This is a genomic window from Streptomyces sp. NPDC002306 (genome assembly GCF_053593435.1).
This window is the reverse complement of record NZ_JBSFCK010000014.1, coordinates 114,356-172,026: the sequence shown is the minus strand read 5'-3', so window position 1 is coordinate 172,026 and position 57,671 is coordinate 114,356. Positions and strand designations below refer to the sequence as shown.

Annotated in this window: 47 protein-coding genes and 1 pseudogene (2 of these 48 running past the window's edge); 18 read left to right on the top strand and 30 right to left on the bottom strand. The window is 72.2% G+C overall.

The genetic code is table 11. From position 1 onward, the window contains the following. The 6 genes from manA to ACWCQK_RS26040 form a co-directional block, all read right to left on the bottom strand. Positions 1-890, bottom strand: the 5' portion of a protein-coding gene (gene manA, locus ACWCQK_RS26065; RefSeq protein ID WP_451158788.1) for a mannose-6-phosphate isomerase, class I. It extends 262 nt beyond the left edge of the window; the window shows 890 of its 1,152 coding nt (coding positions 1-890); it begins with the start codon at positions 888-890; its stop codon lies beyond the left edge, outside the window. A gap of 65 nt (positions 891-955) precedes the next feature. After that, the gene (locus ACWCQK_RS26060) at positions 956-2,089 is read right to left on the bottom strand and encodes an SIS domain-containing protein (protein ID WP_451158786.1); all 1,134 of its coding nucleotides are present in this window, start codon (positions 2,087-2,089) and stop codon (positions 956-958) included. 29 nt (positions 2,090-2,118) lie between these two features. Further along, positions 2,119-2,289 (bottom strand): Trm112 family protein, encoded by a 171-nt coding sequence (locus tag ACWCQK_RS26055; RefSeq protein WP_385788788.1) that lies wholly within the window; start codon positions 2,287-2,289, stop codon positions 2,119-2,121. 236 nt (positions 2,290-2,525) lie between these two features. Beyond that, positions 2,526-3,890 (bottom strand): phosphomannomutase/phosphoglucomutase, encoded by a 1,365-nt coding sequence (locus tag ACWCQK_RS26050; RefSeq protein ID WP_451158783.1) that lies wholly within the window; start codon positions 3,888-3,890, stop codon positions 2,526-2,528. Positions 3,891-3,991: 101 nt separating this feature from the next. After that, positions 3,992-5,608 carry an L-lactate permease gene (locus tag ACWCQK_RS26045; protein ID WP_451158781.1) on the bottom strand — a complete coding sequence of 539 codons (1,617 nt, stop codon included), beginning with the start codon at positions 5,606-5,608 and terminating at the stop codon, positions 3,992-3,994. 187 nt (positions 5,609-5,795) lie between these two features. Then, on the bottom strand, positions 5,796-6,173 hold the full coding sequence (locus tag ACWCQK_RS26040) for a DUF3499 domain-containing protein (protein WP_451158779.1): 378 nt from the start codon (positions 6,171-6,173) through the stop codon (positions 5,796-5,798). A 331-nt stretch (positions 6,174-6,504) separates the two neighbouring features. Here ACWCQK_RS26040 and ACWCQK_RS26035 point away from each other — a divergent pair, with 331 nt between their 5' ends. Continuing rightward, a complete protein-coding gene (locus ACWCQK_RS26035) occupies positions 6,505-6,954 on the top strand; it encodes a metallopeptidase family protein (RefSeq protein ID WP_451158819.1) in 450 nt (149 codons plus the stop codon). A 31-nt stretch (positions 6,955-6,985) separates the two neighbouring features. On the opposite strand, the gene ACWCQK_RS26030 is transcribed toward ACWCQK_RS26035, so the two are convergent. The 3 genes from ACWCQK_RS26030 to ACWCQK_RS26020 form a co-directional block, all read right to left on the bottom strand. Continuing rightward, positions 6,986-8,506 (bottom strand): DUF5719 family protein, encoded by a 1,521-nt coding sequence (locus tag ACWCQK_RS26030; protein ID WP_451158777.1) that lies wholly within the window; start codon positions 8,504-8,506, stop codon positions 6,986-6,988. Continuing rightward, on the bottom strand, positions 8,503-12,192 hold the full coding sequence (locus tag ACWCQK_RS26025) for a glycosyltransferase (protein ID WP_451158775.1): 3,690 nt from the start codon (positions 12,190-12,192) through the stop codon (positions 8,503-8,505). The genes ACWCQK_RS26030 and ACWCQK_RS26025 overlap by 4 nt, the downstream gene beginning before the upstream one ends. Before the next feature lie 199 nt (positions 12,193-12,391). Further along, positions 12,392-12,655: a WhiB family transcriptional regulator gene (locus tag ACWCQK_RS26020; protein ID WP_003975777.1), complete on the bottom strand. Its 264-nt coding sequence runs from the start codon at positions 12,653-12,655 to the stop codon at positions 12,392-12,394. 677 nt (positions 12,656-13,332) lie between these two features. Between ACWCQK_RS26020 and ACWCQK_RS26015 the strand changes: the two genes are divergently transcribed. The 4 genes from ACWCQK_RS26015 to ACWCQK_RS26000 all read left to right on the top strand — a co-directional run bounded on the left by ACWCQK_RS26015 (position 13,333) and on the right by ACWCQK_RS26000 (position 17,405). Then, a complete protein-coding gene (locus tag ACWCQK_RS26015) occupies positions 13,333-13,893 on the top strand; it encodes a cysteine dioxygenase (RefSeq protein ID WP_451158773.1) in 561 nt (186 codons plus the stop codon). Positions 13,894-13,990: 97 nt separating this feature from the next. After that, positions 13,991-14,950, top strand: a complete 960-nt coding sequence (gene cofD, locus ACWCQK_RS26010; protein WP_451158771.1) for a 2-phospho-L-lactate transferase — start codon at positions 13,991-13,993, stop codon at positions 14,948-14,950. Next, the gene (locus ACWCQK_RS26005; protein WP_451158769.1) at positions 14,947-16,257 is read left to right on the top strand and encodes a coenzyme F420-0:L-glutamate ligase; all 1,311 of its coding nucleotides are present in this window, start codon (positions 14,947-14,949) and stop codon (positions 16,255-16,257) included. The genes cofD and ACWCQK_RS26005 overlap by 4 nt, the downstream gene beginning before the upstream one ends. 146 nt (positions 16,258-16,403) lie before the next feature. Beyond that, entirely contained in the window at positions 16,404-17,405 is a 1,002-nt protein-coding gene (locus ACWCQK_RS26000) for a DNA-3-methyladenine glycosylase family protein (protein ID WP_451158767.1), read from the top strand. A gap of 745 nt (positions 17,406-18,150) precedes the next feature. Here the strand turns inward: ACWCQK_RS26000 and ACWCQK_RS25995 are convergent. Beyond that, positions 18,151-19,233, bottom strand: coding sequence for a sugar phosphate nucleotidyltransferase (locus ACWCQK_RS25995; protein WP_451158765.1), 1,083 nt, complete (start codon positions 19,231-19,233; stop codon positions 18,151-18,153). A gap of 163 nt (positions 19,234-19,396) precedes the next feature. After that, the gene (locus ACWCQK_RS25990; protein WP_451158763.1) at positions 19,397-20,983 is read right to left on the bottom strand and encodes an N-acetylmuramoyl-L-alanine amidase; all 1,587 of its coding nucleotides are present in this window, start codon (positions 20,981-20,983) and stop codon (positions 19,397-19,399) included. Positions 20,984-21,123: 140 nt separating this feature from the next. Between ACWCQK_RS25990 and ACWCQK_RS25985 the strand changes: the two genes are divergently transcribed. The 4 genes from ACWCQK_RS25985 (at position 21,124) to ACWCQK_RS25970 (ending at position 28,168) form a co-directional block, all read left to right on the top strand. Then, positions 21,124-21,882, top strand: coding sequence for a TIGR03089 family protein (locus ACWCQK_RS25985; RefSeq protein WP_451158761.1), 759 nt, complete (start codon positions 21,124-21,126; stop codon positions 21,880-21,882). A gap of 1,361 nt (positions 21,883-23,243) precedes the next feature. Next, a complete protein-coding gene (locus ACWCQK_RS25980; protein WP_451158759.1) occupies positions 23,244-24,443 on the top strand; it encodes an LCP family protein in 1,200 nt (399 codons plus the stop codon). Between the two features lie 243 nt (positions 24,444-24,686). Beyond that, a complete protein-coding gene (locus ACWCQK_RS25975; protein WP_451158757.1) occupies positions 24,687-26,456 on the top strand; it encodes an LCP family protein in 1,770 nt (589 codons plus the stop codon). A 125-nt stretch (positions 26,457-26,581) separates the two neighbouring features. Further along, positions 26,582-28,168: an LCP family protein gene (locus tag ACWCQK_RS25970; protein WP_451158817.1), complete on the top strand. Its 1,587-nt coding sequence runs from the start codon at positions 26,582-26,584 to the stop codon at positions 28,166-28,168. Between the two features lie 102 nt (positions 28,169-28,270). On the opposite strand, the gene ACWCQK_RS25965 is transcribed toward ACWCQK_RS25970, so the two are convergent. Continuing rightward, on the bottom strand, positions 28,271-29,299 hold the full coding sequence (locus ACWCQK_RS25965; RefSeq protein WP_451158755.1) for a glycosyltransferase family 2 protein: 1,029 nt from the start codon (positions 29,297-29,299) through the stop codon (positions 28,271-28,273). 126 nt (positions 29,300-29,425) lie between these two features. Here ACWCQK_RS25965 and ACWCQK_RS25960 point away from each other — a divergent pair, with 126 nt between their 5' ends. Beyond that, positions 29,426-30,895 (top strand): LCP family protein, encoded by a 1,470-nt coding sequence (locus ACWCQK_RS25960; protein ID WP_451158753.1) that lies wholly within the window; start codon positions 29,426-29,428, stop codon positions 30,893-30,895. 160 nt (positions 30,896-31,055) lie between these two features. Then, entirely contained in the window at positions 31,056-31,418 is a 363-nt protein-coding gene (locus ACWCQK_RS25955; protein ID WP_451158751.1) for a four-helix bundle copper-binding protein, read from the top strand. 123 nt (positions 31,419-31,541) lie between these two features. Here the strand turns inward: ACWCQK_RS25955 and ACWCQK_RS25950 are convergent, their stop codons facing one another. Next, a complete protein-coding gene (locus ACWCQK_RS25950) occupies positions 31,542-32,180 on the bottom strand; it encodes an HAD family hydrolase (RefSeq protein ID WP_451158749.1) in 639 nt (212 codons plus the stop codon). Continuing rightward, entirely contained in the window at positions 32,173-33,486 is a 1,314-nt protein-coding gene (locus ACWCQK_RS25945; RefSeq protein ID WP_451158747.1) for an LCP family protein, read from the bottom strand. Before ACWCQK_RS25945 ends, ACWCQK_RS25950 begins: the two co-directional genes overlap by 8 nt. A gap of 119 nt (positions 33,487-33,605) precedes the next feature. On the opposite strand from ACWCQK_RS25945, the gene ACWCQK_RS25940 reads away from it, so the two are divergent. Continuing rightward, entirely contained in the window at positions 33,606-34,163 is a 558-nt protein-coding gene (locus tag ACWCQK_RS25940; protein WP_451158745.1) for an acyl-CoA thioesterase, read from the top strand. Positions 34,164-34,209: 46 nt separating this feature from the next. Here ACWCQK_RS25940 and ACWCQK_RS25935 read toward each other — a convergent pair whose 3' ends face one another. Together ACWCQK_RS25935 and ACWCQK_RS25930 are read right to left on the bottom strand one after the other, a co-directional pair. Beyond that, the gene (locus ACWCQK_RS25935) at positions 34,210-34,428 is read right to left on the bottom strand and encodes a hypothetical protein (RefSeq protein WP_451158743.1); all 219 of its coding nucleotides are present in this window, start codon (positions 34,426-34,428) and stop codon (positions 34,210-34,212) included. A gap of 178 nt (positions 34,429-34,606) precedes the next feature. Next, positions 34,607-35,764, bottom strand: a complete 1,158-nt coding sequence (locus ACWCQK_RS25930) for an acyl-CoA dehydrogenase family protein (RefSeq protein ID WP_451158741.1) — start codon at positions 35,762-35,764, stop codon at positions 34,607-34,609. A 181-nt stretch (positions 35,765-35,945) separates the two neighbouring features. Here ACWCQK_RS25930 and ACWCQK_RS25925 point away from each other — a divergent pair, with 181 nt between their 5' ends. Then, positions 35,946-37,292 (top strand): UDP-glucose dehydrogenase family protein, encoded by a 1,347-nt coding sequence (locus ACWCQK_RS25925; protein ID WP_451158739.1) that lies wholly within the window; start codon positions 35,946-35,948, stop codon positions 37,290-37,292. Positions 37,293-37,586: 294 nt separating this feature from the next. Here the strand turns inward: ACWCQK_RS25925 and ACWCQK_RS25920 are convergent, their stop codons facing one another. Then, the gene (locus ACWCQK_RS25920; RefSeq protein WP_451158737.1) at positions 37,587-38,114 is read right to left on the bottom strand and encodes a CGNR zinc finger domain-containing protein; all 528 of its coding nucleotides are present in this window, start codon (positions 38,112-38,114) and stop codon (positions 37,587-37,589) included. A gap of 164 nt (positions 38,115-38,278) precedes the next feature. Between ACWCQK_RS25920 and ACWCQK_RS25915 the strand changes: the two genes are divergently transcribed. Beyond that, the gene (locus tag ACWCQK_RS25915) at positions 38,279-38,638 is read left to right on the top strand and encodes a VOC family protein (protein ID WP_451158735.1); all 360 of its coding nucleotides are present in this window, start codon (positions 38,279-38,281) and stop codon (positions 38,636-38,638) included. Positions 38,639-38,704: 66 nt separating this feature from the next. Here ACWCQK_RS25915 and ACWCQK_RS25910 read toward each other — a convergent pair whose 3' ends face one another. The 3 genes from ACWCQK_RS25910 to ACWCQK_RS25900 are packed head-to-tail and all read right to left on the bottom strand — an operon-like array spanning position 38,705 to position 41,548. Next, a complete protein-coding gene (locus tag ACWCQK_RS25910; protein ID WP_451158733.1) occupies positions 38,705-39,883 on the bottom strand; it encodes a dipeptidase in 1,179 nt (392 codons plus the stop codon). Between the two features lie 4 nt (positions 39,884-39,887). Continuing rightward, on the bottom strand, positions 39,888-40,409 hold the full coding sequence (gene purE / locus ACWCQK_RS25905; protein WP_451158731.1) for a 5-(carboxyamino)imidazole ribonucleotide mutase: 522 nt from the start codon (positions 40,407-40,409) through the stop codon (positions 39,888-39,890). After that, the gene (locus ACWCQK_RS25900) at positions 40,406-41,548 is read right to left on the bottom strand and encodes a 5-(carboxyamino)imidazole ribonucleotide synthase (protein WP_451158729.1); all 1,143 of its coding nucleotides are present in this window, start codon (positions 41,546-41,548) and stop codon (positions 40,406-40,408) included. Before ACWCQK_RS25900 ends, purE begins: the two co-directional genes overlap by 4 nt. A gap of 198 nt (positions 41,549-41,746) precedes the next feature. On the opposite strand from ACWCQK_RS25900, the gene ACWCQK_RS25895 reads away from it, so the two are divergent. Then, positions 41,747-42,250, top strand: a complete 504-nt coding sequence (locus ACWCQK_RS25895; RefSeq protein WP_385788735.1) for a GtrA family protein — start codon at positions 41,747-41,749, stop codon at positions 42,248-42,250. A 174-nt stretch (positions 42,251-42,424) separates the two neighbouring features. On the opposite strand, the gene ACWCQK_RS25890 is transcribed toward ACWCQK_RS25895, so the two are convergent. Together ACWCQK_RS25890 and ACWCQK_RS25885 are read right to left on the bottom strand one after the other, a co-directional pair. Next, positions 42,425-43,702, bottom strand: coding sequence for an ATP-binding protein (locus tag ACWCQK_RS25890; protein WP_451158726.1), 1,278 nt, complete (start codon positions 43,700-43,702; stop codon positions 42,425-42,427). Between the two features lie 44 nt (positions 43,703-43,746). Further along, positions 43,747-44,424, bottom strand: coding sequence for a response regulator transcription factor (locus tag ACWCQK_RS25885; RefSeq protein WP_064533465.1), 678 nt, complete (start codon positions 44,422-44,424; stop codon positions 43,747-43,749). A gap of 548 nt (positions 44,425-44,972) precedes the next feature. Here ACWCQK_RS25885 and ACWCQK_RS25880 point away from each other — a divergent pair. After that, positions 44,973-46,469: an oligopeptide:H+ symporter gene (locus ACWCQK_RS25880; protein WP_451158724.1), complete on the top strand. Its 1,497-nt coding sequence runs from the start codon at positions 44,973-44,975 to the stop codon at positions 46,467-46,469. 102 nt (positions 46,470-46,571) lie between these two features. Here ACWCQK_RS25880 and ACWCQK_RS25875 read toward each other — a convergent pair whose 3' ends face one another. The 6 genes and pseudogenes from ACWCQK_RS25875 to ACWCQK_RS25850 all read right to left on the bottom strand — a co-directional run. After that, a complete protein-coding gene (locus tag ACWCQK_RS25875; protein WP_451158722.1) occupies positions 46,572-47,864 on the bottom strand; it encodes a hypothetical protein in 1,293 nt (430 codons plus the stop codon). Then, entirely contained in the window at positions 47,861-49,153 is a 1,293-nt protein-coding gene (locus ACWCQK_RS25870; RefSeq protein ID WP_451158720.1) for a hypothetical protein, read from the bottom strand. Before ACWCQK_RS25870 ends, ACWCQK_RS25875 begins: the two co-directional genes overlap by 4 nt. Further along, on the bottom strand, positions 49,150-50,001 hold the full coding sequence (locus ACWCQK_RS25865) for a COG1470 family protein (protein WP_451158718.1): 852 nt from the start codon (positions 49,999-50,001) through the stop codon (positions 49,150-49,152). The genes ACWCQK_RS25870 and ACWCQK_RS25865 overlap by 4 nt, the downstream gene beginning before the upstream one ends. Before the next feature lie 82 nt (positions 50,002-50,083). After that, positions 50,084-50,797 (bottom strand): LPXTG cell wall anchor domain-containing protein, encoded by a 714-nt coding sequence (locus tag ACWCQK_RS25860; RefSeq protein WP_451158716.1) that lies wholly within the window; start codon positions 50,795-50,797, stop codon positions 50,084-50,086. A gap of 453 nt (positions 50,798-51,250) precedes the next feature. Continuing rightward, positions 51,251-51,814, bottom strand: a complete 564-nt coding sequence (locus tag ACWCQK_RS25855; RefSeq protein WP_451158714.1) for an ATP-binding protein — start codon at positions 51,812-51,814, stop codon at positions 51,251-51,253. Positions 51,815-52,143: 329 nt separating this feature from the next. Beyond that, positions 52,144-52,512 (bottom strand): annotated as a pseudogene (locus ACWCQK_RS25850) (STAS domain-containing protein); the annotation flags it as partial. A gap of 236 nt (positions 52,513-52,748) precedes the next feature. On the opposite strand from ACWCQK_RS25850, the gene ACWCQK_RS25845 reads away from it, so the two are divergent. Together ACWCQK_RS25845 and ACWCQK_RS25840 are read left to right on the top strand one after the other, a co-directional pair. Further along, positions 52,749-53,657: an RNA polymerase sigma factor SigF gene (locus ACWCQK_RS25845; protein ID WP_451158712.1), complete on the top strand. Its 909-nt coding sequence runs from the start codon at positions 52,749-52,751 to the stop codon at positions 53,655-53,657. 272 nt (positions 53,658-53,929) lie between these two features. Next, positions 53,930-55,450 carry a ricin-type beta-trefoil lectin domain protein gene (locus ACWCQK_RS25840; protein ID WP_451158710.1) on the top strand — a complete coding sequence of 507 codons (1,521 nt, stop codon included), beginning with the start codon at positions 53,930-53,932 and terminating at the stop codon, positions 55,448-55,450. An 81-nt stretch (positions 55,451-55,531) separates the two neighbouring features. On the opposite strand, the gene hutI is transcribed toward ACWCQK_RS25840, so the two are convergent. Then, positions 55,532-56,704, bottom strand: a complete 1,173-nt coding sequence (gene hutI, locus ACWCQK_RS25835) for an imidazolonepropionase (protein ID WP_451158708.1) — start codon at positions 56,702-56,704, stop codon at positions 55,532-55,534. A 53-nt stretch (positions 56,705-56,757) separates the two neighbouring features. Beyond that, on the bottom strand, positions 56,758-57,671 hold the 3' portion of the coding sequence (locus tag ACWCQK_RS25830; RefSeq protein WP_451158706.1) for a formimidoylglutamate deiminase. Its footprint extends 433 nt past the window's final position; 914 of the gene's 1,347 nt are visible here — the last part of the coding sequence; the start codon falls outside the window, past its right edge; it ends in the stop codon at positions 56,758-56,760.

The following is a 57,671-nucleotide window of genomic DNA, read 5'->3' as shown; positions in this document are numbered from 1 at the left end:
AGGACGCCCGCGTCGCCGGCCTCGAAGCGGACGACGCGCAGGAGTTCGGGGACGTCGACGTGCTTGGGGGTCAGGCCGCAGCGCAGGACGTTGTCGGAGTTGGCCATGATCTCGACGCCCAGACCGCTGAGGTAGGCGTGCGGGATGCCGGCGCCGAGGTAGAGGGCCTCGCCGGGCTGGAGTCGGACGTGGTTGAGGAGCATCGCGGCGATGACTCCGGGGTCGCCCGGGTAGTGGTGGGCGATGCCGGCGTAGGGGGCGTAGTCGCCGCCGAGGCGCTCGCAGGCGGCCGCGGTCTCGGCGACGGTGTGGGCCATCTCCTCGCGGTCGGCGGTGAGGATCGCGGTGAGTACCTCGCGCAGCGCCGCCTCCTCGGGGCGGGCGTGCAGGAGATCGACGTACGGCTTGAGGGAGTCGATGCCGAGGCCGTCGAGCAGGTCGGCGGTGCGCAGGGGGTCGCGGAAGCCGCACAGACCGTCGAACTCGGTGAGGGCGCAGATCAGTTCGGGCTTGTGGTTGGCGTCCTTGTAGTTGCGGTGCGGGGCGTCCACCGGGACGCCGGCCCGCTCCTCGTCCGCGTACCCCTCCCGCGCCTGTTCCAGGTTCGGGTGCACCTGGAGGGAGAGCGGGGCGCCGGCCGCGAGGATCTTGAGCAGGAAGGGGAGGCGGGGACCGAACCTGGCCACGGCCGCGGGGCCGAGTTCCCGCTCGGGGTCCGCGTCGACGACCTCGACGAGCGTGCCGCGTTCCGTGCGCGAGGGTGCGCCGGGGTGGGCGCCCATCCACATCTCCGCCTGCGGCTCGCCGGTCGGGTCGACGCCCAGCAGCCGCGGAATGGCGGTGAGGGAACCCCAGGCGTAGGGGCGGACGGTGTTGTCGAGGCGATCCATGCTGTGTCGTTGTCTCCGTGTCTACGCCGCTCGGCGAGCGCTGGTCGAAAGGTGAGGACCCAGGATCAGGCGCCCGAGGCGAGCGCCAGGTAAACGGCGGCGAAATCCGTGATGGCGATCAGCTCCGCGAGGGTCTCCAGTTCGCCGCCGACCCCCGGCTCCAGTTCGCTGATCGGTGTGTCGTGGGTGAGCGCCAGCTCGCGGGCCGAGGGCGCGGCGGTCAGGCCGCCGAGCGGGCGGTCGCGCAGCAGCACCACGCGCGCGTGGAAGGCGGGCGGCTCGTCCACGCGGTCGCGGAAGAAGTCGTCCGGGTCGGCGCTGGCGGCGAGCGGGCCCGCGAGCAGCGCGTTGTGCTCGGCGAGGGCCTCGGGCAGTTCGGCGACGAGGGCGGGGCGGCCGGCGAGTTCGGCGAGGGCGGCGGAGAAGCGGCGGCCCGCCGGTCCGGCGGAGGCGCCCTCGGTCCAGATCACCGGGAGCGAGTCGGCGAGTTCGGCGGCCAGGGTCTTGGCGGGGTTGCTGTACGTCGCGATGGCCGGGCCGCAGCGTTCGGCGATCTGGTCGAGGCGGTCGGCGACCTTCTCTACGGCGTCGGGCGGGGCGGCGAGCAGGCCGACGCGGTCCAGCAGGGCCAGCAGCGGTGTGAGCAGCGCCCAGAAGACACCGGGGGCGGAGGCGGCGAGGGGCTGGTCGTCCCCCTCGTCGTACGGGGCGGTCGCCATCGGCACGAAGAGGCCGTGGGCGCCTTGCACCGCTTCGGCGAGCGGGCTCGCGGCGGGGGCCACGGCGACGACGGAGCAGCCTCGGCGGTAGGCCTGTTCGGCGAGCAGCCCGAGGGACGGCTCGCTGCCGTCGGGGGTGGCGATCAGCAGCAGATCGACCGAGCCGGCCCAGCCGGGGAGCTCCCAGCGCAGGGCGCCGGCCGCGGGGGCGACGCCGGTGGGTGCCAGGCGGGTGACGGGGCTGGTGGCACCGGCCAGCGTGCCGAGCAGGTCGGCGGCGCAGGTGGCGGCGGCGCCGGGGCCGGCGATGAGCACGGCGCGGGGACGGCCGTCGGGCTTCAGGTCGCGGACGCCTGCCTCTGCGGCGTGCCGGGCGGCGGTGCGCACCCGGGCGCCGGCCTCGGCGGCACCGCGCAGCAGGGCGCGGCGGTCGGCCTCGGCGAGGGCGTCCGGTGTGTCGAGCAGCGATTCGTCGAGCATGGGCGGCAGTCTCCGATCGCCGGTCGTCGTTACGCGGGGCGGCGGGCCTCGTCGACGAGGAGGACGGGGATGCCGTCGCGGACGGGGTATGCCAGGCCGCAGTCCTGGCCGACGCAGACCAGCTCGGAGTCCTGCTCCTTGATGGGGGCGTGGCAGGCCGGGCAGGCGAGGATCTCCAGGAGGCCGGCTTCGAGCGGCATGGGGGGTCCCTTCGGCGGGTGCGGTGGTGTCGTACGGGCTTGTCGTACGACGGGGTGGTACGCGTGCGTGTGCGGATGTGCCTGGTCAGGGTACCGCCGGTGGAAGCGCGGTGTGGGGGTCGGGCGGGAGGGGGTGACCCGGTGGACGGCGGTGTGTCACCGCCGCCGGGTGCGCCTCCCCTCACCCCCGCCGCCGCCAGGGGTTTCGCCCTCGCCCGCGGGGCCCCCGCGCCCCGTCAGGCTCGGATGATCGCCAGGACCTCGTCGCGTGTCCTCGCCATCGTCGCCTCGTCCCGTGCCTCCGCGTTGAGGCGGAGCAGCGGTTCCGTGTTGGAGGGGCGGACGTTGAACCACCAGTCGGAGGCGGTGACGGTCAGGCCGTCCAGTTCGTCCAGGGTGACGTCGTCGCGGGAGCCGTACGCCGCCCTGATCGCGGCGAGGCGGCCGGCCTGGTCGGCGACGGTGGAGTTGATCTCGCCGGAGCCGGTGTAGCGGTCGTACTGCGCCACCAGGTCCGACAGGGGGCCGTCCTGGCCGCCGAGGGCCGCCAGGACGTGCAGGGCGGCCAGCATGCCCGTGTCGGCGTTCCAGAAGTCCTTGAAGTAGTAGTGGGCGGAGTGCTCGCCGCCGAAGATCGCGCCGGAGCTCGCCATCTCGGCCTTGATGAAGGAGTGGCCGACACGGGTGCGGACCGGGGTGCCGCCGTTCTCCTTGACCACCTCGGGGACGGTCCAGGACGTGATGAGGTTGTGGATGACCGTGCCCCGGCCGCCGTTCCTGGCCAGCTCGCGCGCGGCCACCAGGGCGGTGATCGCCGACGGCGAGACGGGGTCGCCGTGCTCGTCGACCACGAAACAGCGGTCCGCGTCGCCGTCGAAGGCGATGCCGAGGTCGGCGCCCTCCTCGGGGACCCGCTTCTGGAGGTCCACGATGTTCGCCGGGTCCAGCGGGTTCGCCTCGTGGTTGGGGAACGTGCCGTCCAGTTCGAAGTACATGGGGACGACGGTCAGGGGCAGGTCCGCGAAGACCGTGGGGACCGTGTGGCCCCCCATGCCGTTGCCCGCGTCGACGACGACCTTCAGGGGGCGGATCGAGGTCAGGTCGACGAGGGAGCGGAGGTACGCCGCGTACTCCTCCAACGTGTCGCGCTGGGTGATCGTTCCCGGTGTCGCGGCCGGGGCGGGGGCGCCCGACTCGGTCCAGCGCTCGGTCAGTTCGCGGATCTCGGACAGTCCGGTGTCCTGGCCGACGGGCGCCGCGCCCGCGCGGCACATCTTGATCCCGTTGTACTGGGCCGGGTTGTGGGATGCCGTGAACATCGCGCCGGGCAGGCCGAGCGCCCCCGACGCGTAGTAGAGCTGGTCGGTCGAGCAGAGGCCGATCTCGGTGACGTCCACGCCGCGTGCCGCCGCGCCGCGCGCGAAGGCCCGGGACAGGCCGGGCGACGAGGGCCGCATGTCGTGGCCGATCACGATGGCGTCCGCGCCGGTCACCTGGACGAAGGCCGCCCCGAACAGCTCGGCCAGCGACTCGTCCCACTGGTCCGGGACCACCCCGCGCACGTCGTACGCCTTCACGATCTGTGCCAGATCAGCAGCCACGGCCAACCCTCCTGAAAGTCCTGTAGGTCGCCCCAAACTACCTGCACCGACCGACAACGCAGGATGTGGACGCACAGTGGACCCTCAGCCGTAACCTCAGGTCAGGGCAGCATCCAGTCCAGGACCGGTGTGCTCTGCCCCAGCACGATCAGGCACATCACCAGCAACAGGCCCACGCTCCACGGGAGCACCTTGCGCAGCAGGTCGCCCTCGCGGCCCGCCAGGCCGACGGCCGCGCACGCGATGGTGAGGTTCTGCGGCGAGATCATCTTGCCGAGGACACCGCCCGAGCTGTTGGCGGCGGCCAGGAGCTCGGGGGAGAGACCCGACTCCTGGGCGGCGGACACCTGGAGCGCGCCGAAGAGGGCGTTGGCCGAGGTGTCGGAGCCGGAGACGGCAACGCCGAACCAGCCCAGCACCGGCGACAGGAAGGCGAGTCCGGCGCCGGCCGCCGCCACGAGGTGGCCGATCGTGGCGGCCTGTCCGGAGAGGTTCATGACGTAGGCGAGGGCCAGCACGGACGTCACCGTGAGGATCGCGAAGCGCAGTTCGCGCACGGTGGCGGCCCACTCCTTGACCGCCTCGCGCGCGTGCACCCCGAGTACGGCCGCGGTGCAGATCCCGGCGAGCAGCACGAGCGTGCCGCCGGTCGACACGATCGGCCAGACGAAGACGTTGCCGCCGACCGGCTTGCCCTGCGGGCTGACCACGTCCAGGAAGGGCCAGTCGTAGGTACGGGTCGCCTTCGCCAGCCAGTCCTTGACGGCCGGGATCTGGGCGACGGAGAAGATCACGACGATCAGCGCGTACGGGGCGTAGGCGCGGACCACCTCGGGGCGCGGGTCGGGCTCGTCGAGTTCCTCGCTGCGCACGCCCGTCAGCACGGACGCGCGGACGGACTCGGCGGCGGCCACGCGCGTGTGCGGTACGGCGACCAGGGCGCCGGCGCCCGCCAGGGAGGCGGCGATGTCGGCGAGTTGGGCGGAGACGTAGTTCGACGCGGCGAACTGGGCGACGGCGAAGGCGACTCCGCACACCAGGGCGGGCAGCCAGGTCTCGCGCAGTCCGCGCCGGCCGTCCACCAGGCCGACCAGGACGAGGGGGACGAGCAGCGCCAGCAGCGGGGTCTGGCGGCCCACCACGGAGGCCACGGAGTCCAGGGGCAGTCCGGTGACCTGGGCGAGGGTGACGACGGGGGTGCCCATGGCGCCGAAGGCGACGGGCGCGGTGTTGGCCACCAGGGAGACCACGGCCGCGCGCACCGGGTCGAAGCCGAGCGCGACGAGCATGACCGAGCAGATCGCGACCGGAGCGCCGAACCCGGCGAGCGCCTCCAGCAGGGCGCCGAAGCAGAACGCGACCACGAGCGCCTGGATGCGCGGGTCGTCGGACAGCCGCCCGAAGGAGCGGCGCAGGACGTCGAAGTGCCGGGTGCGGACGGTCATGCGGTACACCCACAGGGCGTTGACGACGATCCACAGGATGGGGAAGAGGCCGAAGACGGCTCCCTGGACGGCGCTGGAGAGCGTCTGGTCCAGCGGCATGCCGTAGGCGAGGCAGGCGACCAGTACGGCCGCCGTGAGACCCGCCAGGCCCGCGAGGTGCGCCTTGAGGCGGACGCCACCGAGCAGGACGAGGACGATCAGCAGGGGCAGGGCGGCGACGAGGGCGGACAGGCCCAGCGAGTCGGCTACGGGTTGCAGTTCCTGGACGTACACGGCGCCTCCCCGACGTCGATTCCGATTCCGTCATGCGGAAAGCGATTTCTCGATTCGGCTGACGAAATGGTCGTGTCCACGCCAATGTCGCGTCAATGGGTGTGCGGCACTCCGTTGAACGCGCCAAGGGATGTGCACGCGCCGGGGAACACGCGAACGCACACGAAAGAGGGAAAAGCCGGGCTGATCAGTTGTCCGGCGAGCGCAGCACCCTCAGATGGCCGCGGCGCGCGACCTCCATCGGGTCCGCCGTACGGGCTCCGCCACCGGCGGCACCGGCCGCGCGCTCCTGCGGGCGGGCCGCCTCGCGCACCGCGTTCGCCAGCGCTTCCAGGTCGTCGCCGCTGGGCCGTGCGGGGGCCGAGGCGTCCAGCAGCCGGACGACCTCCCAGCCGCGCGGGGCGGTGAGGCGCTCGGAGTGCTCGGCGCACAGGTCGTAGCAGTGGGGTTCGGCGTAGGTGGCGAGCGGGCCGAGGACCGCGGTCGAGTCGGCGTAGACGTACGTCAGCGTCGCGACGGCGGGTCGGCCGCAGGCGGTGCGCGAACAGCGACGTACAGGGCTCACGATGTTGGACGGTACCGCACTCTTGAGCGGGCCGCGACGACTCGCCCCCGGGTCACCCCACCGTGTCGTGTGCCGGAGCACCCCCCGCACCCCTCCGGGGACACCGCGCTGACCTGCGTCGACACCCGCCTGCACGGCCTCGGGCGGTCGAGGAAGTGGTCACGACTCGGCACAAACACCGTCAACTGCCTTGAGATCGCCGGTCCCGAAGAGATACAGAAACGAGCCCAAGCTTGGCCGGAATGGTCATCCCGCACCATGGTGCGGAGCCGGCCGTTCACCGCGCGGGGGCCGGGCGGGCGGGCCCCGTGAGGACTACGCTTCAGCGGTGATGGACACCCCCGTACCGCCCCCCGCCGCGGGCCCCTGGCCCCGCCGACGCGATCGCCACGGACGCGGCATGCGCGGCCCGATCGCGCCGCCGCAGGTGCCGCTCGCCGCGAGCCGTGCCGATGTCTTCGCGGATCTGGTGCAGGATTCCGTGGAGCGTCTGGAGCGGCGCTGGCCACAGCTCGCCGACATCGATTTCCTCGTGCTGGAGGTGCCCCGGCTGGACGGGCCGGGCGAGCCCTGGAACGACGAGGCGGTGCCGCTGGGCGGGACGGTTCCCGCGCACGAGGGCCGGCGGGCGCGGGTCGTCGTGTACCGGCGGCCGGTCGAGATCCGCACGAAGGGGCGCGACGAACGGGCGGCACTGGTGCACGAGGTGGTCGTCGAACAGGTCGCCGAGCTGCTGGGACTGACTCCGGAGACGGTGGATCCGCGGTACGGCGAGGAGTGAGCCGTCCGCGGACCCGAAGTGGCGCCGCGCCCTACTTCTGGAGCACCGACAGGTCTTCGTCCGCCCGGGGCACGGCCACCGTGCCGCGGTCGTCCGGCAGGGTCTGGACGGTGAAGCCCGGAATGCCTTCCTCCGTCGCCGAGAGGGTACGGGCCGCGTACACCGGGCCGCCCGACACCGGCTCGACGGTCAGGGCGTAGGTGCCCTTCAGGCCGCTCGGGACCGGTACCTCGACGTCCTGGGTCGTGCCGCCCTTGATGGTGTACGTCCGGGTCACCGCGGTCCCGCCGTCGCTGCCCGCGGACGCCGTGACCTTGACCCGCGCGGTGCCCTGGGGGGCCGTCAGGGACAGCGTCGTGCCCTTGGCGCTGTTGTCGGCGGCCGTCGCGCGCGTGCCGACGGGGCTCGTGGCGGGGATGAACGCCGTCTCCTGCTTGGTGCCCTTGCCGCGGACGACCCGGAGCGCCGCGACGACCGGCACGGACTCGTCCGTCGGCGTCAGGAGCAGGGAGCCCGCCTCGCCGCGCGTGACGTCGCCGAGGTCGACGGTGGTCGTCGTGCCCGACTTCACGTGCAGCGTCTCGTGCCCGGCGGGGGTGATCGAACCGGAGGGGGAGGCCAGCCGCACCTTCAGGTCGGCGTCGTCGTGACCGGGCGTGAAGACGGTCAGGCTCACCGCGGTGGCGTCCTTGGGGATGCCCGGCATGACCAGGCTGCCCGCCGGCTCGGTGGAGGCGGCCAGCCAGTCGCCGCCGAGCTTGTCGTCCAGGGCCTGTACGGCGGCGCCGATCCGGCCGCTGCGCACGTTCACGTGGACCGTGAGGCCGTCCTGCTTCTCACCGGTGAGCGTGGACAGCAGGATCGGTTCGCTCGCGTGCGGCGGGACCGTGATGCCCTCCCCCACCGTCGACTCCAGGGCGCCGTCCTTGCCGTAGAGCTCGATGTCGACGACGGCGGCGGAGTCGTCGGGGTTGGTCATGTGGACGTAGTCCGTGCGGTCGGCGGTGGTGCTGACGCCGGGGAACCAGAACTCCGTGTCCGCGGCGGTGCAGTTGACGCCCTGGAGGCCGCGGCCGGTGCCGGCGACGACCTCCGTGGTCTGCTGGACCGTCCAGCCGGGCGCGAACTTCCCCTCGGCGGTGCCGACCAGTGCCGGCGCCTCACCGCCGGAGGTGTCCCCGGTGACCGGCGTGCCGGGCTCCTTGGGCGTCAGTACGGGCTTGGCGGCGCTCTTCTTGCCACTCTTGCCGTTCTTTCCGCTCTTGCCACCGGCGCTGGCACCGTCGGCCGACGCCTCGGTGGCGGCCGCGAGTTCGGCCGACCCGTCGCTCCCCGTGCCCTGCGTGACCGGCGTGAAGGACGTGTACGTCGTCTCGGCGAGGTCGGAGGTGCTGGGAGCGGGGCAGAGCAGGCTCGTGCGCTCCACGGGCTGCTGGGCGGCCGCCTTGGCGCTGTCCGCGCCGACGGCGTCCGGAGTGGTGACGACCGCGAATCCGGTGACGGCGGCGAGCGCGGCCGTGCCGGCGATCAGGGACAGGGTGGTGCGGTTCACTGCTGACTCCCGTCGGGACGCTCATTGCCGGGACCGTGCTGCTGCGCCGGGTCGTACGTGGCGTCGTAGTGCTGCGGGTACGACGGGTCGTACGGCTGGTCGTACGGCTGGTCGTACGACGCCTGCTGGGCCTGGCCGCCGTAGGCGTACGGGTCGTACTGGCCCTGGTACGGGTCGGCCTGGTAGGGGTCGCCCTGGTACGTCCGGTCGTACCCGCCCGCCGGGTACTGCTGGGCACCCTCGTACTGCTGCTCGTTGCCGTAGGCGCCGTATTCGGCGCCCTGGTGGTCGGCCGTGTCCCACTCCCCGTAGGACTGCTGGTGGGGAACGACGACGGGGGTCTCCTCCTGCGCGGAGGGCGGGAACCCGTCGTCCTCGGCGGTCTCCTCGGCCTCCGCCTCCGTCTCCGCCTGGGCCCGCAGGCGGCGGGCGCGGCGGCCCTCGCCGGCTTCGGCCTGGGCGGGGATCGACGGCTCCTCGGGGAGGTCGTCGTCGATGTCCCGGCGCCGGCCGGGCAGGGCGAGCACGACCAGGACGACGGCGAGGGCACCCTGCGCCCACAGCCACGCGGTGTGGGTGAACGGGTCGTCGTAGATGACGTCCAGCTCGCCGCCGGAAGCGGGGAGCCGGAAGCCCTGGGCCCAGCCGTCGACCGTGGTGGCGCTGAGCGGCTCGCCGTCCAGGGTCGCGGTCCAGCCGTCGGCTGCGGTGTCGGCCAGGCGCAGGACGCGGCCGTCGGAGCCTGCCGGGATCGTGGTGTGGATCTCGACCGGGCCGGCGGCGACCGGGATCGGGGTGCCCGAGCCGGACGCGGCGACGACGGCCGCGCGCGAGACCTCGTGGTCGACCCGCCACAGCCCGCTGCCGTCCTGCTGGCTGAGCCGGGAGAGGCCGGGGGTGGCGTCCAGGACGCGGGTGACGTCGCGGGGCGCGCCCTTGTGGACGAGGACATAGCGCACGGCGAACGCGCCGAGCTGGTCGGTCTGGTCGGCGCCGGAGCCGGCGACGAGGTTGGCGACGACCTTGTCGAGCTTGCTGTTCTCGCCGCCGGCCGCGGCGAGTTCGGCGTCGCCGAGGCGGGCGCCGGAGCCGCGGACCAGCATGTAGCCGACGCGGGACGCGGAATCGCTGTCGAGGACCAGGGTGCGGGCCTGGTCGCGGGTGCCGCCCTCCTCGGCGACGAACGCCGGCACCTGGACCGGGTCGCGCCGTTCCAGCGGTCCGTCGGCGCCGCCGATCATCCAGCCTGCGGCGACGAGCAGCGGGCCCGCGGCCGAGGCGAAGGCGATCAGCGCGGCCACCGGCTGACGCCAGCCGAAGCTCTGTTCGGCCACACGCGCGCGTGCCCCGTCCGCGCCGAGGGCGGCGGCGGACAGCAGGGCGAGGCCGTAGACGAGGGTCGCGGGGCCGGCCCAGGTGGAGCCGTTGGACAGGACCGCGAAGACGAGGCCCACCAGGGCGACCGCCCAGGCCTTCCAGATGCCGGACTGCCGCTCGGAGCGCAGCAGGGCGGCCAGCGCCGCCAGCACGATGCCGATGAGCATGAGGCCGTTGACCGTGCCGGGGCCGCCCGGGCTGACGGCGAGCAGGTCGACGGCGGAGGCCGCCGAGGCGCCGTACTCGAGGCCGGCCTCCTTGAAGAAGCCGAACGGCAGCAGGGTCAGCGACCAGGGGGCGAGCACCAGCAGGGGCGTGCCCAGCTGGACCAGGAAGCGCAGGACGTGGGCCATGAGGTCGCCGCGGCGCACCACCAGGACCGCGACGCCGAGGACCAGGGCGATCGGCCACACGATCGGTGTGAAGGCGGTGGTGATGGTCAGCAGCAGCGCGTACGCCCAGGTCGCCCGCCAGCTGCCGCGGGCGCCGGAGGCACGCGTCAGGCCGCCGGCGGCGATGCCCGCGCGGGCGATGAGCGGCAGCAGCACGGCCAGGACGGCGGTGCCGATGCGGCCGCCCGCGAGCGCGCCGGTGGCGGCCGGCAGGAAGGCGTAGACGACGGCCGCCCACGCGCGCAGGAGGCGCGAGTCGACGAGCGGGCGGGAGGCGAAGTACGCGGTGAAGCCGGCCAGCGGGACCGAGCCGATCAGCAGGACGGTGACGGCGAGTCCGGTCGAGCCGAGCAGGATCGAGGCGAGCGTCGCCATGATCGCGAGGTAGGGCGGGGCGGACGGGGTGCCGCCTGCGCCGACCGGGTGCCAGGAGTCCAGATACCGCGACCAGAGTTCGCTCGCGTCGGTCGGGGCGGGCAGCAGGGCGCCGCCCGAGAGGGCGCCGCCGCCCAGGAGCTGGCGGCAGGCGACCAGGGAGACGAGCAGGAGCAGCAGGAAGAGCATCGGGCCGGGGTTGCGGGCGATGCGCTTGAGGCGGGCGAACTGCTCGATCTCCAGGAAGTCGGCGTCGTCGCCGCCGGGGCCGGACTCGACGGCGCCGCCGTGGCGGCCCGCGCCGGCCGCGGCCGCCGCCTCGGGGTCGGAGCTGCCGAAGAAGCTGCCGGCGGCCTGTTCCACGGTGGCCCGTACGGTCGCGCCGGGCGGCGGGAACAGGGGCCGCAGTTCGCCCTTGTCGACCTGGGGGCTGCCCCGCCTGCGCCGCCCGGCGATGATCCGCTCGGGTCGCAGCAGGGTGCCCAGCAGACCGCGGATCTCGTCGACGGCCTGGCCGGGGACCTTGCCGACGAGGTAGGCGACGGTCCGCACGAGTGTGCCGACGATCAGGCGCAGCAGGACCCAGGGCAGGGCGGCCGTGCGCGTGTTGACGAGCAGGGTGTAGGCGGCGCCCGCCTTGTCGACCTTGTGCGGGGAGGCCGTGGTGCGGCCCGCGCAGTCGACGGCGCGGCGCTCGCGGGAGGCCGCCTCGGCGTGACGTACGACCGCCTCCGGGGCGACGAGGACGCGGTGCCCGGCGGCGTTGGCCCGCCAGCACAGGTCGACGTCGTCACGCATCAAGGGCAGTCGGCGGTCGAAGCCGCCGAGCTCCTCGAAGACATCGCGCCGGATCAGCATGCCCGCGGTGGAGACGGACAGCACGGGCTGGATGTGGTCGTGCTGTCCCTGGTCCTGTTCGCGGCGGTCCAGGCCCGTCCAGCGGCGGCCGGAGTGGGCGATGGTGACGCCGACCTCCAGCAGCTGCCGGCGGTCGTACCAGCCGCGCAGCTTGGGGCCGACGACGGCGACGTCGTCCCGCCCCAGTTCGAGTTCGTTCTCCACGACCCGCAGCAGCTGGGCCAGGGCGTCGGGTTCGGGAGCGCTGTCGTCGTGCAGCAGCCACAGCCACTGCACGGGCTCGCCGTGGGGAAGCTCCGGCAGGTCGTAGGCGTCGTCACGCCACGTGCGCGTGACGGGGTCCCAGCCGCTGGGGCGCTTGAGGTACGGCAGCTCCTCAGGGGTGAGGACCGGGGCCGCGCGGTTGGCCTCCTCGACGGCCTGGCCGAAGCCGGTACGCCGGGCGAGGTGCAGCACGCTCTCGGCGCCGAGCGCGTCGGTGACCAGCTGGGCGGAGGCGTCCGCGCTGCCGGTGTCGGCCGCCACGGCGTACTGAACGGGGCGCTCCTGGCCGAGCAGCCCGGCGAGCGCGTCGGGCAGCCAGCGGGCGCCGTCGTGCGTGACGAGGACCGCCGTCACCACGTGGCGCGGAAACTCTGGGGTGGCAGCGTCGTATTGGGCTGCCGTGTGGCTGTGCACGGACATCGAGGTACGGGCCCCGGTTCGGTGGACTGCGGTGGACGCCTGTGCCCACGGGGGACAACGGTGCGTCTCGGACGAGCGACCACACTATCGGCTGGGCAGCACAGCGGCCCGCCGCCTGTGGATAACCCACCCGCGACGGGCCGTTCGTGATGTTTTGTCCCTGCTGGTCCGCCCGCTGTGGCGGTCCGTGCCGTTCGGTTCAGACGGCGGCTTTCTTCAGCCGGCGGCGTTCACGCTCGGACAGACCGCCCCAGATGCCGAAGCGCTCGTCGTTGGCGAGGGCGTACTCGAGGCACTCGGAGCGGACCTCACAGGCGAGGCAGACCTTCTTGGCCTCGCGGGTGGAGCCGCCCTTCTCGGGGAAGAAGGACTCGGGGTCGGTCTGGGCGCACAGCGCGCGCTCCTGCCAGCCGAGTTCCTCGTCCGCGTCGTCGACCAGCAGTTGCTGCACCAGCTCGGTCATGTGCGCCCCTCGTCTGTCTTTCGCGTCCCCGTGCCGTGGCCGTCTACCGATTTCGGCTGAACGACACGAGTGAAATTACAAGTGTGCTGCTCCGGGCGAGTCAAGCCGAGATCTGCTATTGGGCCCCTTATTCACTCTGCGGAACCAAGGTCATGCGGAAAGTGTTCAAATCGCCATAAACCTTGACACGCGAGCGAGGCCCCGAACGGGCCTATCGGCCCGGCACAAGACCCTGTACGGAGAAAGACGCCAAGATGTTCGATCTCGTTCCGACGCGCGCAACGAGGCTTGCGCGCCCGGTTGTGCGCCATGTGTCCCGATGGGCGTATGAACAAACCTTTCACCTGAGAGATGAACCGGAAGAGGTGAAACATGTCCCACATACCGGGCGTCGAGTTGACAGTGCTGGTGTGAACCGATCTGCTTGTGGGCATGCTCGCGAACTCGGTACTCACCACGACCCGCTCCGCCGGGTCCCTCGGTGTTGCCCGCGCTCGCTGTAGCTGTTGCTGTTGCAGTTGTTGAGCCCAACGCGCTCCTGCTGCGACTGAGTCCACCGCGACTCGGCTGCTTGTTCCCCCCGCCCGCACCAGGGCGCCCCTGTCGCCCGTGATCCGGGCGGACGGCACGTGACACCCAGCCAGCCCCACTCTTCCGCCGAGGGACCACGCACCCCCATGAACAGCGACAGCGACCTCCAGATCGCGGGCGACCTCCTCGAGGTCCCGCACCTGCTCCAGCCGCCGCGCGAGCACCCGGCCACCGTGGCCGACTTCGTCGGTCTGGCCCGTTCCATCGCGGCCGACCGCGCCCAGTGGGCGCACCTCGTCCGTTACGACGCCACCACGCGCTGGTACCACCGGCTGCGCACCGGTCCCGGCTACGAGGTGTGGCTGCTGTCCTGGGTGCCCGGCCAGGGCACCGGGCTGCACGACCACGGCCGTTCCTCCGGGGTGCTGACCGTCCTGGAGGGCACCCTCACCGAGCGCACCGGGCGCAGCACGCGCGCCCTGACCGCGGGCGCGGTGACGGCCCCGCTCGACCGGGGCCGTGAATGGGGGCGGGTCTTCGGACCGGGATACGCGCACGAGGTGGTCAACGACGCGCTGGAACCGGCGGTCAGCCTGCACGTCTACTTCCCCGGTCTGACCGAGATGCCGATGCACGGCCCGCGGTGCTCGACTCCGGCGACGTACGACCCGGTGGACATCGACCCGTCCGGCGTCGTGAGCGCCTGAGCGCGCGGGCTCTCCACAATCCGGGAGTTGTCCACAGTCCGGGAGTTGTCCACAACCGCCTGCCGCGTCGTCCCCGCCGCCTGCGAGACTTGCCCTCATGCGCATTGTGGTTCTGGCAGGCGGCATCGGTGGTGCCCGGTTCCTGCGCGGTCTGAAGCAGACCGTGCCGGACGCGGACATCACGGTCATCGGCAACACCGGGGACGACATCCACCTCTTCGGGCTGAAGGTCTGCCCGGACCTCGACACGGTGATGTACACGCTCGGCGGCGGCATCAACGAGGAGCAGGGCTGGGGTCGGGCCGACGAGACCTTCCATCTGAAGGAGGAGCTCGGGGCCTACGGCGTCGGGCCCGAGTGGTTCGGGCTGGGCGACCGTGACTTCGCCACGCACATCGTGCGGACGCAGATGATCGGCGCCGGGTATCCGCTCAGCGCGGTCACGGCGGCGCTCTGCGACCGCTGGCAGCCGGGCGTGCGGCTGATCCCGATGACGGACGACCGCGTCGAGACGCACGTGGCCGTCGAGATGGACGGTGAGCGCAAGGCGATCCACTTCCAGGAGTACTGGGTACGGCTGCGGGCGTCGGTGGCGGCGGAGGCGGTCGTGCCGGTCGGCGCCGAACAGGCGAAGCCGGCGCCCGGCGTCCTGGAGGCGATCGCGGCGGCGGACGTCGTCCTCTTCCCGCCGTCCAACCCGGTCGTCTCGGTCGGCACGATCCTCGCCGTGCCCGGCATCAGGGAGGCGATCGCGGACGCCGGGGTGCCGGTGGTGGGCCTGTCCCCCATCGTCGGGGACGCCCCCGTGCGCGGCATGGCCGACAAGGTGCTCGCGGCGGTCGGCGTGGAGTCCACGGCCGCGGCGGTGGCCGAGCACTACGGCTCGGGCCTCCTCGACGGCTGGCTCGTCGACACCGTGGACGCGGGCGTGGTGGAACGGGTCGAGGCGGCCGGGATCCGCTGCCGGGCCGTACCGCTGATGATGACCGACCTCGACGCGACCGCGCGGATGGCCCGCGAGGCGCTGACGCTGGCGGAGGAGGTGCGGGAGTCGTGAGCGACCTGTCTTCCGGCGGCTTCAGAGTCTGGGCCGTACCCGGGATCCCGGAGGTGGCCGCGGGCGACGACCTCGCCAAGCTGATCGCCGCCGCGGAACCGGACCTGGCCGACGGGGACGTGCTCCTCGTCACCTCGAAGATCGTGTCCAAGGCGGAGGGACGCGTCGTCGAGGCGGCCGACCGGGAGGCCGCGATCGACGCCGAGACCGTGCGGGTCGTGGCGCGGCGCGGACCGCTGCGGATCGTCGAGAACCGGCAGGGACTGGTGATGGCCGCCGCCGGCGTCGACGCCTCCAACACCCCCTCGGGGACGGTGCTGTTGCTGCCCGAGGACCCGGACGGCTCCGCCCGGTCGATCCGGGACGGCCTGCGGGACACCCTGGGCGTCAGCGTCGGGGTCGTCGTCACCGACACCTTCGGGCGACCGTGGCGCGCGGGGCTCACGGACGTCGCGATCGGCGCCGCCGGAGTGCGAGTGCTGGACGACCTGCGCGGGGGCACGGACGGACACGGCAATCCGCTCAGTTCCACCGTGGTGGCGACGGCGGACGAACTGGCCGCCGCCGGTGATCTGGTGAAGGGCAAGGCCGCGGGGCTGCCGGTCGCCGTGGTGCGCGGGCTGACGCACCTGGTGGCCGAGGGCGACACGGAAGGAGCGCGCGCCATGGTGCGCGACGCGCGCGACGACATGTTCCGGCTGGGGACGTCGGAGGCGGTACGGGAGGCGGTGACCCAGCGCCGTACGGTACGGGCCTTCACGGACGAACCCGTCGACCCGGCGGCCGTACGGCGGGCGGTGGCCGCGGCGGTGACGGCGCCGGCACCGCACCACACGACACCGTGGCGGTTCGTGCTGCTGGAGTCCGCGTCGGCACGGACCGGGCTGCTGGACGCCATGCGCGACGCCTGGATCGCCGACCTCCGGCGGGACGGCAAGAGCGAGGAGTCCATCGCCAAGCGGGTGCGGCGCGGCGAGGTGCTGCGCGGGGCGCCGTATCTCGTCGTGCCGTGTCTCGTCATGGACGGGTCGCACACGTACGGGGACGCGCGACGGGACGGGGCCGAGCGGGAGATGTTCGTGGTCGCGGCCGGGGCCGGGGTGCAGAACTTCCTGGTCGCGCTGGCCGGTGAGCGGCTCGGGTCCGCGTGGGTGTCCTCGACGATGTTCTGCCGCGAGGTCGTACGCGAGGTGCTGGGGCTGCCGAAGGACTGGGATCCGATGGGGGCCGTCGCGGTCGGACATCCGGCCGAGCAGCCGAGACCTCGGCCGGAGCGGGACGCGGGGACGTTCATCGAGGTGCGGTGACGGGGGCGGGGCGGGCCCCTACTCTCGTAGGACACCTTCGGCCTCTCGTAGGACGCCTTCGGCGCTCGTAGAGAACGGCTTGGGCTTTCTCGTAGGACGGCTCCGGACTTTCGTAGAACACCTTCGGCATCCCTGGGATCTCATTCGTGGCAGGACGGTTCACTCCGCGCCCCACCCGTACGACCGTGCGCGGCGGCCATGTCGCCGTGCCCGGGGGCGTGCCGCGGCCGGCCGCCGCGCCGGGGCGGGTACGGATCTGGGTGCCGAACGGGCCGCTCGATCTGGGGCTGGTGCTGGGGCCGCTGCGGCGTGGGCCGGCGGATCCCACGTTCCGCACGACGCCGGACGGGTCCGTGTGGCGGGCCAGCCTGACGCCCGCCGGGCCGGGAACACTGCGGGTCGCCGCGCGCGGCGCGGAGGTACGAGGTGAGGCGTGGGGGCCGGGCGCGGAGTGGCTGCTGGAGCGGTTGCCCGAGCTGCTCGGTGCCGCGGACGAGCCCGCCGCCTTCGAACCCCGGCACCGGCTGCTCGCCGCCGCCCGGCATCGGCGGCCGGGACTGCGGCTGACGCGGACCGGGCTGGTGCTGGAGTCGCTGATCCCGTCGGTTCTGGAGCAGAAGGTCACGACCGACGAGGCGTACCGGGCGTGGCGGTTGCTCGTACGGAAGTTCGGGGAGTCGGCGCCCGGGCCCGTGGACGGGCGGATGTGGGTAATGCCCGCGCCGCGCACGTGGGCGCTGATTCCGTCGTGGGAGTGGCATCGGGCCGGGGTCGACAACAAGCGGGCGTCGACGATCCTGCGGGCCGTGCGGGTCGCCGCGCGGCTGGAGGAGGCGATGCGGATGGCGCCCGGGGAGGCGCAGGCCCGGCTGGAGGTCGTGTCCGGGATCGGGCCGTGGACGTCGGCGGAGACCGTGCAGCGCAGTCATGGGGCGCCGGACGCGGTGACCGTCGGGGATCTGCATCTGCCGGGGATCGTGGGGTGGGCGCTCGCCGGGGACCGGCATGCGGACGACGCGGCGATGCTGGAACTGCTGGAGCCGTACGCGGGGCAGCGGCATCGGGCGGCGCGGTTGATCCTGCTGAGCGGGAGGGTGCCTGCGCGGCGGGCGCCACGGATGCCTCGCGGGGACATCGGGCGGTTGTGAGACGCGGGCGCTTCTGCGTGCCGCCGCCTTGGCGCCGAGCAAGGTGGGCTGTGCCTCGGGGTGGTGAGCGCGCTGTGCCTTGGCGTGCGGCTCCGGGGTGGTGAGGTGCCCTGGGCGAGTGGTGGTCGGCATTGGGGGCGGCGTCCGTGGGTCGCGCGGCCCGGCGTGGACGGGGTTCCCCCGCGCCCACCCGTGCTGCCCGGCGGCACAGCTGCCCGCGGGGTGTAGAGGTGGCAGCAGGTGCGCGGCCCGCGGGGGCCTTGGGCGTGACATCGGGGGACGGTGCGTGACACCAGGGGACGACGGCGGCGCGGTCGACCAGGAAGGCGCCGGGCATCAAAAGCCTGGCCCGGGAGGACAGCGGCGGCGCAGGCGGGTGGGAAGACGCCGGGCGTCGGAGATCTGGAGCGTGGCACCGCGGGTCAGCGGCAGCGTAGGCAGCCGGGATGGCGCGGGACCTTGGGGGCCTCGGGCGCGGCCCCGGGAAGCGACGGCCGCGCGGTCCGCCGGAAAGGCTCCAGGCGTCGAGGGCCCGGAGCGTAGGCCCCGCAGGGCAGCGGCGGCGTAGGCGGCCGGGATGGCTCGGGGCGTCGGGGGTCTGGAGCGTGGTCCCTGGGGCGGCGGCGTAGGTGGGCGGAAGTGCTGGATGTTGCGGGGGCTGGGTTCGTGGGGAGGGGGTCGGGATCAGGGGGATGTGGGGTGGTGGGGGCGCCGAGGTGTGAGGGGCGCCCCCGGTGGGTGGGCGTTATTGGTCGGAGGAGAAGCGGACCGAGCCTGCGGGGATGCGGGCGTCGCACCAGACGCGTACGCCGTCGCGGAGTTCGTTGTCGGCGCCGACGACCGCGCCGTCGCCGATGACCGTGCCGGTGAGGACGGAGCGGCTGCCGACACGGGCGCGGGTGCCGATGAGGGAGTCGGTGATGACCGCACCGGGTTCGATGACGGCGCCGGGCAGAATCGTGCTGCCGAAGACGCGGGCGCCTTCCGCGACGAACGCGCCCTCTCCCACCACCGTGCCGCCGGTCAGCTTGGCGTCGGGGGCCACCGTGGCCGTCGGCAGGATGAGGCGGTCGCCGCAGCGGCCGGGGACCGCGGGCGAGGGGGCGCGGCCGAGGACCAGGTCCGCCGAGCCCCGTACGAAGGCCGCCGGGGTGCCGAGGTCGAGCCAGTACGTCGAGTCGACCAGTCCCTGGAGGTGGGCGCCCGCGGCCAGCAGGCCCGGGAAGGTCTCGCGTTCGACGGAGACCGGGCGGTCGCCCGGGATGGTGTCGATGACCGAGCGGCGGAAGACGTACGCCCCCGCGTTGATCTGGTCGGTGACGATCTCCTCCGGCGTCTGGGGCTTCTCCAGGAAGGCCAGCACGCGGCCGGTCCCGTCCGTGGGGACCAGGCCGTAGGCGCGCGGGTCCGTCACCTTCGTCAGGTGCAGGGAGACGTCCGCGCCCGTCGACTCGTGCGTGCGCACCAGCGCCCGGATGTCCAGGCCGGTGAGGATGTCTCCGTTGAAGACCAGTACCGGGTCCTCGGGGCCGGAGTGCAGCCGGGAGGCGACATTGCGGATCGCGCCGCCCGTGCCGAGCGGCTCCTCCTCCGTGACGTACTCGATGTGCAGGCCCAGCGCCGAGCCGTCGCCGAAGTGCGGCTCGAAGATCTCGGCGAGGTACGACGTGGCGAGGACGATGTGGTCCACGCCCGCCGCTCTCGCTCTCGCCAGCTGGTGCGTGAGGAAGGGCACCCCGGCCGCCGGGACCATGGGCTTGGGCGTGTGCACCGTGAGCGGGCGCAGCCTGGTGCCCTTGCCGCCGACCAGGAGGATCGCTTCTGTCACCTGTCGTCTCTGCTTCCTGCCGGGACCGGCCGAACTGTCTTTCGGCCGGCCAGTGTATGCAGACCGTTCGTTGGCGTCTTCGGTTGCCGCGCGGTGTCCGTCACTGTTCCCGGCTGTCCCCCGACGGCGGTGAATGTGCCCCGCCGAACGTGTCCCCCGGCCGTCAGCGCCCCTGGTAGCGGGCCGCGGTCTTGCGGGCCGAGCCGAGCTTGCCGTAGAGCTGCCGTCCTGGGCACTCCGTGGCGAAGCCGTCGCGGTGACCGGAGATCACGTTCAGTCGTACCTTCTTACCTTTTCGGTAGAGATTGCCACCGCCGGACGTCAGATATGTCTTTCCGTTCGGATTGGCGCCGAAGAGGCCGAGCTTCCACGCCGTCAGCCGGGCGATGGCCGTCACCGCGGCGGAGCTCGGTTTGGCGGAGCCGAACGTGCCCAGTACGGCGATCCCCATGCTGTTGGTGTTGAAACCGAGGGTGTGGGCGCCCCGGACCGCCTTGGTCACTCCCCCGGCGCGGCCCTCGTAGATGTTTCCGCACTTGTCGACGAGGAAGTTGTAGCCGATGTCCCGCCAGCCCATGCTCTTGACGTGGTAGCGGTAGATACTGCGGATGAGTGACGGCACCTGCGAACACGTGTACTTGTTGCCGGAGGCCGTGTGGTGCACGAAGGCGGCCTTGATCTTCGACGTGTAGACGAACCCCTTCTCCCGCAGACTCTCGTCGGCGCCCCAGCCCTGCCGGGTGACGATGCGCGGTCGCGGACCGATGTACGGCTTCGCGCGCGGCTGTTCCGCCGGGTCGGCGGTGGGCAGGGTGAGCAGTTCCTCCTCGGTCTGCTCCTGGGTCAGCGCCGGGATCTCGGTGGCGCCGAGCGGTACGAGGTCGGCGTTGGCGGCGGAGGCAGCGACCGCCGCGGCGGACAGATCGCCCTTCGTGGTCGGCTCGCTGCCGGCGTTCGGATCGCTCTCGGTGGCCGGTTCACCCTCGATGTCCGCGGGGGTGAGGACGGCGCGGCCGCGCAGGGCACCCGCGCGCGGGGCGGCCACCGGCGCCTGCCGGGAGGCGGGCCGTGCGCCCACGGGCGCCGGGCCGGGGTTCGCGTCTCCCGGGTCGACGAGTTCGAGGCGCAGCCCGGCAGGGAGCGGGGTGGCGGGGGGAGCCACGATCCGCGGGCCGCGGCCGGTCTCCTCGACGTAGCCCGCGCCGCCCGCACCGCCCGTGCCGGACTCGGCGCGGACACGCACCTCCACGCCGTCCGAGTCGCCCACCCACAGGGGTGCGGTGGCTCCGCGCACACGGCCCGAGGTGCGTTCGGCGGTGTCGGGGTCGGCGCCGTGGTCGCCGTTGTGCGTGTCGACGTCCTCCCAGCCGGACCAGGTACCGGCGCCGGCGGCGCGGGTGCGGACCTGGACGCGGCCGTGCAGCTCGGCGTCCGGGTCGTCCCAGACGACGCCGACCAGGGAGAAGCGGTGGACGTCACGGCGCGCCAGCCCCTGTTCGGCGGCGAGGGCGCCGGGGGTGCGTGTCACGGAACCCCTGCGGTCGGGGGCGAGGGGGGCGAGGGGCAGCGACTGGGTGCTGCCGGGCAGGTCCGGCGCGGCGGCCCGGGCCGCGGCGAGGGCGGCGACCTCCGCGGTCGGGGCCTGGCTCGCGGACACCACGGCCGCCGCTGCGGCGGCAGGCGGGGTCAGCGGCAGGGCGAGAGCGGCCGCGCAGGTGACACCGATCGAGGAAGCAAGCAATCCACGCATGCCGCCGATCTTGGACATAGTCATATATATCTGTCCATCGGAGAACTGACGGGCCGTCGGGTGCCGTTCCGCCGAACCGGTGGCTCGCGGCAGGGCCGCCGGTGGGTGCGCGGGGGCCCTGCCCGCGTACGCTTGCGCGGGTGAACGCCACCGATCGCACCCCTGCCGACCTGCTGCGTTCCGCGCTCGCCGCGGATCCCGCGCGCCCCCTGGTGACCTTCTACGACGACGCCACGGGCGAACGTGTCGAGTTGTCCGTAGCCACCTTCGCCAATTGGGTGGCCAAGACCGCCAACCTCCTCCAGGACGGACTGTCCGCCGAGCCGGGCGACCGGGTCGCGCTGCTGCTGCCCGCGCACTGGCAGACGGCGGTGTGGCTGCTGGCGTGTTCGTCGGTGGGCGTCGTCGCGGACGTGGCCGGGGATCCGGCGCGGGCCGACTTCGTCGTGGCCGGGCCGGGGCGGTTCGAGGCGGGGCTGGCCTGCCGGGGTGAGCGGTACGCGCTGTCGCTCGCGCCGTTCGGGCGGCGGTTCCTGCCGGGACCGCCGGAGGGCTACGCCGACTACGCGGTGGAGGTGCCGACGTACGGCGACCGGTTCGCGGCGTACGCGCCCGTGGACCCGGAGGAGCCCGCGCTGATCGTGGCCGGGGCGGAGCTGACGGGGGCCGAGGTCGTGGAGCGGGCGCGGGCCGACGCGGCCGGGCTGGGACTGACGGGGCCCGGGGCCCGGCTGCTGACGGGACTGCCGTACGACACGTGGGAGGGGCTGAGCGCCGGGCTGTACGCGGCGCTGGCGAGCGGGGGCTCGGTGGTGTTGTGCCGGCACCTGGAGGAACTGGGGGACGAGGGTCTCGCGAAGCGGGTCGAGAGCGAGCGGGTGACCGCGACGGTTCGCTAGCCGCTGGGCTGTGGGGGTGTCGTACCTGGCATACGGAGCTGCCCATGCGCGGGGGCGGGACGCGCGCCCTGCGGTGCGGGGGCCGCGACACACCCTCTGTCGCGGGGCGCGAAGCGTGACACGCCCTTTGGCGCGGGGGTACGACACACCCTCCGGCACCGATGTGCGGGGCGAGCCGCGTGGTCCGGTACGGAGGCGACGCCGACCCACTGGGCGGGCCTCGCCGGGCACCCGCGCCTGCCGCCAGGGGGTGAGCCGCCTGAGCCCGCACCGGCACGGCGCCGCCCGCGCCCACCCGTGCCGCCCCAGGCGGCACGCATGCCCGCGGACCGGGCGAACCCACCTCCACCGCCGCCAGGCCAACCACACCCCGGCACCCGGGGGGTACACAACCGCGGTCCCCCTCCCAGGCCGAGGTCGGCCCGGGGACCAGCAGAAGACGGACAGCACGACCCCGGGCGAGGAGCCGAGAGCGGGCCAGGCGCCCAGCCCGAAGGCGAGCAGCCCGCCCCTCGACGACGAGCCGAAAGCAAACCCGGCGCCCAGCCGAAAACAGGCGAGACGACCCCGGGCGATGAGCCGAAGGCAGGCCGGGACGGCCCGGAGACGAGGTAAAGACCCGTCGGAAAGGGCTTCTGGCCGGCCGAGCCGGCCCAGGCACCAGCCACAGCCGCCACTAGGCCCCACGCCTGCCCTGCGTGACTGCGGTGGCCCTGTGCAAGCAGCCCGACGATGAGCCGGAGCGGGCCGGGACAGCCCGAAGGCAGGGCGGAGACCAGCAGGAGCCAGCCCAGCCCAGGAACCAGCCGAAGGCCGCCCCGAACCAGCCGCAGTCGACCCGAAGCTGGCCCCGTAGCCACCACACCCGACCCAAAGAGCAGCCAAAGACAGCCCAACAGCCGCCACACCCGACCCAAGGACCCGCTGGAGGCGCCCCCCAGCAGCCGAGATCAGCCAGAGCCGGCCGCAAGCTGGCGGCCCGGGGCTTCCCGGCCGCAGCCGAGACCAGCCAGAGCCGGCCGCAAGCTGACCCGGGGCCTCCCGGCCGACCGCAAGCTGGCCCGGGCCTCCCCAGCCGGCTGCAGGCTGGCCCAGGGCCTCAGGCCGACTACAGGCTGACCCGCGGCTCCCCAGCCGACCCTGGCCTCCCCAGCCGGCCCAGGCCCTCCCGCACCTGGCCCCGAGCCGCCCAGCGATGCTCCCGAGAGGGCTCCAGCGTGGCCCCCCGGGTGACCCGGTGGCGTCGCCCGTTCGGCGCAGTCCCGGCCGCACCCGTCGGTCCGGCGCGCCATGGTCGTAGGAGCAGCCGAGACGCCCAGCCCACACGACACGCTCGAACGCCATGAGGGGTGGACCCAGACGTGACCGACACCTCAGGCCTGCCCTCCGGGCCGAACGGCGACGACGCGGCCGAGGTCGTCCCGGGCGCGGGGTCCTCCGCCACCGGCCGGGGGCTGATACGGCGGCGTGAGCGGCGGTGGCTGCAGGGGGCGGCGATCGGGGTGGTCGTCCTCGTCGTCGGCGCGGTCGTGGTCGGGTGGACGGTGTACGCGAAGCTGAACGGCAACATCACCGCGGACGAGGCGGCCGCCGCCGAGCTCGCGCGGTACGAGAAGGAGCGGCCCACGTCGCTCGTGCGTGACGCGCAGAACATCCTGCTGATCGGGTCGGACTCGCGCTCGGGGGACGAGAACGCGAAGTACGGGCGGGACTCCGGGACCGAGCGGTCGGACACGACGATCCTGCTGCACCTGGCCGCGGGGCGGCACAGCGCCACCGCCGTCTCCCTGCCCCGCGACCTGATGGTGGACGTGCCCTCGTGCCTGCGCCCGGACGGCAGCCGCAGCGAGCCGATGTTCTCGATGTTCAACTACGCCTTCGAGATGGGCGGTACCGCCTGCTCGGTGCGTACCGTCGAGAAGCTCACCGGCATCCGCATCGATCACTACGTCGTCGTCGACTTCAACGGGTTCAAGGACATGGTGGACGCGGTCGACGGGGTCCAGGTGTGTCTGGAGGAGCCCGTCGACGACAAGGCCGCCAAGCTGCGGCTGCCCGCGGGCCGCGTGACCCTCGACGGCGAGCAGGCCCTCGGATACGTGCGCGCCCGCAAGTCCCTCGGCAACGGCAGCGACACCGACCGGATGGAGCGGCAGCAGCGGTTCCTCGGGGCGCTCGTCAACAAGGTGCAGAGCAATGACGTACTGCTGAATCCCGGCAAGCTCTACCCCGTCCTGGACGCGGCGACGTCGTCGCTCACCACCGACCCGGATCTGGCAAGTCTGCGCGGACTCTACGAACTCGTGCGCGGGCTGCGTGATCTCCCGACCGACCACGTGCAATTCCTGACCGTTCCGCGCGAGTCGTACGTCTACAACGCCAACCGTGACCAACTGGTGGAGCCGGAGGCCGAGCGGCTGTTCGAGCGGCTACGCCGGGACGCGCCGCTGGAGGTCTCCCAGGACGTCGCGCAGAATTCCGGCGATTCCGGCGCGAAAGCATCCGCCTCCCCCACCCCCACCTTCCACGGCAACACGGCCGCCGAAGCGGGCTGCGAGTAAAACACTCACCAAGTCGAGGGACTTCCGCGAACGCCAGTTCAAGGAAATGGGCGTATTGCCCAGTTGTAGGGACGTGGAATTTGTCACCATCGTCGCTTGACGCTGAACTGGGCGGATAGTGTGAGCGACCCGGTGCACCCGGCCGCGAGGTCTGTCCTTGGGTCGCGCATCGACTGACGTGACCCGAGCGCCTTTGAGGGGGGAAAAGGCGCCGCGTGGCCCCGACGGAGGATTCGGACAACCGTGGACGCGCAAGGCCGTGGGCGGGCGGACAACATCGACCCCGCAGACCAGTGGGTAATCAATCCGAACACCGGCGAATACGAACTGCGACTGACTCCTTCCGCACCGCAATCAGCGGTTCCCGGGCCTCGTAGATCCGCGTCACGCGGAGGCGGCGGCGCGGGTGCGGACGCGGGTGCCGTACGCAGTCGTGTCGCCGCGCCCGGACGGGAGACGGAGGCGCCGGGCCGCGAGGTCCCGCCGCCGCGCCGACGCCGTGGCGAGCCAGAGGAGCCGCCGCCCGGACGGAGGGGGCGGCGGCCGGCGAAGAAGAAGTCGCGAGCGAAGAAGATCGTGCTGTGGACCGGCGGCACGATGGCCTTCGTACTGGTCGCGGCCGCCGGTGCCGGCTACCTCTACATCGAGCACCTCAACAGCAACATCCAGTCGTCCCCGGACGACGGCGCGAGCACCGGTGGCTTCAACAAGGACAAGGCGATCAACGTCCTGGTGATCGGCACCGACAAGCGCACCGGCTCGGGCAACGAGGGCTACGGCGACTCCGGCAGCGTCGGCCACGCCGACACCACGATCCTGCTGCACGTCTCCAAGGACCGTACGAACGCGACCGCCCTCAGCATCCCGCGTGACCTGATCGTGAACGTCCCGGACTGCCCGACCACGCAGGAGGACGGCTCCAGCAAGGTCATCCCGGGCACGGACGGCGTCCGCTTCAACACCAGCCTCGGCCAGGACGGCCGCACGCCCAGCTGCACCATGCGCACGGTCACCGAGCTGACCGGGATCACCCCGGACAACTTCATGGTCGCCGACTTCAACGCGGTCAAGTCGCTGACCACGGCGGTCGACGGGGTCGACGTGTGTCTCGCCAAGGACATCAAGGACCCCGATTCCCACCTGAATCTGAAGAAGGGCACGCGGCACATCGAGGGCGAGACGGCACTCGCCTTCGTACGGACGCGGCACGCCGTCGGCTTCGGCGGCGACCTGAGCCGGATCACGCTGCAACAGCAGTTCCTGAGCGCGCTGATGCGCAAGCTGAAGTCCAACTCCACCCTCACCAGCCCGACGAAGATGGTGAAGGTGGCCGAGGCCGCCACCAAGGCGCTGACCGTGGACTCCCAGCTCGACAGCATCAACAAGCTGAAGGACCTCGGCCTGGAGATGGGCAAGCTCGACCCCAAGAACCTGACCTTCACGACGGTTCCGGTGCTCGACAACCCCGCCGAGAAGGTGAAGGCCACCGTCGTCGTCAACGAGAACACGGCCCCCACCGTCTTCCAACTGATCAAGGACGACGTCTCCTTCACCGAGGTCGCGGCGCAGAAGAAGAAGGCCAAGGACAAGGAAGCCGCGGCGGCCGCCAAGCAGCTGCAGGGGACCCAGTCCTCGGCCGCCGAGGTGCGGGTGCGCATCCTCAACGGCGGGGCCGTCGCCGGAAGCGCACAGAAAACTCTTAACTGGCTGCAGATTGAAGAGGGCGTAACGAAGTCGGAGAATGCAGGCAACGCGTCGACGGCGCTGAGCAGGACAACACTCGAGTACGCGCCCGACCAGGCCGACCAGGCACGCAAGCTCGCCGCGCTCATGGGTCTCTCCGGATCCGCGCTGAAGCCCGGCAAGAGCGTGACCAACTCGCAGGGTCTGCCCGCGATGACGCTGACGCTCGGCAAGGACTTCAAGGGCGCGGGTGTCTCGCTGACCGCGCCGACGAAGGTGCCGGACACCGTCGACACGTCCACAGCGGACAAGGTTGAGTGCGCCAAGTGACCTAACGGGTCCGTCACGCGTCTTAGAAGGCGCGGGGCGGACCCGTGTGTCAGGCGCAGGGTGGGGAGGGCTGGAAGTTGGCGCAGAGCAGTGTGCGGGGGGAGGCGCCCGCGGTGGACGGCACGATGTCGCTCACACCGCAGGACCGGAACGTACCGGTGGACCAGGCACAGCACGACGGTGGGGGCCGTCAGGGCGGTGGCGAGGGCAGCGGCAAAACCGGCAGACCGGGCCGCAGGCGGCGCGTGTTGCGCTGGTCGGCGACGGTGATGGCGGTGGTCATACTCGGGACCGCGGGCGCCGGTTACCTGTACTACCGGCACCTGAACGGGAACATCCAGAAGGACGCCCTGAACATCGGTGACGAGAAGGACAGGGCGGCGCAGTCGCAGGCCAACTCGGCGGGCCAGACCCCGCTGAACATCCTGCTGATCGGTTCGGACGCGCGGGACACCGAGGAGAACCAGAAGCTCGGCGGCGCCAAGGAGACGTTCGGCGGGGTTCCGCTCGCCGACGTCCAGATGCTGCTGCACGTCTCCGCCGACCGCTCCAACATGTCGGTCGTGAGCATGCCGCGCGACACCCTGCTCGACATCCCCAAGTGCACGGACCCGGACACCGGCAAGGTGTATCCGGCGAGCACCTCGACCGTGATGACGAACGAGTCGCTGGGGCGCGGCGGTCCGGGCTGCACGGTGGCGACGTGGGAGAAGCTCACCGACATCCACATCGACCACTTCATGATGATCGACTTCGCGGGTGTGGTGTCGATGGCGGACGCCATCGGCGGGGTGCCGGTCTGTGTGAGCGACAACGTCCACTCGCACACCTCCACCGGCCACGGTTCGGGCCTCAAACTGAAGAAGGGCACGACGTCGATCAAGGGCGAGCAGGCCCTCCAGTGGCTGCGCACCCGGTACGGCTTCGAGGACGGCAGTGACCTCGCGCGTGCCAAGGCGCAGCACATGTACATGAACTCGATGGTCCGCGAGCTGCGTGCCAGCGCCAAGCTGAGCAGCCCGAACAAGCTGCGCAAGCTCGCCGAGGCGGCCACGCGGGCGATCACCGTCGACGACGGTCTGGGCACCATCACGAAGATGTACGACCTGGCGACCGAGCTCAAGAAGGTGCCGACCGACCGCATCACGATGACGACGATGCCGAACGAGTACGTCGGCGCGCGCGTGAAGCCCACCGAGGACGCCGCGAAGCTGTTCCGTCTGGTGCGCGAGGACATCGCCCTCGACGGCAAGGACAAGAAGAAGACCACCGCCACGCCGGCGGCCCAGGACCCGGCGGCCGCGGACGACCGGATCGCGGTCCAGGTCCGCAACGGCACCATGACCAGCACTCTGGGCCCGGTCGGCGGACGGGCGACGGCGGTGACGCAGTCGCTGGTCGGCAAGGGCTTCACCGAGGCGAAGGCGGACACCTCGGCGGCCACGGCCGAGGAGACCACGCTGGTCCGTTACCCGAGCGCCGACCTCAAGGGCGACGCGCAGCGGGTCGCGAAGGTCCTGGGCATCCCGGCGACCGCGGTGGAACAGTCCACCTCCGTGTCCGGGGTGACGCTCGTGGTGGGCGCGGACTGGCGGTCGGGTACGGCGTACAAGGCGCCGGCGGCCGACGACAAGACCCCGGAGTCGGCGGAGGCGATCAACGCGTCCGACACCTCGCAGTGCATGCAGGTCAACCCGGACTACACCTGGTAGACCGGCGGCACCCGCACGCACTTCGGCCCGGACCGCGAGAACGCGGTCCGGGCCGATACGTTTCTGCAAACCCACCCGGCCCACACGGGCCGATCAGGCCGATCAGTGGGAGCTGAGCACCGCGGGACGCCGGGACGCCATGACCTTGCGGGCCAGCGACCTGGGGCTGGTGAGGAAGCCCCATCCCCACGACATGTGCATGGCGGCCAGGGCCACGGGGATCCGCAGCCGTGCCTTCAGCGGCAGTCCCCTGCCCGCGGGCAGCGACCCGGCGGCGATCGCCGCGAGGTAACCGCCGGGGATCACCAGGGCCCACGGGGTGAGCGCGACGCCCACCACGACGCCCGCGGCGATCGCGCACACCGCGGTCGGCGGGGCGAGGTAGCGCAGGTTGATGGAGCCCTCGTGGTAGCGGGCGACGACGTGCCGCCAGCGGCCGTAGTCCTTGTACTGCTTGGCGAGCGCCTTCACGCTGGGGCGCGGCCGGTACGAGACCCTCAGCTCGGGCGAGAACCAGATGAGGCCGCCCGCCTCCCGGATCCGGAAGTTCAGCTCCCAGTCCTGGGCGCGGATGAACTCCTCGTTGTAGCCGCCCTGCTGTTCCAGCGCCGCGCGCCGGAAGACGCCCAGATACACCGTCTCGGCCGGGCCGGCCTGTCCGCCCGTGTGGAAGGCGGCGTTGCCGACACCGATCTTCGAGGTCATGGCCGCGGCGACCGCGTGCTCCCAGTCGTTCTCGCCCTCGGCGTGCATGATGCCGCCGACGTTCTGCGCGCCGGTCTCCTCCAGGAGCCGTACGGCGGTGGCGATGTAGTTCGGCGAGAGCATGCCGTGACCGTCGACGCGCACGACGATCGGATGGCGGGAGGCCTTGATCGCGGCGTTCAGGGCGGCGGGCGTGCGACCGGTCGGGTTCGGCACGGTGTGCACGCGCGGATCCCCGCGGACGAGTTCGGCGGCGATCTCGTCCGTACGGTCCGTGGACGGACCGATGGCGATCACGACCTCCATCTCGCCGGCGTACTCCTGGGCGAGGATCGCTTGGACGGCTCCGCGCAGATGCCGTTCCTCGTTGAGGACGGGCATGATCACGGACACGGCGGGAAGCTGCACGTCGGACTTGGCGTTCATCGGTGCTCACGTTACCGCGAACGGGGGACACCGGTGCGCGCCGCCGGGTGACCTGCCGGGCGACAGATCGTATCGGCCTACTGTTTCCACGGATCCCACGTACGGCCCTCGTCCGGAGGTGTCCCCTTGCCCACACCGCCCCGTTCCCCCGCCCGGCCGCAGCGCCGCCCGCAGCCGTCCCGCCGCCCGCCGCGGCCACCCGTACGGCGCAGGAAGCCGCGCTGGGCCATGCGGGCGGTGACGACGCTGTCGGTGGTGGTGCTCGCCGCCGCCGGGATCGGACACTCCGTGGTCGCGAGCCTGGACGCGGGCATCGCCCGGGTCGACCCCTTCAAGGACATGAAGAACCGCCCCCGCGCGGGCCACGGCATGAACGTCCTGCTGGTCGGCACCGACGGCCGCGAGAAGATCACCGAGGCCGAGCGGCGCGCGTACCGGCTCGGCGGCGCGCCCTGCCACTGCACCGACACGATCATGATCGTGCACATCTCCGAGGACCGGGAGCGGGCGAGCGTGGTGAGCCTGCCGCGCGACAGCTACACCGACACGCCCCCGCACACCGACCAGACCACCGGCAAGGAGCACGCCGGCCACCCGATCAAGCTGAACGCCGCGTACGCGGAGGGCGGGCCGCAGCTGACCGTGCGCACGGTCGAGAACATGACCCGGGTGAAGATCGACCACTACCTGGAGGTCGACTTCACCAGCTTCATGAAGACGGTGGACGTGCTCGGCGGGGTGCGGATCTGCACCACCCAGCCGCTGAAGGACTCCTACACCGGACTCGACCTGCCGGCCGGCGCCCACACGCTGACCGGCGGCCAGGCGCTCCAGTACGTCCGCTCCCGGCACGTCGACGGCGCCTCCGACCTCGGCCGGATGCAGCGCCAGCAGCGCTTCCTGGCGGCGCTGGTGGACCGGGCCACGTCCTCCGGGGTGCTGCTGAACCCGATCCGGTTCCGGGACGTCACCCGGGCGGTGCTGGGCTCGGTGCGCGCGGACAAGGGCTTCGGCACGGACGAACTGCTGGACCTGGGCCGCGCGATGCGCGACTTCTCGCCGTCCTCCTCGGAGTTCACCACCGTGCCCATCGGCCAGATGGGATACGCCGTCAAGGGCATCGGCTCGACGCTGAAATGGGACCCCGTCAGGTCCGGGCGCCTCTTCCAGGCCCTGCGCGACGACCACCCCCTGGCCACGCCCCGTCCCCACAGCACGGTGGTGCGGGTGGCGGTGGCCCCGCAGCAGATCCGGGTCCAGGTGGAGAACGGCACCGGCACCGCCGGGCTCGGCAAGCGGGTGGACGCCGCCCTGGCCGCCACCGGCTTCCGCACCAGCCACCGTCCCGTGAACGCCGCCGACCGCGACGTGGCGCGCACGGTCATCGTCTACGACCCCCGCTGGGACCGTTCGGCGAAGTCCCTCGCGGCCGCCCTGCCGGGCAGCGAGCTGCGGCCGGTGCGCGACCAGGGGGCCGTACTGAAGGTGATCGCCGGGTCGGACTTCCGGGAGGTGCGGAAGGTGCGGGCGGAGGCGCAGCAGTACCGGGGCCGGTTCGAGGCGGCCCGGGGTGACGAGGTGGGGTGCGCTCACTGACCCGCGGGGGCCGTCGTCGCGGAGGCCCGCCGGGAAGCCGTGATCGCGTCCTGGCCGGTCCGGGCCGCCCCGGCGCCCGATGGCGGGGGGCGGCCCGGAGGCGTACGACGGAAGGGAACGGGGCCCGCGCCCGGGCCCCTCTCACTCCCCGGGAGAAGCCATGACCCAGCCCGGAACCATGACGGCCATGAGCAAGGACATGCAGGACTGCGTCGAGGCCTGCATGGCCTGCCACACCATGTGCGAGGAGACCATGAGCTCCTGCCTGCACAAGGGCGGCCAGGCCCAGATGCAGATCATGCGCGCGCTGATGGACTGCTCCGAGATGACCCGCATGTGCGCCGACATGATGATGCGCCGCTCGCCGATGTCCGCCGAGATGTGCGCCCTGTGCGCGAAGGCCTGCGACATGTGCGCCGAGGCGTGTATGTCCATGCCGGACGACGAGCAGATCATGCGCTGCGCCGAGTCCTGTCGCCGCTGCGCCGAGTCGTGCCGCTCGATGGCGAGCGTACGGATGTGACATCGGCCCGGGCGTGACGTCGGCCTCGGCACGACATCGGCCCGGCATGACATCGGCCCGGCCCGCTTCGAGGGCGCCCCGCGGGGTGCCCTCGTTGCGTCGTGGCAGTCCGGCCGCGGCCGGTCAGCCGAACAGCGGCTCCAGTGCCCGCGCCAGGTCCGGCGCCGTACGGAAGTGCACGGTCCGCATCCCCAGGGCGGCCGCCGCGGCGATGTTCTCCGCGGTGTCGTCGACGAACAGGCACCGGTCGGGGCGGACGCCCGCCCGGGCCGCCGCGAGTTCGAGGATGCGGGGGTCGGGCTTGGCGAGGCCCACCCGGGCGCTGCTGACGACGTGGTCGGCGAGGTCGGTCAGCCCGAGCGAGTCGAGGTCGGCCTCCAGGCCCAGCGTGGCGTTGGTCACGAGGACCAGCGGTACCCGGGTGCGGACCCGGCGCAGCAGGGACACCACCGCGTCGTCGGCGTGGAAGGGCGACTCCAGCAGGGCGGTGCCGAGCTCCCAGGCGGTCGCGTCGGGCACCAGCCCGGCCAGCCCCTGGGCGATGGACCCCACCCACTCCTGCTCGGTGGCCAGGCCCAGCAGCACCGGCAGGTCGACCTCCGGTGCGAAGGCCACCTTCATCGTGGTGCCCTCGGCCAGTCCGGCGGCGCGCTCCAGCGCCTCCAGACCGGACGGGTCGAAGTGCCGTACGACGTTGTCGACGTCGCACAGCACCGCGTCGAACGGCCTTCTGTGCCCGGGGCCGCCGGTCGGGTCAGTCACCCGACACCGTCACCTTCTCGTCGTTGTTCAGCTCGTCGACCAGCTTCTTGACCTTCGCCTTGTCCCAGACGAGGTTGCCGCCGGAGGAGCCCGAGATCGGCATGTTCATCGAGACGCCGTCGCCGCCGTTGACGCCCTTCATCGCGAAGAACATGGAGCCCAGGTCCCACAGACCCATGTCCTTGTCGACGATCAGGGAGTCCAGGCCCGCGCCCATGGTCGGGTAGAACGTGAAGGGGTTCAGGAGCGTCGAGGGGGTCGCCACCTGGTGGGCCAGTGCCGCCAGGAACTTCTGCTGGTTCTTCGTGCGCTCCAGGTCGGACGCGGCGAAGGCGTGCCGGGTACGGACGAAGGCCAGGGCCTCCTCGCCGTTCAGGGTCTGCTTGCCGGCCTTGAAGTCGGCGCCCGAGTACTTGTCCTTGAACGCCTTGTCGATGGTGATGTCCACCCCGCCGACCGCGTCCACGATGCTCGCGAAGCCGTTGAAGCCGATCTCCACGTAGTGGTCGATGTGCAGGCCGGTGTTGAACTCGACCGTGCGCACCAGCAGCGTCGGCCCGTCCTCCGCGTACGCCGCGTTCAGCTTGCTGTGCCGGCCCGTGCCCTTGAAGGTCTTGCCGGACTCGGAGCCCTGGTACGTCGGTATCTCCACGTCCGAGTCACGGGGCAGCGAGATCAGCGTGTCGCCGTTGCCGCCGACGTGCAGGATCATCATCGAGTCGGTGCGCTTGCCCTCGGCGGAGCCGGTGTGCAGCGCCTTCTTGTCGGCGGCGGACAGGCCCTCACGGCTGTCGGAGCCGACGATGAGGTAGTTCGTGCCGTCGCCCGCCTCGGGCCGGTCGATGACCTTCGACAGGTCGACCTCGCGCCGCAGCTTGCCGTCGGCCCAGAAGTACGTGCCGATCGTCGTCACCGCCAGCACGGTCACCACGGTGATCGCCGTCCACTTGATGCGGCGGCGCCAGTTCGGCCGGGGCCGCGCCCCGTACGCACCGGGGCCCTCCGGACCGCCGGGACCGCCGCCACCGGGCGCGCCGTAGACGTGGCCCGTGTTGTAGCCGCTGTCGTAGCCCTGGCCGTCGTCATAGCCCTGGCCGTCGGTGTACGACGGCTGCTGCGGGACGCCGCCTCCGTACGGCGGCGCGGACGGACCGGGACCGTAGCCGCCGCCCTGTCCGGGCGGAGCCGTAGGGCCACGACGGACCTGCCGCATCACGCGCGCACTCTCGGGCTGTGCGTTCGCGCTGCCGCGTCCGTACTGGCGGCCACCGTTTTCGTCGGACCATGCCTCGGGCCAATCGCTCATGGGCCCCAGTGTGCAGGGATCCCCCATGTGGCTTACAAGGGTCGTCGGAAAATCACAGCCCCGCTGTTGCCAAGCTGACACAAATTCCCGGGTTGTCGGCTCCGCATAGGGTGGGGGTCATGACAGACCAGGCCTTCGCAGTGGAGTCGGAGACGCCGGACATCGCCGGCAAGCCCACCTCCGCCTCCCGCACCACCCTCAGCCACATCATGACCCACAACGACACCAACCTTCTGGGCACGGTGCACGGCGGGGTGATCATGAAGTTGGTCGACGACGCGGCGGGCGCGGTGGCCGGCCGGCACAGCGGTGGTCCGGCTGTCACGGCGTCCATGGACGAGATGGTGTTCCTGGAGCCGGTCCGCGTCGGCGACCTCGTGCATGTGAAGGCCCAGGTCAACTGGACCGGCCGGACCTCGATGGAGGTCGGCGTGCGGGTCCTGGCCGAACGCTGGAACGAGTCCGCCCCGGCCACCCAGGTCGGCTCGGCGTACCTGGTGTTCGCCGCGGTCGACGCCGACGGCAGGCCGCGCCGGGTACCGCCGGTGTCCCCGGAGACGGAGCGCGACAAGCGCCGCTACCAGGAGGCCCAGATCCGCCGCACCCACCGCCTGGCCCGCCGCCGAGCGATCATGGAACTCCGCGAACGCCGCGCGGCGGAGGGCATCACGGACTGAGGCCTGCCGTCGCGCGAGCCGGCCAGACGTCCGAAGGACTCCGGGATCACCGAGCCCGGCGGGACGGACCATCGTCGGCCACCCGTCCGTCGGGAAAGCGCACCGGGTCCCGCAGGAGTCGGATGTAGACGTCCTCGTACACCACACCGAAGGGGCCGGTGTCCGCTCCGGCCTGCTCCGCCTCGATGATGTCGATGGAGCCCGGTCCGTCGTCGTTGCGGAAGAGGTCGGGCTGCTCTTTCCGCAAGCGGGTGTAGTCGTCCACGAAGCCCCCCGGGCACGCGACCAGATCAGCTGGGTCAGCGGGCGCCCGTGCGCCCACGGGATACGTCCTATCCAGACCGGCCCATGGTCATGCCGTCGCCCGGGACGCGGAAGGCCCGCCCGGCGGGGGAGACCGGCGGGCGGGCCTTCGTGCTGTGTCCGGCGTCGCGGGGGTGCCGTTACGGCAGGTTGCGCGCCATCACGATGCGCTGGACCTGGTTCGTGCCCTCGTAGATCTGGGTGATCTTCGCGTCGCGCATCATGCGCTCGACCGGGTAGTCACGGGTGTAGCCGTAACCGCCCAGCAGCTGGACCGCGTCCGTGGTGACCTCCATCGCCACGTCCGAGGCGAAGCACTTGGCGGCCGCGCCCTGGAAGGTGAGGTCCTTGTCACCCCGCTCCGACTTGGCGGCCGCCGCGTACGTCAGCTGGCGCGCGGCCTCGATCTTCATGGCCATGTCGGCGAGCATGAACTGGATGCCCTGGAAGTCGGCGATCGGCTTGCCGAACTGCTTGCGCTCCTGGACGTAGCCCTTGGCGTAGTCGAGGGCGCCCTGGGCGATACCGAGGGCCTGGGCCGCGATGGTGATGCGGGTGTGGTCCAGGGTCTTCATCGCCGTGGCGAAGCCGGTGCCCTCCTCGCCGATCATGCGGTCCGCGGGGATGCGGACGTTGTCGAGGTAGACCTCGCGGGTCGGGGAGCCCTTGATGCCGAGCTTCTTCTCCGGGGCGCCGAAGGAGACGCCCTCGTCCGACTTCTCGACCACGAAGGCCGAGATGCCCTTCGAGCGCTTCGTCGGGTCCGTGACCGCCATCACCGTGTAGAACTCGGAGACACCCGCGTTGGTGATCCAGCGCTTCACGCCGTTGAGGACGTAGTGGTCGCCGTCACGGACGGCCTTCGTCTTCATGCCGGCCGCGTCGGAGCCCGCGTCGGGCTCGGAGAGGCAGTACGAGAACATCCCCTCGCCGCCGGCGAGCGGGGTCAGGTACTTCTTCTTGAGGTCCTCGCCGCCGGAGAGGATCACCGGGAGCGAGCCGAGCTTGTTCACCGCCGGGATCAGGGAGGAGGACGCGCACGCCCGCGCCACCTCCTCGATCACGATCACCGTGGCCAGCGCGTCCGCGCCCGCGCCGCCGTACGACTCGGGAACGTGCACGGCGTGCAGGTCGCCCGCGACGAGTGCGTCGTGCGCCTCCTGCGGGAAACGCGCTTCCTCGTCCACCGCGGCCGCGAACGGCGCGATCTTCGCGTCGGCCAGCGAGCGGATGGCGTCGCGGAGCATGTCGTGCTCCTCGGACGGGCGGTACAGGTCGAAGTCAGCCGATCCGGCCAAGGTCTCTCACGCTCCAAGGACACTGCGCTAATTACCGTTAAGTAACCCAAATTTTAGGGGCCCGCCCACGCCACAGGTACGTGAGCTTGGCGACAGAGGGAAATGTGCCCGTTGAAGGGGCGACGCACGCCCCGACTATGCTCGGTCAGCGCATCCGACGCCGTACACCCCAGGAGCACGCATGCCCGCCCTCAGGATCACCGTGATCGGCACCGGTTATCTCGGCGCCACGCATGCCGCGGCCATGGCCGAGCTCGGCTTCGAGGTGCTCGCGCTCGACATCGTGCGCGAGAAGATCGAGATGCTGGAGCGGGGCGAGACCCCGATGTACGAGCCGGGGCTCGAAGACCTGCTGCGCCGGCATGTCGCCGGGTTCGAGGGCAGCACCGGACGGCTGCGCTTCACCCAGGACTGGGCGGAGGTCGGGGCCTTCGGCGACATCCACTTCGTCTGTGTGAACACCCCGCAGAAGCACGGCGAGTACGCCTGCGACATGTCGTACGTCGACTCCGCCGTCGCCTCGCTCGCGCCGCATCTGGCCCGTCCCGCGCTGGTCGTCGGCAAGTCCACCGTGCCCGTCGGTTCCGCCGACCGGCTGGCCCGCATGATCGCCGAGCTGGCGCCGGCCGGCGCGGACGCCGAGCTGGCCTGGAACCCAGAGTTCCTGCGCGAGGGTTTCGCCGTCCAGGACACCCTGCACCCCGACCGGATCGTGGTGGGCGTGCGCAGCGAACGCGCGGAGAAGCTGCTGCGGCAGGTGTACGCCACCCCCGTCGGCGAGGGTTCCCCGTTCGTCGTCACCGACTTCCCCACCGCCGAGCTCGTGAAGACCTCCGCGAACTCCTTCCTCGCCACCAAGATCTCCTTCATCAACGCGATGGCGGAGGTCTGCGAGGCGGCGGGCGGCGATGTCGCCAAGCTGGCGGAGGCGATCGGACACGACGACCGGATCGGCAAGAAGTTCCTGCGGGCCGGGATCGGCTTCGGCGGCGGCTGTCTGCCGAAGGACATCCGGGCGTTCATGGCGCGCGCCGGTGAGCTGGGCGCCGACCAGGCGCTGACCTTCCTGCGCGAGATCGACTCCATCAACATGCGCCAGCGCGGACAGATGGTGGAGCTGGCCCGGCAGGCGCTGGGCGGCGGCCCCTTCCTGGGCAAGCGCGTCGCCGTGCTCGGCGCCACCTTCAAGCCCGACTCGGACGACGTACGGGACTCCCCCGCGCTGAACGTCGCCGGTCAGATACACCTCCAGGGCGGCCAGGTGACCGTCTACGACCCCAAGGGCATGGACAACGCGCGCCGGGTCTTCCCGACGCTGGGCTACGCCGACTCGGCGCTGGAGGCGGTGCGGGGCGCCGACGTCGTGCTGCACCTGACCGAGTGGCGGGAGTTCCGGGAGCTGGACCCGGCGGAGCTCGGCGAGGCCGCGGCGGCCCGGCTGATCCTCGACGGACGCAACGCGCTCGACCCCGAGCTGTGGCGCAAGGCCGGCTGGACGTACCGGGCGATGGGCCGCCCGACCGCCTGAGCGGGTCCGCCGGAAGAGCTACCCGCCGGAAGAGGGGCCGGCCGGAAGCGGCGCCACCCGAAACGGTCCGGCCGGGACCGGCTCGTCGAGAGTCCGTCGTCGGTGCGGGCCGTGGGCGCGGTTCGAGCGGGGCCGCGCGGGTTCTGTTCGTGCGGCCGCGCCGGCGGGCCGGACAGGGCGATGCCGGTTCGGCCGAGGCTCAGTCGGCCGAACCGGCATCTGGCTGCATTCTGCCGCACCCGGCCGCCGCGTGACGCGGGAACCACCTGTGCGTCGGTCGCCCTTGCCAGACCCTTACCGCTCCTTGGCGGCCTCCGCGGCCTCCTTGGACCGGTACCGGCGCATCTTCGCGCGCGCCCCGCACACCGACATCGAGCACCAGCGGCCCCGGCCCGCCGGACTGCGGTCGTAGTACGCCCAGTGACAGGTCACCGCCTCACAGGCCTTCAGCCGGCTCCAGGTGCCCGCGACCAGGGACTCCGCCACGGCGGCCGCGATCCGGGACGGCAGGGGCGCCCCGGCACCGGGGGCGAGCCGGGCGGAGCCGTCCCGCTCGTCGACCGTCACGTAGAGCGGTGCCGCCGCCAGCAGCGCTCCCAGCGGGGGCGCCTCGCGGTACGGCGGACGGCCCGCGTGCGCGAGCAGCGCCGTGCGCAGCGCTTCCCGCAGGTCGCGCGCGGCCGGCAGCTCGTCCGGGGCGAGCCCGAGGCGCGCCATGCCGTCGGGCGTGTCGAGGGCGTCGGCGCCCGTCTCGATGTCCAGCGTGTTCACCAGGGACTCGATCAGAGCCAGGCCGCCCGGTGCGGGCGATCTCTCACTCATCGCGGCACGCCACCTCCCGCAGCCCCTCCCACAGCCGGTATTTCCCTTGTGACGTTACTCCCAGCACGCGAGCATGGGGTAACGGTTACTGGTTACCCGTCTCTACGGGTAACGCTCGTAGCTACGGGTACCGCTCGTACGTATCGCCGATCGAGGAGGAAGTCATGGCACTCGCCAAGCTGGACGTCGTCGTCCTGGACTGTCCCGACCCCCGGGCCCTGGCCGGTTTCTACGCCGCCGTACTGGGCGGCACCACGGTGGAGAACGACGACTGGATCGACCTGAAGCTGGACGACGGTCGGACGCTGGCGTTCCAGGCCGCGCCGGGACACGTACCGCCGAAGTGGCCCGCGCCCGACGCCTCGCAGCAGTTCCACCTGGACCTGACCGTCGAGGACCTGGACGAGGCCGAGAAGGGTGTCCTGGCGCTCGGCGCGCGGCCGCTGGACGTCGAGGACCGCACGCGCAGCTTCCGGGTCTACGCGGACCCGGCCGGGCACCCGTTCTGTCTCTGCGCCGGCTGACCGGGCGGTCCGGCGGACCGCCCGGGGCGGGGTGGCCGACGCGGTCGGCCACCCCGTCGCGCGGCGTCAGCCGTCGAGGGACTCGATCGTCGCGTTGGAGGGCGCGCGGGTGGCCCGCAGGCCGCTCGCGACGTCCTCGGCCGCGCCCAGCACCCGTACCGAGTTCTGCCAGGTCAGCTTGGCCAGGTCGGGCCTGGACCAGCCGCGGTCGAGAAGCTCGGCGATCAGGTTGGGATACCCGGAGACGTCGCTGAGGCCGTCGGGGGTGAACGCCGTGCCGTCGTAGTCGCCGCCGATGCCGAGGTGGTCGATGCCGGCGACCTCGCGCATGTGGTCGAGGTGGTCGGCGACCGTCGCGACCGTGGCGACGGGGCGCGGGGTGCTCTCCTCGAAGGCCTGGTGGACCCGCATCGCCTCGACCGTGGTGTCCAGGTGGTGGAAACCGTGGGCGCGCATGTTCGCGTCGGCCGCGGCCGTCCAGTCGACCGCCGCCTGGAGCACGAACTTGGGCACGAACGTGACCATGGCGATACCGCCGTTGGCGGGCAGCCGCTCCAGGACGTCGTCCGGGATGTTGCGCGGGTGGTCGCAGACGGCCCGGGACGAGGAGTGCGAGAAGATCACCGGCGCGGACGAGGTGTCCAGCGCGTCGCGCATGGTCGTCGCCGCCACATGGGACAGGTCGACGAGCATGCCCAGCCGGTTCATCTCCCGGACCACCTCGCGGCCGAAGGCGGACAGACCGCCGACCGCCGGCTTGTCGGTCGCCGAGTCCGCCCACGCCACGTTGTCGTTGTGGGTGAGGGTCAGGTAGCGCACGCCGAGGTCGTACAACCCCCGCAGCGTGCCGAGGGAGTTGGCGATCGAGTGGCCGCCCTCGGCCCCCATGAGGGAGGCGATCCGGCCCTCGGACCGCGCCGCCTCCATGTCCGCCGCCGTCAGCGCGCGGCGCAGATCCCGCGGGTGGCGGTCGAGCAACTGCCGTACGCAGTCGATCTGTTCCAGAGTCGAGGGCACCGCGTCGGGCAGGTCCGAGCGGACGTAGACCGACCAGTACTGCGCGCCGACGCCGCCCTCGCGCAGGCGGGGGATGTCGGTGTGCAGATGGGCGTCCTGAGGGGTGGCGATGTCGCGGGCGTCGAGGTCGTAGCGGACCTGTTCGCGCAGGGCCCAGGGGAGGTCGTTGTGACCGTCCACGACCGGGAATTCGGCGAGGAGCGCGCGGGCTTCGTCGAGGGAGGTCATCGGCTCACTTCCCGAAGCCGAAGCCGTTGCCGCCGTCGACCTTGGCACGCAGTCGCTTGCCCTTCTCGGTGGCCTGGTCGTTCAGCTCCTGCTGGAAGTCCCGCATCCGGGCCAGCAGGTCCTCGTCGTGGGTGGCGAGGATCCGGGCCGCGAGCAGTCCCGCGTTGCGGGCGCCGGCGACGGAGACGGCCGCGACCGGGACCCCGGCCGGCATCTGCACGATCGACAGCAGCGAGTCCATGCCGTCCAGGTACTTCAGCGGCACCGGGACGCCGATGACCGGCAGCGGGGTGACCGAGGCCAGCATGCCAGGCAGGTGGGCGGCGCCGCCCGCACCCGCGATGATCACCTTGATGCCCCGGTCGGCGGCCTGCTCGCCGTACGTGACCATCTCGCGCGGCATGCGGTGCGCGGAGACCACGTCGACCTCGTACGCGATCTCGAACTCGTCCAGGGCCTGGGCGGCGGCCTCCATGACGGGCCAGTCGGAGTCCGACCCCATGACGATGCCTACAACAGGGCTCATTCGGTGATCGTGCCTCTCAGGTAGCCGGCAGCGTGACGGGCGCGCTCCAGCACGTCGTCGAGGTCGTCGCCGTAGGTGTTGACGTGGCCGACCTTGCGGCCGGGCTTCACGTCCTTGCCGTACATGTGGATCTTCAGCTGGGGGTCGCGCGCCATGCAGTGCAGGTACGCGGAGTACATGTCCGGGTAGTCGCCGCCGAGGACGTTCACCATGACCGTCCACGGCGCGCGCGGGCGCGGATCGCCGAGGGGCAGGTCGAGGACGGCCCGGACGTGGTTGGCGAACTGGGAGGTGATCGCGCCGTCCTGCGTCCAGTGGCCCGAGTTGTGCGGACGCATGGCGAGCTCGTTCACCAGGATCCGGCCGTCCGCCGTCTGGAACAGCTCGACGGCGAGATGGCCGACGACACCGAGTTCCTTGGCGATCCGCAGCGCCATCTCCTCGGCCCGCAGCCCGAGGCCCGCGTCGAGGCCGGGGGCGGGGGCGATGACCGTGTCACAGACGCCGTTCACCTGGCGGGACTCGACCACCGGGTAGGCGACGGCCTGGCCGTGCGGGGAACGCACGACGTTCGCCGCCAGCTCCCGTACGAAGTCGACCTTCTCCTCGGCGAGGACCGGGACACCGGCCCGGAAGGGTTCGGCGGCCTCCTCGACGGAGTCCACCACCCACACGCCCTTGCCGTCGTACCCGCCGCGGACGGTCTTCAGGACGACGGGGAATCCCCCACCGCCCTCGGCCGCGAAGGCGGCCACGTCCTGTGGATCGGAGACGATGCGGTGCCGTGGGCACGGCACGCCGATCGCGGTGAGCTTCGCCCGCATCACGCCCTTGTCCTGGGCGTGCACGAGCGCGTCGGGGCCCGGCCGGACGGGGATGCCGTCCGCCTCCAGGGCCCTGAGGTGCTCGGTGGGCACATGCTCGTGATCGAACGTGATCACATCGCACCCGCGTGCGAACGCGCGCAGCGTGTCCAGGTCGCGGTAGTCGCCGATGACGACTTCGCTCACGACCTGTGCCGCGGAATCCTGTGGGGTGTCACTGAGGAGCTTGAACTTGATGCCGAGCGGGATGCCTGCCTCGTGTGTCATACGCGCGAGCTGGCCCCCGCCGACCATGCCGACTACCGGGAACGTCACGCCCCCAGGATATCGGCCACGCCGGGAAGGCCGGATTCCGCGCCTCTTACCGTGCCCTTTCCCGCCTCATACCCGGCCTTTTCCCGCTCCTGACCGAACCGTTTCCCGTACGTGAGCCCGTCCACAGGAAAGCCTGAAGGGGGGCGGTTAGCATGGCTGGGTTGACGTAAACCGACCCGGACGGGGGCACGCACAGCCATGGAACACGGTTCCTCGGGGCTGCGACGACTCGTACGAGAGGTCGCGAAGTTCGGCGCCGTCGGCGGCGCGGGGCTTCTGGTCAATCTCGGCGTGTTCAACCTGGTGCGCCACACGACGGACCTTCCCGTCGTGCGGGCCAGCGTCATCGCCACCGTCGTCGCCATCGTCTTCAACTACATCGGCTTCCGGTACTTCACGTACCGGGACCGTGACAAGGGCGGCCGTACGAAGGAACTGACCCTGTTCCTGCTGTTCAGCGTGGTCGGGCTGGTGATCGAGAACGGCGTGCTGTACGCGGCGACGTACTGGTTCGGCTGGGACAGCCCGTTGCAGAGCAACATCTTCAAGTTCCTCGGCATCGGCGTCGCCACGCTGTTCCGGTTCTGGTCCTACCGCTCCTGGGTGTTCAAGACACTGCCCGCGCGGGAGGCCGTCGCCGACGCGGAGTCGCTGCTGAAGGCGGAGTCGAAGAAGCAGCGGGCCGACCAGTGGGCGGGCTGACCCGGAGGCCGTGACGGGCCCGCCAGATCCGGCCAGGGCCTGCGACAAGGCCCGTCAGGGCTGATCCGGCGCGGTGCCCCAAAGGGCTGGTCCGGGGCGGTTGACGGGGTCTGACGGCCGGCGTCGGGGACGCGTGCGATCCGCGCCGCGGACCGCACGGAGGAAAATGCTCCGCTAGCGCACCGTCGGCTCGTCCTCGTCGTCCGCCTGCGGCCGCTTCAGCGGCGTGCGGGACAGGAACAGACCGAACACCGGCGGCTGGGTCTGGAGCATCTCCAGTCGGCCGCCGTCCGCCTCCGCGAGGTCCCGGGCCACCGCGAGGCCGATGCCCGTCGAGTTGCGGCCGCTGATGGTGCGCTCGAAAATACGCGCCCCGAGGTCGTCCGGGACACCGGGGCCCTCGTCCGTCACCTCGACGACCGCCTGGTTGCCGGTGACGCGGGTGCGCAGCGCCACCGTGCCCCCGCCGTGCATGAGCGAGTTCTCGATCAGGGCCGCCAGCACCTGGGCCACCGCTCCCGGCGTCCCGACGGCCCGCAGATGACGCTTGCCCGAGCTGACGATGGCGCGGCCCACCCCGCGGTACGCCGGGCGCCACTCCGCGAGCTGCTGCTGGATGACCTCGTCGAGGTCGAAGGAGACGGCCGAGCCGGTACGCGGGTCGCGGGCGTTCGTCAGGAGCCGCTCCACCACGTCCGTCAGGCGTTCCACCTGCGTGAGCGCGATGGTCGCCTCCTCCTTCACCGTGTCCGGGTCGTCGGTGAGGGTGATCTCCTCCAGCCGCATGGACAGCGCGGTCAGCGGTGTGCGCAGCTGGTGGGAGGCGTCGGCGGCCAGCCGCCGCTCGGCCGTCAGCATCCGGCCGATGCGTTCGGCGGAGGAGTCCAGGACGTCCGCGACCCGGTCCAGCTCGGGCACGCCGTACCGCTTGTGCCGGGGGCGCGGGTCGCCCGAGCCGAGGCGCTCGGCGGTCTCCGCGAGGTCGGTGAGCGGTGAGGCGAGCCGGTTGGCCTGGCGGACCGCGAGGAGCACCGCGGCCACCACGGCCAGCAGCGCCACCGCCCCGATGATCAGCAGCGTGCGGCCGACCTCCCGGGTCACGGACGAGCGCGGCTCCTCGACCGTGACCGTCTCGCCCTCCTCGCCCTTGGCGGTGGAGCGGATCACCTCGCCGGTCGGCCTGGTGCCGACCTCGATGACCCGCTCCCCCGGCATCAGGATCCGGGCGTAGCGTTCCTGCGCGACCTGGCCGCGCAGTATCTGCGCGTTGACGGTCTCCTCGCCGAGCAGCCGGCTGTCCACGATGCTGGCCAGCCGCAGGGCCTCGGAGTCCACCCGTTCCTGGGCGCTGTTGCTGATCGTCCGGGTCTCCACGATCACCAGGGACACGCCGAAGACGGCGATGACGACGAGCACCACGGCCAGGGTGGACTGGATCAGTCGACGGCGCATGTCCTCTTACCTAGCGTTACCTGACGGGACGACGAGAAGGCCGTTCAGCTCTTCTCGAAGCGGAAGCCCACTCCCCGTACCGTCGCGATGTAGCGGGGGTTCGCCGCGTCGTCGCCGAGCTTCTTGCGCAGCCAGGAGATGTGCATGTCGAGGGTCTTGGTCGACGACCACCAGGTGGTGTCCCAGACCTCGCGCATCAGCTGGTCGCGGGTGACGACCCGGCCCGCGTCGCGCACCAGCACCCGCAGCAGGTCGAACTCCTTGGCGGTGAGCTGGAGTTCCTCGTCGCCCATCCAGGCGCGGTGCGACTCGACGTCGATGCGCACGCCGTGGGTGGCGGGCGGCTGCTGCGGCTCGGCGGCGCCGCGCCGCAGCAGGGCCCGGACGCGGGCCAGCAGTTCGGCGAGCCGGAAGGGCTTGGTGACGTAGTCATCGGCGCCCGCGTCGAGACCGACGACGGTGTCCACCTCGTCGGCGCGGGCGGTCAGGATGAGGATGGGTACGGCGTGGCCTTCGGCGCGCAGCCGACGGGCCACCTCGAGGCCGTCCATGCCGGGCAGGCCCAGGTCCAGCACGACCAGGTCGACGCCGCCCTGCATTCCTGCGTCGAGCGCGGTGGGGCCGTCCTCACGCACCTCGACCTCGTACCCTTCGCGGCGCAGTGCGCGGGCCAGCGGCTCCGAGATGGACGCGTCGTCCTCGGCGAGCAGTACACGGGTCATGAGCTGATGGTAGTCCGCCCCGGGCAGGCGCCGAAGTGTGATCGCGCGTGCGGTTTCTTACCCAGGGACATGCCGGACACGGTCGCGGCGCGTCCTGCGGCGCCGGTTCCCCGGAGCTCGCCGCGATCTTGGGCCGGGCCTGCGGTCGAGGGATGTCATCCTGGTGCGGGCCTTCGAAAGTGTGCTCACAGTTCCGTCTACGCCTGTGATCCCAGTCTCAAGTCCTTCCATTTACGGTGGTGTCCTGACGTATGGTGAGTCAACGCCTTTAGCACCACGGGGACCTTCGGTGAGTGGTTTCACGCCGAAGGTCTCTTTTGCGTGCGGGCCGGCCTCTGCCAGCCTTGAAACGAATGACCTGTGGCCGGGCCTCAGCGCAGTGACACGCGTGGAGGCGTGGATCCCGGTGGTCGCCCTCCACCGCTCCGTCGTCCGGAGCGGACTCCCCGTGGGCGTGGGGGTGGATGTGGCGGATCAGCCGGTGCCGGCCGCCCCCCACCGGGCGCGCGACGCTCAAGCAGCGCGTCCCGAGCAGCAAGGATCGACCAATGGCGTCCAGCCTGACGAAGGACTCGGTCTCCCCGGGCACCCCCGGTTCCGAGTGGACCTTCTTCGGCCACCCCCGCGGACTGGCCACTCTCTTCTTGACGGAGATGTGGGAGCGTTTCTCCTACTACGGCATGAGGGCACTGCTCCCGTTGTACCTGGTCGCTCCGGGTGGCCTTCACCTGAGCGCGGCCACCGCGACCGCGATCTACTCGGTGTACCTGTCGCTCGTCTACCTGCTCGCCCTGCCGGGCGGCTGGTTCGCGGACCGCGTCCTGGGTCCCCGCAAAACCGTCGCCCTCGCCGGCGTCATCATCATGGTGGGCCACCTCACGCTGGCCCTGCCGTCGTCCGGCACCTTCTACGCGGGCCTCGGTCTGGTCGCGATCGGCTCCGGTCTGCTGAAGGCCAACATCTCGACGATGGTCGGCCACCTCTACGACGGCCCGGACGACCCGCGCCGTGACGGTGGCTTCACGCTCTTCTACATCGGCATCAACCTCGGCGCGTTCGCCGCGCCGCTGATCATCGGCACCGTCGGTGAGAACGTCAACTGGCACCTGGGCTTCGCGCTCGCCGCGCTCGGCATGGCGATCGGCCTGGTCCAGTTCCTGCTCGGCCACCGCCACCTGAACGCGCGTTCCAGCTTCGTCCCGACGCCGCTGACCGCCGCCGAGAAGGCCGCGACGCTGCGCAAGGCCGGGTTCTGGGCGGCCGTCGCCGTCGTCTTCTACGCGATCGTCGGCTTCTCCGGGCACTACACCCTGAACTGGCTGCTGGTCCCGATCACCATCGCCGGCCTGATCATCCCGGTCCTGGTCATCGCCCGCATCAAGCGCGACAAGAGCCTCGACCGCGTCGAGCAGTCGAAGATGTCCGCGTACATCTGGTTCTTCGTCGCCGCCGCCGTCTTCTGGATGATCTACGACCAGGGCGGCTCGACCCTGTCGATCTTCGCCGACAAGTCGGCCGAGAACACCGTCTTCGGCTGGGAGTTCCCGGTCTCCTGGTACCAGTCCGTGAACCCGGTCCTGATCATGGCGCTGGCCCCGGTCTTCGCCTGGGCGTGGCTGGCACTCGCCCGGCGCGGCAAGGAGCCGAGCACCGCGGTGAAGTTCGCGATGGGCCTGGTCCTGGTCGGCGCGTCCTTCTTCCTGTTCCTCGCCCCGCTGGCGATCGCCGACGGCGGTCACAAGGCGGCCGCGATGTGGCTGGTGGCGATCTACTTCGTGCAGACCGTCGGCGAGCTGACGCTCTCCCCCGTCGGCCTCTCCGTCACGACGAAGATGGCGCCCGCGAAGTACGCCTCCCAGATGATGGGTGTCTGGTTCCTGGCCGTCACCGCCGGTGACGCCACGACCGGTCTGCTCTCCATCGCCGGCGTCGACCTCAACAAGACGGGCATCGTGGCCCTCCAGGCCGCGCTCGCCGTGGCCGCCGGTGTCGCGGTGTGGATGTACCGCAAGCGGGTCAAGGAGCTCATGGGCGACGTCCACTGACGTCCCGTCAGGGCTGTTCCACGGGAAGGGCCGCCGCACCCCACTGGGTGCGGCGGCCCTTCCCGTGCGCGGGGGCGGCCCTGTCGCCCCCGCTGTATTGACCTACCGCGTCCGCCGGCGCGGCATGAACGTGAACACCGCCGCGCCCAGCAGGATGGCCGTCCCCGCCACCAGCCCGAGGGCCTTCAGGGCGCCATGATCGTCCGCGCCTGTCTCCGCCAGACCGCCGCTGGTGGAGTCACCGGCCGAGGTTCCGCCGGCGGACGTGGTCGAGCCGGACGCGCCGCTCGCCTGCTCGGTGGTGTCCAGCGTCAGGGAGACCTCGGACCTGGTCGGGGTGCAGGTCGTGGTCGTCCCGAGGGCGTTGATCGTCAGGACGCCCGGGGACAGCGTCGACTCGCCGCTCGCGCCCGGCTTGTAGGTGCCGGTCAGGTCGGGGATCGCGATCGGGTCGCCGGACTTGATGGGGTCGGCGTTGACCGGGCCCTCCACATGCACCGTGCCCCGGTCGGCGCCGCCCAGGGCGACCTCCATCGAGGGCTTGACCGAGCCTTTCGGGATGTCCGCGGGGCTGTCCATCACCGACTTCTTGAACCGCACCGTCAGGCCGAAGCTCCCGCCGTCCTTCCTGGCGTCGATCTGCACGGGGGAGGTCGCGTTCTTGTCGCCGATGGGCGTCTTGCACGCGTACGGGACCTGGACCTCCTTGCCGGTGAAGTCGGTCCGGCCGCTCCCGGTGCCGTCGCTCGCGGAGGCGCTGGGCGTGCTCGACGGGGAGGCGGAGCCGGTCGGGTCAGGTGAGGTGCTGGGCGACGGGCTCGACGGGCTCCCGTTCCCCGCCGTGACCTCGATGGTCGCCGCCGGCTGCACCGTCTGCGTCGGTGTGCACCTGGTGTCGGTCGACATCGCGTTGACCGTGTACGCGTCCGGCGTCAGCGTCACCGCGCCCGGCGCCGTCAATTTCAGGCTCCCCTTCATGTCGGACAGCACCATGGCGGCGCCCTTGGGGATCGCCGGGTTCTCGCGCGGTCCCCGCATCGCGATGTCGGCGCTCTGCGCCCCGGCCGCCTTGAGCGTGCCGGACGGCTGGACCGAGTTCGCGGGCAGGTCGATGATGTCGGGGTTCTTCGAGGCGGCCTGCGTGAACTTCCAGACGATGTCGACGGTGTCGCCGACCTTCGCCGTGGCCGGTGCGGTGATCTCGACCTTGGTGGTCCCGTCGACGGGGTCGATGCCCGCGGGCGGCACGCAGTGGGCGGTGTACGACACCTCGGCGGCCCGCGCGGTCCCGGCGGCCGCGCCGAGCAGGACGCCCGCCGAGCACAGCACCAGCGCGACGCCCGCCGCACCCGCTCTGCGTCCGCCGGCCGGTATGACTCTCCTTGGCTTGCTCACGTGGGTCCCTTCCTGGTGGGAGTCGTAGGACTCGTCGGGCTGTCGTGGTGCGGTGCGGAGAGCCGACCGGCCGTGTCCGGGGAGGAGCCCGGGGTGAACCACGGCAGGGTCGAAGTCGTCGTGGTCTTGCTGGTCTTGCTGGTCTTCGTGGTTCTGCTGGTCTTGTTCGTCTTCGTGGTGTCCGTGGTGCCGCTGGTGCCGGTGGTGTCCGTGGTCCGCGTGGCCTCGGTGGCGGACTCGGGCGGATCCGCCGTCCCGGTCGTCCCGGCCGTCCCGGTCGTCCCGGCCGTCCCGGTCGTACTGTCCGTGCCGGTCGTCCCGGGCCCATGGGCGTCGGCGCGGAGCCACGGCAGGAGCGAGGAGAGGCGCGGCGACGCCCGGCTGAACCGTCGGCTGCTCCGCCGACCCGGCCGGCCTCGGTGCCGTCGTGGCCGGACGTGGTCCACCACGGCCATCCCGACGCGGAACACCGCGGCCGGCCCGACCAGGCAGACCAGGATCCAGAACAGGGTCACCCCCCAGGGACGGCCCACCCCCCACGGCTGCTCGGCGAGGACCCGGCCGCCGTACTCCAGCGAGACGGTGTAGTCGCCGTGCGCCCCCGCGGTGAGCTCGACCGGCAGTCTGATCCGCGCCTTCCGGCCCGGTGCGATGGTGCCGTGCCACTGCCGCTCGTCCCACTGCGGGGCGAACACCCCGTGCGCGGTGCCGACCCGGAAGACCGGGTTCGTCACGGCTTCGGAGCCGACGTTGCCGACGGTGAAGACCAGGGTGCGGGCGGGCGGAGCCCCGAACCAGGTCAGCACTCCGCCCGAACCGTCGAGCCGGGTGTCGGTGAGGACGGACAGCCGTCCTTGCGCCGACCGCGCGGGCAGCGGCTCCACCGCGTGCCCAGCCACCTGGAACACCGCGTCGGCCTGCGCCTTCGCGCCGGTCACGGTGGCGACGTGCACCACGCACGGGCAGGGCACCGGCGGTTCGGTCACCGGCAGCTTCCGGCTGAAGCCGCCGCCGGCGTCGGTGGTGACGGCCCGACCGTCCGCGTTGGCGCAGGAGTTGGTGCCGCCGAGCACACCCCGCGACGGCACCGACCGTCCGCAGATCAGCAGCATCAGCAGGGTGTGCGACCGCCAGCCGCTGCCGCTCACGGTGATCGAACCGCCGGTGCCGGCCTGCGTCGTGGACAGTCGGACGGCGGGCCCGTCGGCCGCCGCCGCACCCGCCGGGGGCAGCAGGAACAGTGCCGCGAGCACCACCGCGAGCAGGGGGATCCGCCGGCCGCCGCTCACCGTGCCGCCCCCGTCGGCCCGCCCTCGGTCCGCGGCTTTCGCACCACGGCACGGCCCGCCGTGCGACGCCCGCGCCGGCGTACGGCGAGCAGGGCGGCGGCCGCCGTCCCCGCGGCGCCCGTCCCCGCCACCGCGCCCCACGGCACGAACCGCGCCGACCCGCTCGCCGTGCCCCGCGCGCCGCCCGCCGCCGTCACCGTCAGCCGTACGGTGACCGCGTCGAAGGCGGGCCGGCCCGGCCAGGGTTCGCTGAGCTCCAGCCGGCGGCCCGGGGGCAGTGCGACGGGCAGGCTGCGCGGGGCGCGGTCGAGGAGACGGCGGCCGAACACGCCGTCCGCGCGCACCGCGAGACGCGGGGCGAGGACCGTGGTGCCGCGGTTGACCAGCTCGTACGTGATGCGGTCACCGCGCACGGCGACGTGCTCGACGGTCAGCGCGGCCAGCTCAGGGCCGCCGACGCGCAGCCGCAGCGCGACGGTCGCCGTACGGTCGTCGCCGTCCCGTACGACGATCGTGCCGGAGCGCTCGCCGGGTGGGGCGTCCGCCGGGACGGTCACCGCGAAGGGGACGTCGGCGCGGGTGCGGGCGGGGACGCGGACCGCCGTCGTGGCGAAGGCGACCGGCACACCGGTGCCGCGCAGCCGTACGGTGACCGGCCGGCCGCCGCGGTTGGTCACGGACACCGTGTCCTGGAGGACGGTGCCGGGTGTGCCCTCCCCGTAGAAGGCCGGTCGGCCACCGCCGGAGGGCGCGGCCGACCAGTCGGCGGCCGGGGAGGAGGCGGCGGCGGAGGGGGCGGCGCCCAGCAGCAGGAGGGACAGCGGCAGGACACGGGCTGCGTACGACATCGGCGGCTCCATCAGGCGGGGGCGGCGCGCATCGCCTCGTCGCGGGAGGGCGGCCGGACGGGACGGGCGGCGCGGCGTGCGGTCAGCGGCGTACCCGTGCCGTCTGGTTCCTGCGGGTCAGCCACAGCGCGCCCGCCGCGCCGGCGAGGAACACCGTGCCGCCGAGCGTGCCGAGGGCGACGGCCGAGTCCTCGGGTCCGGTCCGCGGGAGATCCGCGCCGGAGCCGCTGCCGCTCTGCGTGCCCCCGCTGGTGCCCCCGCTCGTCCCTCCGCCGGAACCGCCGCCCGCCGCGGTCACGTCGAGGGTGAGCGACGGTCCCGGGTTGTTGGTGGGCGTGCATGTGGTGGTCGTGCCGAGGGCCTTGATGGTGAGCACGCCCGCCGTGAAGGTGACCTTGCCGCTCTTCTTCGGGGTGTAGGTGCCGCTCAAGTCGTTGATCTTGATAGGGGTGTTGGCCGGGATCGCCGCCTGGTTGGCGGCGCCTGTGGCGGTGAAGGTGCCGCTGTCGGCGCCGCCCACCTTGACGGTGGCGCTCGGGTTCATCGCGCCCTTGCCCAGTTCGACCGGGCTGGAGGAGACGCCCTTCTGCCAGGACATCGTGATCCGGTAGCCGCCGCCGCTCTTGACACCCTTGATGTCGATGGGCGAGACGGCGCTCTTGTCGCCGATGGGCGTCTTGCACTGGTAGTTGACGTTCACGACCTCGGCCCGGGCCGCCGGGGCGGCGAGCAGGACCGCCGAGCCGGCCAGGGCCGCGGCGGACGCGAACGCGGCGGTTCGTCTCTGGTACGACACGGTCCCCTCATTCCTGACGGCACATCAGATCGGCCGTCAAGGTACGCCCGGGGCCGTAAGGAGGGAAGACACGGCACACGCCCGAGTTGCGGCGATCCGACGCGCACGGGCGGGAGTTCGAGTGAAGCAGGCGAACTTGTGGCGACTCGGGGGGCGTGGCGGGACGCATCGGGGGTGCCGGGGAGGCATCCGAGCGCATGCGGGGACGTCGACGGGAATCCGAGCGCACGCGGGGACGTCGAGGGCAGCCGGATGGGTCCGAGTGCGTCCAACTGCGTCGGCGGGTGCGTCAGGGTGCATCCATCTGCGTCGGCGGGTGCGCCAGGGCGCGGGCGGGTGCATCCAGCTGCGCCGGTGGAGCATCCCGGTGCGTCGGGCCGTATCGAGGCGTGTCGGGGTGACCCCGGGCGGCCCGAAGCGGCTCCGCGTCACTCCGGGCGTCCGCTCACCGGCTCAGGCCGGTGCCCCCAGTTCGGCCCACACCGTCTTGCCCGCGACGCCCGGCGCGCGGACGACGCCCCAGTCCAGGCACAGCCGCTGCACGATGAACATGCCGTGGCCACCGGGCCGCCCGGCCCGGTGCGGGGTGCGCGGGGCCGGCTGACCGGTACCGCGGTCGGAGACCTCGACCCGGATCACCTTGTTGTCGCAGGTGATGCCGAGCGACTCGGGACCCTCGGCGTGCAGGCAGGCGTTGGTGACCAGCTCGGACACGACGAGCAGTACGTCCTCGGCGGCCGCCCGGTGCTCCGCGTCGGCGGCCGGCAGCCACCCCCACGCGTACAGCGCCTGGCGGGCGAAGTCGCGCGCGAGCGGCACGACACCGCTCTGGCCGTCCAGGCTCAGCCGGCGGACCTGCCGGCCCGTCGGCGGCGCGGCCGCGTCCCCGGACACGTCGACACCTGACACGTCCTCACCGGGCGCGCCCACGCCGGACACGTCCGCCTCGGACGCCCCTGAAGCGCCGCTCGGCTCCGGGCCGCGGTCGCCCGGCGGGTAGGGCCGGGTGGTGCTCATCAGCGCTTCACCTCACCGATTCACCAGTTCACGATTCAAAAGTCAGTACGTAGACCGACGGTGGTTCCGTCGGCGTGGCGCCGACACATTCAGGATGTCTCCTGCCCGACCGGACGCACGGAACACCCCCCTGTTGGTACAGGACGGTGTCATGTGGGCAGTGACGCCCGATCGGACGAGCCGGTCCACCCGAGCGCGGACGGCCCGGACGCGAGGACCGGAGCACGACGGCCATCGGCCGGCGAGCCCGGTCAGCCCGCCCCGCCCGCCTCTCGGCCATCGCCCGTGTCCCCCGCCGCGTCACCACTGCCGTCACCGCCGTTCGCGTCGTCGTCGGCCAGGGCCGCCTCGACCGAGTCGTGGACGGTGAAGACCGCCTCCGCCCCGGTGATCTCGAAGACGCGCGCCACCACGGGCAGCATCCCCGCGAGGTGCACCCCGCCTCCGGCGGCCTCCGCCTTCAGCCGCGCACCGAGCAGTACGTTCAGCCCCGTGGAGTCACAGAACTCCAGGCGCGAGCAGTCCACCACCAGCCTGCTGAAGCCCTTGGCAAGGCATGCGTCGAGTGGGGAACGCAACAGATCGGCGGTGTGGTGATCGAGCTCACCCGCCGGAGTCACCACGGCGCTCGAGCCCTCTTCGCGCACCTCCACCAGAAGCCGGCCCGACTGCGCGCTGCCGACCGTCCCGCGGTCCATGCGTGTCTCACTCCCGAGATCGTGACTGCTGACAGATGCTCTCGAACACTACGCCTTCCCTACACACTCTGACACCCGAACAACCGGCAACAAACGGACATTTCCCGCAAAAGCGGACTTGCGGTGGGCTCCGTAAAGCGGGTAGGGCTAGTAGGGACACGCACCCGACACGGCCGGCTTGGGAGGCGCCGCACTCCGCAGTGCAGCACTGGCTTCGGCAGCCATAGCCGAGAACGATGGAGGACATCATGTCACCCCGGCTCGACGCATCGCATACCCCTCAGGCGACGTCGGCACCCCTTCCGGAGCATCTGGATCCCATCGAGCAGAACCACGACGTACTCGCCGGGCTTCCGGAGATACCTCCGTACGAAGAGGTCGGCCCCGTCGACGCGCGGGCCTTGTCGAAGACGTTGTTCGAGCGACTGGAGTCGCTCGAGGAAGGGACGCACGCGTACTCGTACGTCCGTAACACGCTCGTCGAACTCAACCTCGCGCTGGTCAAGTTCGCCGCGGCCCGCTTCCGTTCGCGCAGCGAGCCGATGGAGGACATCATCCAGGTCGGCACGATCGGCCTGATCAAGGCGATCGACCGCTTCGAACTGGCTCGCGGCGTCGAGTTCCCCACCTTCGCGATGCCCACCATCATCGGCGAGATCAAGCGCTTCTTCCGCGACACCTCCTGGTCCGTGCGCGTCCCGCGCCGGCTCCAGGAACTCCGGCTCGACCTGGCGAAGGCCGGCGACGAACTGGCCCAGCGGCTCGACCGCGCGCCGACCGTGGCCGAACTGGCCGAACGCCTCGGCATCGGCAAGGACGAGGTCGTGGAGGGCATGGCGGCGTCGAACGCGTACACCGCCTCGTCACTGGACGCGCAGCCCGAGGAGGACGACACCGAGGGCGCGCTCGCGGACCGCATCGGTTACGAGGACCACGGGCTCGAAGGCATCGAGTACGTCGAGTCGCTGAAGCCGCTGATCGCCGGGCTGCCCTACCGGGACCGGCACATCCTCTCCCTCCGCTTCGTCGCCAACATGACCCAGTCGGAGATCGGCGAGGAGCTCGGGATCTCGCAGATGCACGTCTCGCGGCTGCTGTCCCGGACGCTGGTGCGGCTGCGCAAGGGGCTGACGGTCGAAGAATGACGGTCGCGGAGTGACGGTCCGGGAGTGACCGTCGCGGAGTGACAGAAGCGTGAGAGGCCCGGCGGACGACGCCGGGCCGCTTGGCTTCCGCCGCCGCACCGCCCCGGGCCCGCGTCTCCTCGGACCCGTCGTCCCCCCGCGCACCGGAACTTCCTTCTATTACCCCGAGATAACCCTTTGCCCAAAGGTCCTCTTCCTTCATCATGGGCACTCCAAACTGGCCGGTACGTCAGGACGGGCGGGCGACCGCGGGGAAGTGGGGAGGCCGGAGGATGGTTCAGGGCGGCGGTGTGCACACGGGGGCGTCCGACGCCCGGTTGACCGCGCTGTTGCGTGCCGACAACGCGAGCGCGTACCCGGCGCTCCAGGAACTGCGCGCCCGCCACCAGTCGTCGGTCCTCGCCTACGCCCGGCTGTGCACGACCGGCGACTCCGCGGCACGGCAACTGGCGGCGCAGACCTACACCGTCGCGGCCCGCGAGACGGCACGCGGCACCGACCCTGACATCCCCCTGCGGCACCGGCTGCTGCTGCTCACCGGCCGGCTGGCCGCGTCCTGGGCCGCCGACGAGCGGGCCGCGGGCCTCGACCCCGCTCTGCTGCTCCTGCTGAGCACGGCCGGACCCAACGGCCCGGTCCCGCCCATGCTCGCCGCGTTCCGTTCCCTGCCGTCGCGTGCGCAGGGGCTGATCTGGTACGGCGTCGTGGACGGCGAACCCGAGGACCGCACCGCCGACTTCCTCGGCCTCAGCCTGCCTGACGTGCAGCACGGCACGCCCCAGGCCCTGTACGCCATGGGCCAGGCCTGTCTGCGCTCGCGCCTGGCCGCCTCCGACGACCCGCGCTGCGGGGACTTCCGCCGGCTGATCGAGGAGTCCGTACGGCCGGACAACCCGCGTCGCAGCACCGACCTGGACGCCCACATGGTGCGCTGTCCGCACTGCACGGCCGCCCACGAGGAGCTGTCCGCCCTGCGCGACGCGCCGCGCACCGCCCTGGCCGAGGGCCTGCTGCCGTGGAGCGGCACGGCGTACGTCAGGACCGACGCGAACGCTACGCGCGTCAAGGGACTGCCGGCGAGGCGGACCTGGTCCCCGTCCCGGCGTCTGGTGCTGACCTCGACGGCGCTGGGCGTGGCCCTGGCACCGCTGCTGCTGCTCCTGCTGTCGTCGGGCGGCTCGCCGGACCGGCAGCAGGCGGCGGGCGCGGCGGACACCCCGTCCCCTCCCCCGGTGACGGTGACGGCGACCGCCACGTTCTCCCCGCCGCCCCCGTCCCCCTCCGCCACCTCCCAGCCGCCGTCCCCCAGCCACAGTCCGGCGCGCCCGAAGCCGACCTCGGCGAAGCCGAAGCCCACCCCCACCCCCACTCAACCCGCGGCCCCGCGGCCGCCGGGCTCCGCCTACGCGCAGGTCGTGAACGTCTCCACGGGCCGCTGTCTGGACGTCGTGGACGACTTCGACAACGGCACGGACGTGGTCACCGCCGACTGCACCTCGTCGGCCACCCAGCGCTGGCGGGTCGACGCGGACCGGGGAGTCCTCCAGTCCTACGCCGACCCCGACTTCTGCCTCGACAGCCGCGGCGACGTCGACAACGGCGTCGGCATCTGGGACTGCGACTCCGCCGACGGCCGCCACGGCGCCAACCTCACCTTCACGGTGGACGACGACGGGGTGATCCGCCCCGCGATCGCGATCGAGACGGGGGTCACTCCGGCGGGCGACGGCGGGGTGTCGCTGGAGCCGCTGAGCGGGGGCGCGCAGCAACGGTGGCGGTCCGGGGCGAGCTGAACCGCCGACCCATCTCGTACGCCTCGTACGCCACCCACGTCTCGTACGCCGCTCACGCCTCGCGCAGCGTGCGCCCGGGGGTCAGCGGACGCGTACGCCCCGCCGCCACACGCCGCTGACCAGCGGCACGCCCGGCCGGTAGGCGAGGTGCACATGGCTCGGCGCGTCCAGGAGGATCAGGTCGGCGTACGCGCCGGGCGCGACACGGCCGATGTCGTCGCGCCGGAGGGCCGCCGCGCCCCCCGCCGTGGCCGACCAGACCGCCTCGTCCGGGGTCATGCCCATGTCCCGTACCGCGAGCGCGACGCAGAACGGGACGGAGGAGGTGAAGGACGAACCGGGGTTGCAGTCCGTCGACAGGGCGACCGTGACGCCCGCGTCGAGAAGGCGGCGCGCGTCGGGCCACTGGGCCCGGGTGGAGAACTCGGCACCGGGAAGCAGGGTGGCGACGGTACGGCCCTGCGCGAGGGCGTCGACGTCGGCGTCCGTGAGGTGGGTGCAGTGGTCGGCGCTGGCCGCGTCGAGTTCGACGGCGAGCTGGACGCCGGGGCCGTAGGAGAGCTGGTTGGCGTGGATGCGCGGATGCAGGCCCTTCGCCCGGCCGGCCGTGAGGATCGCGCGGGCCTGGTCGCCGTCGAAGGCGCCCTTCTCGCAGAAGACGTCGATCCATCGGGCGTACGGGGCGCAGGCGTCGAGCATCTCGCCGGTGACCAGGGCGACGTAGCCGGCCGGGTCGTCGGCGTGGTCGGGCGCGACGATGTGGGCGCCGAGGTAGGTCACCTCGTCCGTGTGGCGGGCCGCGATGCGCAGCGCGCGGGCCTCGTCCTCGACCGTGAGGCCGTAGCCGGACTTCGTCTCCAAGGTCGTGGTGCCCTGGCGGAGCGCCTCGTCGAGGTAGCGGGTGAGGTTGCGTTCGAGGTCCTCGTCGCTCGCCGCCCGGGTCGCCGCCACCGTCGTACGGATGCCGCCCGCGCTGTAGGCCCGGCCGGACATGCGGGCGTTGAACTCCTGGGTGCGGTCGCCCGCGAAGACCAGGTGGGAGTGGGAGTCGACGAAGCCGGGCAGGACCGCGCGGCCGCCGGCGTCGACCCGGTTGTCAGTGGCGGGTGCTTTGCTTGATTCACCGGTCCACACGACACGGTCGCCGTCGATGACGACGGCCGCGTCCTGGACCAGTCCGAGGGGGGAGCCGTCACCCAGGGAGGGATCGTTGGTGACCAGGTCGGCGATGTTGGTGATGACGGTGCTGCTCATGGCGGTGTCCTCGTGGGTGGCGGCGGGGCCGGTGGCGGGCGTCGGGCGCTTCCTCAGGCGCGCAGGGCGGCGACGGCGGCCGCCAGCTCCCGCGCCACGTCGGGCACGAGCGTGTGCGCCCCGTCCCGTACGACATGGCGCCCGCCGACGACCGTGTGGCGTACGTCGGCCGCCGTCGCGGCGAATACGGCCGTCTCGGCGCCGAGTCGGGGCAGCGGCCCCGCTGTTCTGACCGAGTCGAGCGCGAGCGTCGTGAAGTCGGCGAGGGCGCCCGCTTCGAGGGTGCCCGCGTCCGCCCAGCCGAGCGCCGCGTGGCCGTCGGCGGAGGCGGCCCGCAGCAGCGCGGCGGCCGTCCAGTGGCCGCGGGTGCGGGTGCGCAGGCGCTCGTTCAGCTCCATGGCGCGTGCCTCTTCGAGCAGGTCGATCACGGCGTGGCTGTCGGAGCCGAGGGAGAGCGGGGATCCGGCGCGCTGGAGGGCGACGGCGGGGCCGATGCCGTCGGCCAGGTCCCGTTCCGTCGTCGGGCACATGCAGGTGCCGGTGCCGGAGTCGCCGAGCAGCGCGATGTCGGTGTCGGTGAGGTGCGTGTTGTGCACGCCGGTGGTCCGCGGGCCGAGCACGCCGTGGTCGGCGAGGAGCTGGGCCGGGGTGCGGCCGTGGGCCGCGCGGCAGGCGTCGTTCTCGGCGGTCTGCTCGGACAGGTGCACATGCAGCGGGGCCCGCCGCTCGCGCGCCCAGTCCGCCACCGTCGCCAACTGGTCCGCGGGCACGGCCCGTACGGAGTGGATCGCGGCGCCGATCCGTGCGTGATCCCGTTCCTTGAGAACTGCACAGCGTTCGGCCCAGGCGTCCGCGCTGCCGTCGGAGAACCGGCGCTGGTGGGCGTTGGGCGGCTGTCCGAAGCCGGACGAGAGATAGGCGGTGTCGAGGAGGGTGATGCGGACACCGGCTTCGGCGGCGGCCGCGA

Bases quoted from the DNA above. Each gene is read 5' to 3' on its own strand.
- ACWCQK_RS25845 (WP_451158712.1), top strand. From the start codon at position 52,749: ATGGAGGACATCATGTCACCCCGGCTCGACGCATCGCATACCCCTCAG.
- ACWCQK_RS25840 (WP_451158710.1), top strand. From the start codon at position 53,930: ATGGTTCAGGGCGGCGGTGTGCACACGGGGGCGTCCGACGCCCGGTTG.
- purE (WP_451158731.1), bottom strand. From the start codon at position 40,409: ATGAGCCCTGTTGTAGGCATCGTCATGGGGTCGGACTCCGACTGGCCC.
- ACWCQK_RS25990 (WP_451158763.1), bottom strand. From the start codon at position 20,983: ATGCGTGGATTGCTTGCTTCCTCGATCGGTGTCACCTGCGCGGCCGCT.
- ACWCQK_RS25955 (WP_451158751.1), top strand. From the start codon at position 31,056: ATGACCCAGCCCGGAACCATGACGGCCATGAGCAAGGACATGCAGGAC.
- cofD (WP_451158771.1), top strand. From the start codon at position 13,991: ATGCGCATTGTGGTTCTGGCAGGCGGCATCGGTGGTGCCCGGTTCCTG.
- ACWCQK_RS25885 (WP_064533465.1), bottom strand. From the start codon at position 44,424: ATGACCCGTGTACTGCTCGCCGAGGACGACGCGTCCATCTCGGAGCCG.
- ACWCQK_RS26015 (WP_451158773.1), top strand. From the start codon at position 13,333: ATGAACAGCGACAGCGACCTCCAGATCGCGGGCGACCTCCTCGAGGTC.
- ACWCQK_RS25880 (WP_451158724.1), top strand. From the start codon at position 44,973: ATGGCGTCCAGCCTGACGAAGGACTCGGTCTCCCCGGGCACCCCCGGT.
- ACWCQK_RS26060 (WP_451158786.1), bottom strand. From the start codon at position 2,089: ATGCTCGACGAATCGCTGCTCGACACACCGGACGCCCTCGCCGAGGCC.
- ACWCQK_RS26025 (WP_451158775.1), bottom strand. From the start codon at position 12,192: ATGTCCGTGCACAGCCACACGGCAGCCCAATACGACGCTGCCACCCCA.
- ACWCQK_RS25965 (WP_451158755.1), bottom strand. From the start codon at position 29,299: ATGAACGCCAAGTCCGACGTGCAGCTTCCCGCCGTGTCCGTGATCATG.
- ACWCQK_RS25890 (WP_451158726.1), bottom strand. From the start codon at position 43,702: ATGCGCCGTCGACTGATCCAGTCCACCCTGGCCGTGGTGCTCGTCGTC.
- ACWCQK_RS26020 (WP_003975777.1), bottom strand. From the start codon at position 12,655: ATGACCGAGCTGGTGCAGCAACTGCTGGTCGACGACGCGGACGAGGAA.
- ACWCQK_RS25915 (WP_451158735.1), top strand. From the start codon at position 38,279: ATGGCACTCGCCAAGCTGGACGTCGTCGTCCTGGACTGTCCCGACCCC.
- hutI (WP_451158708.1), bottom strand. From the start codon at position 56,704: ATGAGCAGCACCGTCATCACCAACATCGCCGACCTGGTCACCAACGAT.
- ACWCQK_RS25925 (WP_451158739.1), top strand. From the start codon at position 35,946: ATGCCCGCCCTCAGGATCACCGTGATCGGCACCGGTTATCTCGGCGCC.
- ACWCQK_RS25865 (WP_451158718.1), bottom strand. From the start codon at position 50,001: ATGTCGTACGCAGCCCGTGTCCTGCCGCTGTCCCTCCTGCTGCTGGGC.
- ACWCQK_RS25920 (WP_451158737.1), bottom strand. From the start codon at position 38,114: ATGAGTGAGAGATCGCCCGCACCGGGCGGCCTGGCTCTGATCGAGTCC.
- ACWCQK_RS25970 (WP_451158817.1), top strand. From the start codon at position 26,582: ATGTCGCTCACACCGCAGGACCGGAACGTACCGGTGGACCAGGCACAG.
- ACWCQK_RS25895 (WP_385788735.1), top strand. From the start codon at position 41,747: ATGGAACACGGTTCCTCGGGGCTGCGACGACTCGTACGAGAGGTCGCG.
- ACWCQK_RS26035 (WP_451158819.1), top strand. From the start codon at position 6,505: ATGGACACCCCCGTACCGCCCCCCGCCGCGGGCCCCTGGCCCCGCCGA.
- ACWCQK_RS25945 (WP_451158747.1), bottom strand. From the start codon at position 33,486: ATGAGCGATTGGCCCGAGGCATGGTCCGACGAAAACGGTGGCCGCCAG.
- ACWCQK_RS25855 (WP_451158714.1), bottom strand. From the start codon at position 51,814: ATGAGCACCACCCGGCCCTACCCGCCGGGCGACCGCGGCCCGGAGCCG.
- ACWCQK_RS25940 (WP_451158745.1), top strand. From the start codon at position 33,606: ATGACAGACCAGGCCTTCGCAGTGGAGTCGGAGACGCCGGACATCGCC.
- ACWCQK_RS25910 (WP_451158733.1), bottom strand. From the start codon at position 39,883: ATGACCTCCCTCGACGAAGCCCGCGCGCTCCTCGCCGAATTCCCGGTC.
- ACWCQK_RS26055 (WP_385788788.1), bottom strand. From the start codon at position 2,289: ATGCCGCTCGAAGCCGGCCTCCTGGAGATCCTCGCCTGCCCGGCCTGC.